At 44.4% G+C, this 57671-nt stretch carries 56 protein-coding genes and 2 pseudogenes (2 of these 58 running past the window's edge); 17 read left to right on the top strand and 41 right to left on the bottom strand.

Features of this window, described 5'->3' with window-relative positions:
- From AC0YNT_RS17620 to AC0YNT_RS17635, 4 genes are all read right to left on the bottom strand, one after another.
- Window positions 1-644 carry the 5' end (the start) of a sensor histidine kinase gene (locus AC0YNT_RS17620; protein WP_475805822.1) on the bottom strand. It extends 1114 nt beyond the left edge of the window, so the window shows 644 of its 1758 coding nt (coding positions 1-644); it begins with the start codon at window positions 642-644; its stop codon lies beyond the left edge, outside the window.
- 125 nt (window positions 645-769) lie between these two features.
- Window positions 770-1654, bottom strand: a complete 885-nt coding sequence (locus AC0YNT_RS17625; protein ID WP_475805823.1) for a carbohydrate ABC transporter permease — start codon at window positions 1652-1654, stop codon at window positions 770-772.
- Window positions 1655-1828: 174 nt separating this feature from the next.
- The gene (locus tag AC0YNT_RS17630; RefSeq protein WP_475805824.1) at window positions 1829-2794 is read right to left on the bottom strand and encodes an ABC transporter permease; all 966 of its coding nucleotides are present in this window, start codon (window positions 2792-2794) and stop codon (window positions 1829-1831) included.
- 185 nt (window positions 2795-2979) lie between these two features.
- A complete protein-coding gene (locus AC0YNT_RS17635) occupies window positions 2980-4263 on the bottom strand; it encodes a glycoside hydrolase family 1 protein (protein ID WP_475805825.1) in 1284 nt (427 codons plus the stop codon).
- Window positions 4264-4548: 285 nt separating this feature from the next.
- Here AC0YNT_RS17635 and AC0YNT_RS17640 point away from each other — a divergent pair, with 285 nt between their 5' ends.
- Window positions 4549-4977 carry a hypothetical protein gene (locus tag AC0YNT_RS17640; protein ID WP_475805826.1) on the top strand — a complete coding sequence of 143 codons (429 nt, stop codon included), beginning with the start codon at window positions 4549-4551 and terminating at the stop codon, window positions 4975-4977.
- 72 nt (window positions 4978-5049) lie between these two features.
- Here the strand turns inward: AC0YNT_RS17640 and AC0YNT_RS17645 are convergent, their stop codons facing one another.
- From AC0YNT_RS17645 to AC0YNT_RS17675, 7 genes are all read right to left on the bottom strand, one after another.
- Complete coding sequence (locus AC0YNT_RS17645; protein WP_475805827.1) at window positions 5050-6027, bottom strand: glycosyl hydrolase; 978 nt, start codon at window positions 6025-6027, stop codon at window positions 5050-5052.
- Window positions 6028-6142: 115 nt separating this feature from the next.
- On the bottom strand, window positions 6143-7846 hold the full coding sequence (locus AC0YNT_RS17650; RefSeq protein WP_475805828.1) for an ABC transporter substrate-binding protein: 1704 nt from the start codon (window positions 7844-7846) through the stop codon (window positions 6143-6145).
- A gap of 79 nt (window positions 7847-7925) precedes the next feature.
- A complete protein-coding gene (locus AC0YNT_RS17655; RefSeq protein WP_475805829.1) occupies window positions 7926-8822 on the bottom strand; it encodes a carbohydrate ABC transporter permease in 897 nt (298 codons plus the stop codon).
- A gap of 14 nt (window positions 8823-8836) precedes the next feature.
- Window positions 8837-9793: an ABC transporter permease gene (locus AC0YNT_RS17660; RefSeq protein WP_475805830.1), complete on the bottom strand. Its 957-nt coding sequence runs from the start codon at window positions 9791-9793 to the stop codon at window positions 8837-8839.
- Window positions 9794-9878: 85 nt separating this feature from the next.
- Entirely contained in the window at window positions 9879-11429 is a 1551-nt protein-coding gene (locus AC0YNT_RS17665) for a response regulator (RefSeq protein WP_475805831.1), read from the bottom strand.
- Window positions 11426-13207 carry a cache domain-containing sensor histidine kinase gene (locus AC0YNT_RS17670; protein ID WP_475805832.1) on the bottom strand — a complete coding sequence of 594 codons (1782 nt, stop codon included), beginning with the start codon at window positions 13205-13207 and terminating at the stop codon, window positions 11426-11428. Before AC0YNT_RS17670 ends, AC0YNT_RS17665 begins: the two co-directional genes overlap by 4 nt.
- Before the next feature lie 105 nt (window positions 13208-13312).
- Entirely contained in the window at window positions 13313-15490 is a 2178-nt protein-coding gene (locus tag AC0YNT_RS17675; protein ID WP_475805833.1) for an alpha-galactosidase, read from the bottom strand.
- 192 nt (window positions 15491-15682) lie between these two features.
- On the opposite strand from AC0YNT_RS17675, the gene AC0YNT_RS17680 reads away from it, so the two are divergent.
- The gene (locus AC0YNT_RS17680) at window positions 15683-16501 is read left to right on the top strand and encodes an AraC family transcriptional regulator (protein ID WP_475805834.1); all 819 of its coding nucleotides are present in this window, start codon (window positions 15683-15685) and stop codon (window positions 16499-16501) included.
- Between the two features lie 133 nt (window positions 16502-16634).
- On the opposite strand, the gene AC0YNT_RS17685 is transcribed toward AC0YNT_RS17680, so the two are convergent.
- Window positions 16635-18620: a beta-galactosidase gene (locus AC0YNT_RS17685; RefSeq protein WP_475805835.1), complete on the bottom strand. Its 1986-nt coding sequence runs from the start codon at window positions 18618-18620 to the stop codon at window positions 16635-16637.
- Between the two features lie 114 nt (window positions 18621-18734).
- Here AC0YNT_RS17685 and AC0YNT_RS17690 point away from each other — a divergent pair, with 114 nt between their 5' ends.
- Entirely contained in the window at window positions 18735-19577 is an 843-nt protein-coding gene (locus tag AC0YNT_RS17690; protein ID WP_475805836.1) for an AraC family transcriptional regulator, read from the top strand.
- 485 nt (window positions 19578-20062) lie between these two features.
- Here AC0YNT_RS17690 and AC0YNT_RS17695 read toward each other — a convergent pair whose 3' ends face one another.
- The 4 genes from AC0YNT_RS17695 to AC0YNT_RS17710 form a co-directional block, all read right to left on the bottom strand.
- A complete protein-coding gene (locus AC0YNT_RS17695) occupies window positions 20063-20230 on the bottom strand; it encodes a hypothetical protein (RefSeq protein ID WP_475805837.1) in 168 nt (55 codons plus the stop codon).
- A gap of 316 nt (window positions 20231-20546) precedes the next feature.
- The gene (locus tag AC0YNT_RS17700) at window positions 20547-21962 is read right to left on the bottom strand and encodes a family 43 glycosylhydrolase (protein WP_475805838.1); all 1416 of its coding nucleotides are present in this window, start codon (window positions 21960-21962) and stop codon (window positions 20547-20549) included.
- Window positions 21959-24166: a hypothetical protein gene (locus tag AC0YNT_RS17705; RefSeq protein ID WP_475805839.1), complete on the bottom strand. Its 2208-nt coding sequence runs from the start codon at window positions 24164-24166 to the stop codon at window positions 21959-21961. The genes AC0YNT_RS17700 and AC0YNT_RS17705 overlap by 4 nt, the downstream gene beginning before the upstream one ends.
- 548 nt (window positions 24167-24714) lie before the next feature.
- Window positions 24715-24975, bottom strand: coding sequence for a hypothetical protein (locus AC0YNT_RS17710; protein WP_475805840.1), 261 nt, complete (start codon window positions 24973-24975; stop codon window positions 24715-24717).
- A gap of 5 nt (window positions 24976-24980) precedes the next feature.
- Here AC0YNT_RS17710 and AC0YNT_RS17715 point away from each other — a divergent pair.
- Window positions 24981-25187, top strand: a pseudogene (locus tag AC0YNT_RS17715) (multicopper oxidase domain-containing protein); the annotation flags it as partial.
- 90 nt (window positions 25188-25277) lie between these two features.
- Window positions 25278-25607, top strand: a pseudogene (locus tag AC0YNT_RS17720) (IS110 family transposase); the annotation flags it as partial.
- 170 nt (window positions 25608-25777) lie between these two features.
- Here AC0YNT_RS17720 and AC0YNT_RS17725 read toward each other — a convergent pair.
- Together AC0YNT_RS17725 and AC0YNT_RS17730 are read right to left on the bottom strand one after the other, a co-directional pair.
- Entirely contained in the window at window positions 25778-27859 is a 2082-nt protein-coding gene (locus AC0YNT_RS17725) for a hypothetical protein (RefSeq protein WP_475805841.1), read from the bottom strand.
- 318 nt (window positions 27860-28177) lie between these two features.
- The gene (locus tag AC0YNT_RS17730) at window positions 28178-28603 is read right to left on the bottom strand and encodes a hypothetical protein (protein WP_475805842.1); all 426 of its coding nucleotides are present in this window, start codon (window positions 28601-28603) and stop codon (window positions 28178-28180) included.
- Between the two features lie 41 nt (window positions 28604-28644).
- Here AC0YNT_RS17730 and AC0YNT_RS17735 point away from each other — a divergent pair, with 41 nt between their 5' ends.
- Both AC0YNT_RS17735 and AC0YNT_RS17740 read left to right on the top strand, forming a co-directional pair.
- Window positions 28645-28776, top strand: a complete 132-nt coding sequence (locus tag AC0YNT_RS17735; protein WP_475805843.1) for a hypothetical protein — start codon at window positions 28645-28647, stop codon at window positions 28774-28776.
- A 225-nt stretch (window positions 28777-29001) separates the two neighbouring features.
- Window positions 29002-29259, top strand: coding sequence for a hypothetical protein (locus AC0YNT_RS17740; RefSeq protein WP_475805844.1), 258 nt, complete (start codon window positions 29002-29004; stop codon window positions 29257-29259).
- Window positions 29260-29538: 279 nt separating this feature from the next.
- On the opposite strand, the gene AC0YNT_RS17745 is transcribed toward AC0YNT_RS17740, so the two are convergent.
- Window positions 29539-29823 carry a YhjD family protein gene (locus tag AC0YNT_RS17745; RefSeq protein ID WP_475805845.1) on the bottom strand — a complete coding sequence of 95 codons (285 nt, stop codon included), beginning with the start codon at window positions 29821-29823 and terminating at the stop codon, window positions 29539-29541.
- Window positions 29824-30110: 287 nt separating this feature from the next.
- Between AC0YNT_RS17745 and AC0YNT_RS17750 the strand changes: the two genes are divergently transcribed.
- The gene (locus AC0YNT_RS17750; protein WP_475805846.1) at window positions 30111-30545 is read left to right on the top strand and encodes a hypothetical protein; all 435 of its coding nucleotides are present in this window, start codon (window positions 30111-30113) and stop codon (window positions 30543-30545) included.
- A 48-nt stretch (window positions 30546-30593) separates the two neighbouring features.
- On the opposite strand, the gene AC0YNT_RS17755 is transcribed toward AC0YNT_RS17750, so the two are convergent.
- From AC0YNT_RS17755 to AC0YNT_RS17785, 7 genes are all read right to left on the bottom strand, one after another.
- A complete protein-coding gene (locus tag AC0YNT_RS17755) occupies window positions 30594-30797 on the bottom strand; it encodes a hypothetical protein (RefSeq protein ID WP_475805847.1) in 204 nt (67 codons plus the stop codon).
- Window positions 30798-31122: 325 nt separating this feature from the next.
- Window positions 31123-31719, bottom strand: a complete 597-nt coding sequence (locus AC0YNT_RS17760) for a hypothetical protein (RefSeq protein WP_475805848.1) — start codon at window positions 31717-31719, stop codon at window positions 31123-31125.
- 323 nt (window positions 31720-32042) lie between these two features.
- Complete coding sequence (locus AC0YNT_RS17765; protein WP_475805849.1) at window positions 32043-32231, bottom strand: hypothetical protein; 189 nt, start codon at window positions 32229-32231, stop codon at window positions 32043-32045.
- A gap of 165 nt (window positions 32232-32396) precedes the next feature.
- Window positions 32397-32717, bottom strand: coding sequence for a hypothetical protein (locus tag AC0YNT_RS17770; protein WP_475805850.1), 321 nt, complete (start codon window positions 32715-32717; stop codon window positions 32397-32399).
- A gap of 250 nt (window positions 32718-32967) precedes the next feature.
- Window positions 32968-33522 (bottom strand): hypothetical protein, encoded by a 555-nt coding sequence (locus tag AC0YNT_RS17775; protein ID WP_475805851.1) that lies wholly within the window; start codon window positions 33520-33522, stop codon window positions 32968-32970.
- A gap of 88 nt (window positions 33523-33610) precedes the next feature.
- Window positions 33611-34177 (bottom strand): SMI1/KNR4 family protein, encoded by a 567-nt coding sequence (locus AC0YNT_RS17780; RefSeq protein ID WP_475805852.1) that lies wholly within the window; start codon window positions 34175-34177, stop codon window positions 33611-33613.
- A gap of 233 nt (window positions 34178-34410) precedes the next feature.
- The gene (locus AC0YNT_RS17785) at window positions 34411-34848 is read right to left on the bottom strand and encodes a hypothetical protein (protein WP_475805853.1); all 438 of its coding nucleotides are present in this window, start codon (window positions 34846-34848) and stop codon (window positions 34411-34413) included.
- A gap of 345 nt (window positions 34849-35193) precedes the next feature.
- Here AC0YNT_RS17785 and AC0YNT_RS17790 point away from each other — a divergent pair, with 345 nt between their 5' ends.
- Window positions 35194-36396, top strand: a complete 1203-nt coding sequence (locus AC0YNT_RS17790; RefSeq protein ID WP_475805854.1) for an IS110 family RNA-guided transposase — start codon at window positions 35194-35196, stop codon at window positions 36394-36396.
- Between the two features lie 240 nt (window positions 36397-36636).
- On the opposite strand, the gene AC0YNT_RS17795 is transcribed toward AC0YNT_RS17790, so the two are convergent.
- The 9 genes from AC0YNT_RS17795 to AC0YNT_RS17835 form a co-directional block, all read right to left on the bottom strand.
- Window positions 36637-37044 (bottom strand): hypothetical protein, encoded by a 408-nt coding sequence (locus tag AC0YNT_RS17795; protein ID WP_475805855.1) that lies wholly within the window; start codon window positions 37042-37044, stop codon window positions 36637-36639.
- A 1082-nt stretch (window positions 37045-38126) separates the two neighbouring features.
- Window positions 38127-38942: a tyrosine-type recombinase/integrase gene (locus AC0YNT_RS17800; RefSeq protein WP_475805856.1), complete on the bottom strand. Its 816-nt coding sequence runs from the start codon at window positions 38940-38942 to the stop codon at window positions 38127-38129.
- A gap of 163 nt (window positions 38943-39105) precedes the next feature.
- Window positions 39106-39621: a hypothetical protein gene (locus AC0YNT_RS17805; protein WP_475805857.1), complete on the bottom strand. Its 516-nt coding sequence runs from the start codon at window positions 39619-39621 to the stop codon at window positions 39106-39108.
- Window positions 39622-39777: 156 nt separating this feature from the next.
- On the bottom strand, window positions 39778-40425 hold the full coding sequence (locus tag AC0YNT_RS17810; protein ID WP_475805858.1) for a hypothetical protein: 648 nt from the start codon (window positions 40423-40425) through the stop codon (window positions 39778-39780).
- Between the two features lie 129 nt (window positions 40426-40554).
- The gene (locus AC0YNT_RS17815) at window positions 40555-40848 is read right to left on the bottom strand and encodes a hypothetical protein (protein ID WP_475805859.1); all 294 of its coding nucleotides are present in this window, start codon (window positions 40846-40848) and stop codon (window positions 40555-40557) included.
- Window positions 40849-40939: 91 nt separating this feature from the next.
- The gene (locus AC0YNT_RS17820) at window positions 40940-41077 is read right to left on the bottom strand and encodes a hypothetical protein (RefSeq protein ID WP_475805860.1); all 138 of its coding nucleotides are present in this window, start codon (window positions 41075-41077) and stop codon (window positions 40940-40942) included.
- A gap of 67 nt (window positions 41078-41144) precedes the next feature.
- Window positions 41145-41783 (bottom strand): DUF4304 domain-containing protein, encoded by a 639-nt coding sequence (locus AC0YNT_RS17825; RefSeq protein ID WP_475805861.1) that lies wholly within the window; start codon window positions 41781-41783, stop codon window positions 41145-41147.
- Between the two features lie 497 nt (window positions 41784-42280).
- The gene (locus AC0YNT_RS17830; RefSeq protein WP_475805862.1) at window positions 42281-42958 is read right to left on the bottom strand and encodes a hypothetical protein; all 678 of its coding nucleotides are present in this window, start codon (window positions 42956-42958) and stop codon (window positions 42281-42283) included.
- 32 nt (window positions 42959-42990) lie between these two features.
- A complete protein-coding gene (locus tag AC0YNT_RS17835; RefSeq protein WP_475805863.1) occupies window positions 42991-43905 on the bottom strand; it encodes an L-lactate dehydrogenase in 915 nt (304 codons plus the stop codon).
- Window positions 43906-44280: 375 nt separating this feature from the next.
- Between AC0YNT_RS17835 and AC0YNT_RS17840 the strand changes: the two genes are divergently transcribed.
- On the top strand, window positions 44281-45873 hold the full coding sequence (locus tag AC0YNT_RS17840; protein ID WP_475805864.1) for a phytoene desaturase family protein: 1593 nt from the start codon (window positions 44281-44283) through the stop codon (window positions 45871-45873).
- A 307-nt stretch (window positions 45874-46180) separates the two neighbouring features.
- Here AC0YNT_RS17840 and AC0YNT_RS17845 read toward each other — a convergent pair whose 3' ends face one another.
- Complete coding sequence (locus AC0YNT_RS17845; protein ID WP_475805865.1) at window positions 46181-46501, bottom strand: HIT domain-containing protein; 321 nt, start codon at window positions 46499-46501, stop codon at window positions 46181-46183.
- A gap of 685 nt (window positions 46502-47186) precedes the next feature.
- Window positions 47187-47540, bottom strand: a complete 354-nt coding sequence (locus tag AC0YNT_RS17850; protein WP_475805866.1) for a DNA polymerase subunit beta — start codon at window positions 47538-47540, stop codon at window positions 47187-47189.
- Window positions 47541-47700: 160 nt separating this feature from the next.
- Here AC0YNT_RS17850 and AC0YNT_RS17855 point away from each other — a divergent pair, with 160 nt between their 5' ends.
- The 3 genes from AC0YNT_RS17855 to AC0YNT_RS17865 are packed head-to-tail and all read left to right on the top strand — an operon-like array spanning window position 47701 to window position 49230.
- A complete protein-coding gene (locus AC0YNT_RS17855; RefSeq protein ID WP_475805867.1) occupies window positions 47701-48291 on the top strand; it encodes a TetR/AcrR family transcriptional regulator in 591 nt (196 codons plus the stop codon).
- Window positions 48292-48320: 29 nt separating this feature from the next.
- Window positions 48321-48782, top strand: a complete 462-nt coding sequence (locus AC0YNT_RS17860) for a DUF2269 family protein (RefSeq protein ID WP_475805868.1) — start codon at window positions 48321-48323, stop codon at window positions 48780-48782.
- Window positions 48783-48795: 13 nt separating this feature from the next.
- Window positions 48796-49230 carry a DoxX family protein gene (locus tag AC0YNT_RS17865; RefSeq protein WP_475805869.1) on the top strand — a complete coding sequence of 145 codons (435 nt, stop codon included), beginning with the start codon at window positions 48796-48798 and terminating at the stop codon, window positions 49228-49230.
- A gap of 447 nt (window positions 49231-49677) precedes the next feature.
- Here the strand turns inward: AC0YNT_RS17865 and ltrA are convergent, their stop codons facing one another.
- A complete protein-coding gene (gene ltrA / locus AC0YNT_RS17870) occupies window positions 49678-50607 on the bottom strand; it encodes a group II intron reverse transcriptase/maturase (protein ID WP_475805870.1) in 930 nt (309 codons plus the stop codon).
- Between the two features lie 1082 nt (window positions 50608-51689).
- A complete protein-coding gene (locus tag AC0YNT_RS17875; RefSeq protein ID WP_475805871.1) occupies window positions 51690-52118 on the bottom strand; it encodes an Lrp/AsnC family transcriptional regulator in 429 nt (142 codons plus the stop codon).
- Between the two features lie 126 nt (window positions 52119-52244).
- Here AC0YNT_RS17875 and AC0YNT_RS17880 point away from each other — a divergent pair, with 126 nt between their 5' ends.
- From AC0YNT_RS17880 to AC0YNT_RS17890, 3 genes are all read left to right on the top strand, one after another.
- Window positions 52245-52997 carry an MBL fold metallo-hydrolase gene (locus tag AC0YNT_RS17880; RefSeq protein WP_475805872.1) on the top strand — a complete coding sequence of 251 codons (753 nt, stop codon included), beginning with the start codon at window positions 52245-52247 and terminating at the stop codon, window positions 52995-52997.
- 388 nt (window positions 52998-53385) lie between these two features.
- Window positions 53386-54639, top strand: coding sequence for a DNA polymerase IV (locus AC0YNT_RS17885; protein ID WP_167278031.1), 1254 nt, complete (start codon window positions 53386-53388; stop codon window positions 54637-54639).
- Window positions 54636-55112, top strand: coding sequence for a YhjD family protein (locus AC0YNT_RS17890; RefSeq protein ID WP_475805873.1), 477 nt, complete (start codon window positions 54636-54638; stop codon window positions 55110-55112). Before AC0YNT_RS17885 ends, AC0YNT_RS17890 begins: the two co-directional genes overlap by 4 nt.
- Before the next feature lie 49 nt (window positions 55113-55161).
- On the opposite strand, the gene AC0YNT_RS17895 is transcribed toward AC0YNT_RS17890, so the two are convergent.
- A complete protein-coding gene (locus AC0YNT_RS17895; protein ID WP_475805874.1) occupies window positions 55162-55635 on the bottom strand; it encodes a divergent PAP2 family protein in 474 nt (157 codons plus the stop codon).
- 137 nt (window positions 55636-55772) lie between these two features.
- Here AC0YNT_RS17895 and AC0YNT_RS17900 point away from each other — a divergent pair, with 137 nt between their 5' ends.
- The gene (locus tag AC0YNT_RS17900; RefSeq protein ID WP_475805875.1) at window positions 55773-57215 is read left to right on the top strand and encodes a hypothetical protein; all 1443 of its coding nucleotides are present in this window, start codon (window positions 55773-55775) and stop codon (window positions 57213-57215) included.
- Between the two features lie 150 nt (window positions 57216-57365).
- Here the strand turns inward: AC0YNT_RS17900 and AC0YNT_RS17905 are convergent, their stop codons facing one another.
- Window positions 57366-57671, bottom strand: partial view of a COG4705 family protein gene (locus AC0YNT_RS17905; protein ID WP_475805876.1) — the end only. The gene runs 894 nt beyond the window's last position; only the last 306 of its 1200 coding nucleotides appear in the window; the start codon falls outside the window, past its right edge; it ends in the stop codon at window positions 57366-57368.

Here is a 57671-nt window from a genome sequence, read left to right on the forward strand (position 1 = left end):
AACGCCTCTCCCCCTTCACCAATCTGAAGAGAATCAAGAGGTGTTAGTATTTCGTCGGTTTTGATCCAAGCACCAAGGAATGCGTCACCTGCACTCACAATATCAATCATGTAATTGTCCTCATCAATCCGGACAGATTTCCATACTTTTGATGAACCACCCTGTGAATATCGGCCATTATGAATGTAGTCTATGATATATTTTTGAATCTTGTCATGTTCCTTAATAGCGTAAGGGTCGCTCTTGGATATGTTCAAATAATCTTGTCTGTGTTCGGTATATACAAAAAAAGAACCAATCGGATCAAACAGATTAATATCCTGACTCAATTTGTTGAACAAATAAATCTTGGCGGTGTAATAATCTCCATCGGTCTCTGCCTGACTAAGCGATAATAGATCATACCCGGAACCAGCTATTGTACTCATATAGGAGTCCATATCATTCAGACTGGAATCAAGCTGGTTCTTGTACAGCTTCAACATATTTTTATAGGAGTCGGCAACCTGGCCGCGGACGACATGAATTGCATAATAGTTGTTGTATAATAGCATCCCTACTAGCGGCATCGTCATAATAAGTACACTGACGATTAACTTAAATCGCAAAGAGGTTCGCTGCCAGTACTTTAATGGAGTATTCATGTCGTCTAATCTCCTTTTGGGATAGGTAATAAGTCTTGCATCTATCATAAACGCATAGCAAGCACTAACGCCACAACCAGATCTTTCAGTTGTGGCGTTCATTATAGCACGTTAGGAGATTTCCCTTATCCTTTAACAGCACCAATCATGATGCCTTTGATAAAGTATTTCTGGAAGAACGGATAAGCCACAAGGATAGGCAGCACTCCTATTACTGCAATGGCCATTTTCACCGAATCGGTAGGCATTTGCTGCATCACATCACTTGCATTACTGGTCAAATTAGTATTAATGAAATCGATATCCTGCATGATCCGGTTAAGCAGGTTCTGAATACTAAAAAGTTTAGGATTGGTAATATAAATCATCCCGAGCTGCCAATCATTCCAATACATAATACATTCAAACAAACCGATTGTCGCCAATATAGGGGTAGACAACGGAAGCACGATGGACCATAAGGTTCTGTATTCTCCGGCCCCATCAATTTGTGCAGATTCAATCAATGCACCCGGAATAGTCGATTGGAAGAAAGTTCGCATCAGCATGACATAAAAACCATTCATCAGGAGCCCGGGGATGATCAAAGCCCAAATCGTATTTTTAATATCAAAAATTTGGGTGTATACCAGATAGGATGGTACCAAACCGCCTTGAAACAACATCGTGAAGAAGACAACAAACATAATCTTATTACGATGAGGGGTGACACTTCTGGACAGCGGATAAGCCAACAATGTGGTGATAGCTAACCCAAGTACCGTTCCAACTACTGTCACGAAGACCGTAACTCCGTAAGCACGGGTGATTTCTGCCCCTCTTTCATACAAATACTCGTATGCTGCGGTACTGAATGTTTGGGGGATAAAAGAGTAACCGTGTGCGATGATATCATTCTGATCCGTCAGCGAAGCAGAAATTAGCAGAATGAACGGAATTATACAAAAGACTGCAAATAAGAACATCATGATATGGCTGAATAAGGTTAAGCCTTTGCTTTCATTTTTCATGGTTGTCTGCCTCCTAAAAGAATTGCGAAGCAATTCTGCTTCGTAAGCATAAGCTAAAAGAATTGCGAAGCAATTCTGCTTCGTAAGCATAAGCTTAAAGAATTGCGAAGCAATTCTGCTTCGTAAGCATAAGCTTAAAGGATTGTGAAGCAATTCTTGCTTCGTATGCATAGGCTAGAACAATGCGCTGTCTTTGCTGTACAGTCGCACAATATAGTTAGCAAGCATGACTAGCAAGAATCCAACGATTGATTGATAGACACCCGCCGCAGCAGACATACCAATATCGCCGCTGCCCATCAGCCCTTTAAATACATAAGTATCAATTGTAGCTGTTGTGTTAAATAAGGCTCCAGAGTTCATAGGCACTTGATAGAATAAGCCAAAATCCGAATAGAAGATACGTCCGATACTAAGCAGCGTCAGCATAATAATGACCGGTGTCAGAATTGGCAAAGTAATGTGGCGGATCTGCTGGAGCCGGCTTGCACCGTCAAGTCTCGCAGCCTCATAATACTCCTCGTCAATACCAAGCAGCGCTGCAAAGAACACGATGCTGGAGTAACCAACACTTTTCCAAAAATGAACCAAGGTTAGTATCCATGGCCAGTACTTTTCTTCGGTATACCACGAAATACCATCCTTAATACCAAACCAAGGAAGAACCGAATGATTCATAAATCCTGTATCTGCACTCAAAAGGGCATAAACCAGGTAACTGACGATAACCATTGAAATCAGGTGCGGCAGCGTGATGATACTTTGGTAAAACTTCAATACGGCTTTGTTTTTGATTTCATTCAGCAATATGGCGCAGGCAAAGGATAAGAAAGTTCCTACAACAATAAACAAAAGATTATAAAGGATCGTATTACGAGTGATGATAAAAGCGTCTGATGTTTTAAAAAGGTACTTAAAATTTTCTAAAGCAACCCAATCACTTTCAAGTAAGCCTTTAGCGAAGTTAATTTTTTTGAAGGCAATTGCAATCCCAAGCATCGGCAGATAGTTATTGAACAGCAGATAAAGAAGTCCCGGCACCATCATCAACATTAGAGGTGCATATTTGCGGTATCGATTCTTTTTTTTCGTGTAAGGAATACCCGCCTGCGGTGCATTCGCCGATAGGACTTTGTCCATCAACATCCATTCCTTTCTGTAGTAGACTGATATAGTTCTTACCTTGATCTTAATGGAAGCGGTGTAATCAAACTAACAATCTGACGACCTCATCCTGACGTTTTATCGACTTTCATTGATAAAATAAGGCTGAGCGGGCATGCGCCCGTTCAGCCCCTTCTGCCTCTATATCCATCCTCATGAACCTATTGGATCGCATTCCTCTTTGCAATGTTCCCCAGGTGAATACCGCTAGGTTTTATCGTCCGTTCCTGAGTGGTTCGGTCAACTTCAATAAGTCCAAATCGTTTGGAAAACCCTAGCTGCCACTCAAAATTATCCATCAGTGACCAATGCATATAACCATTCACCTGAATACCGTCCGCAATACAAGCATGTACGCCATTCAACGCTTGATCCATAAAAGTAACACGGCGCGAATCGTCATCCGTCGCTATCCCATTCTCTGTGATGATGATTGGAATATTTAGATGCTTGCTGACATATCGGACAACAGCTCCCAGTGCCTCCGGATAGTATTCGTTCCCCATCTGCGTGATCTCGGCGCCTTCCGGAACAGGAAGAATTCCTTCCGGTCCATAAACGGCACGCGTATAGTTTTGTAACCCGAAAAAGTCATCATCCTGCAGATAAGGGAGAAATTGAAGAAACTCTTCCTGCCAGGCATGTGCCGCTTGCTCTTCTCCGCCCTGCACACTTTGTATGTCGTAAAGCGACAGGGTTACTCCGACCTTTGTTAGCGGACTATTCTGACGAATCGCGGCTTTTGCTTCCCTATGCGCTTGAAATATTGTTGTTAGGCCATTCTCGGTGCGAGGAGCTAGGAAAGAATGAACCTCCGTTGGAGGCACTCCAAATGCTTTGCTTAGTTCCATAAAGTACTTTTGCATTTGAGACATGCTGTCTCCCGTATTCAGGCCGACCTGCGCTCCAGGGGTTTTCGCTTGGGCTTGCATGCGCTTCATAATTTTTTTGATTCCGATAGAAATGTTCGCTTCATTAATGGTACATACATATGGGAGTAATTCGCCTAGCTCACGCATGACATGCGCGCAATAACGTGCAAATCGGGCAGGCGTTTGATCCGATTCCCAGCCTCCTTCACGGATTAACCATTGAGGCGAGCTGAAATGGTGGAGAGTAACGATTGGAGTGATATTCGATTCTTTGCATGCAAGCAGCACATCCCGGTAATGTTCGACTTCCGCCGGTTCGAATCGTCCCTCTTCCTGCTCGATCCGAGCCCATTCGATGGAGAAGCGATAGGAATTCAACCCCAAACGGGCCATTGTTGCAATATCTTCTCTATAACGGTTATAGTGGTCTACCGCGCTGCCTGATGGCTCCTTGAATAAAGAGCCCTCCAAATTTTCCATCAGCCAAAAATCCGAGTTTGAATTATTACCTTCTACCTGATGCGCTGCTGTTGAAGCCCCCCATAAGAAGCGATCTGGAAATAGTAATGCCATGTTTACTCCCCCTTAATTTCGGTTATAGCCCCATTTTATAGCCGATACCAAAGGACAACTAACACATTAACGACGCAACACTAACGTTTTGACGACATTCTCCAGAGGGCTCAAAAATAATATAAGTAGCTAGTGTATATCATCAATGGATCCTTGAATCTATAATTTACGAATGATTTTCTCCGAAATTCGTTGTATTTGCCTCGCCTCTCCACTGATTTATGATGAACATCAAGAGAAGGGAGGGACATGAGATTTATAATTGCAATTTAAGAAAGCGCATTCATGCAGGCATTAAATGCAACACTGTATTCGATCCCCGGCACGGCAACAGCAACTGTCTCTAACATAGACAAGAACGCTCCATCTTTGACCGTTTCAGCCAGCACTACCGTGCTTGCAATACCCAATCACGCATTGGTCCCTATCGAATTGAAATTAAACGCTGCGGATACCGGATCCGGAGTGGCCGGAATAAAGCTAGTCTCTGTAACAAGCAATGAACCGGATAATGGCTTAGGAGATGGAGATAAGCCAGGCGATATCCAGAACACGAATATAGGGACAGCTGATACTTCTATCCAGCTCAGGGCCGAGCGTTCGGGCAAGGGATCGGGAAGAGTCTACACGATGACCTATGAAGCGTCCGATTATGCCGGTAACCGGACAAAAGCAACCGTAAACGTGACTGTACCACACAGCGCAAAGAAATAATGTAACTTGCATAATATGAAATTCGGCCGTCTCCGGTAAATCGGAGACGGCCTGTTTAGTACTTAAGCTGGATTAATACAATACGGGTAATTTCTCGAGTGTAATCGCATATTCATGATGATACGCCTGGAGTAGTTCCTCCTCGGAAGTCCACTCTGCAGTCGATCCGAAATCATTTGACCAGGTCATGTACCAAACCCACGGGATTCTAGTTAATGAGAGTTGATTTATGCCCGGCAGCACCCCAATCTCTCCTAATGCAACTAACTTCGGTTCTGAGGTTATGCGCACGAGTTCTTCATATTCGGGCTGCAAATCCGTATGCGTATGCTTTGGAGGGTACAGGTCTCTTGATATCACATCAGTCACATCATCACCTACATATCCTTCCGCCAAAGGTGAGTTCCAGACCCAGATCAGATTATTCAGAGCATGAACGCGTGTATATCGGTCATACATAATGCGGTATAACTGCTTAGCAACCTCCGGCCCTTTGTGACCCCACCAGAACCATTCCCCCTCGGCTTCATGGAAGGGTCTCCACAGAATCGGAATCCTCTTCTCGCAAAATGGTTTCAAGATATCGGCCATATGATCCATATCGGAAATCAACGCCTTATACTCCTCCGTTCCTTCTATTACAGCCTTGGAGGCGTCAAATGTTGTATTATTCGAATAGAATCCCTTATCCCAGCTTCCAAAAGGAGAGAACCAATGCCAGGTGAAGGTGATCAAGCCTTTTCGTTCTGCCCATTCCCAAGCCCGGTCAAGCGTGTTTCGGTTCTCATCAATCTCAAGCAGGCACTCTGCACTGCTGTTTTCATAATTAATATTCGGCGAATAACTTAACAGTTCAAAGCCACAAAGCGCAGGAAGCTTCCCCGTAACCTTTTCGATGTACAGGAGTTCCTTTTGCACATTGGTTTGTGTATGTTGACCGGTAACAATAGCTTTGCCAGCAATTCCGCTTAAGTACTGTAGTACTGCTTTTACTTCGTTGATAGCATTCGGATTGCAAGGTGCCATAGCAGCGATATTCGGATTATCCATAGGTCACTTCCTCGTTAGGTATAGGTTCGGTATCAAATCAAACAGTGCATAAAAAAGAGCCGTTCCCCCTCCGCAGGGATGGAGAACGGCCCTTAACCTTTTCAAACAAAATAAATTACTTGGAAGACCACAGCTTGATCCGGTTTTGGATATGCTTCGTATAAGAGTCTTCCATTTCTTTAACGCCTGCCTTCTCGAGCTCCGCCATATAGGCATCCCAAATCTTGTCAAAGTCTTCAGGCTTGGACATGACTGCTTCAGGAATACGCTTCCACGTAATATCCTTCATCTTAGTCCCCAGGATAATAGCTGGGTCGTCATTAGGAAGGGACATCGTGTATGCCGCTCCGTATGCTCTCGGTTGGAATTCTTCTTCTTTAGGGAACAGGTCTTTCCAATGGTCAATATTATAGGCTTTCAGAGCTTCTTTTTCTGGTTCGCTATAATTCGCTGTCAGCATCTCTGGGTAATTGCGAGTGAAATAATTTCCAGTTGAATCCTTGATGTCATCGCCGTAATGTACCATCAAATTCCAGTAAAGTCCAACACCAGATTTCTTTTGGAACGCAGCGCTGTCTTTGTTCATCTGTTCTTGTAATTCCGGCGCAATTGTCCGTTTTCCGTTTTCTAAGGAATAATGCTCTCCTTCAATTCCCCAGTTATTCAGAATTTGTCCCTCTTCTGAAGCTAGATAATCGAGAAACTTTATAGCCCGTACAGGATCCTTAGTCTTGCTGGAGATTGAAATCCCATATCCTCCGTCAAAGCCAGCAGGCCAGAAATTGGTATCCTTGTACTCCTTACTCAATGTAACCGGATAATGACCATAGGTTTGATCGAATTTGCCCGCAGTCTTAAGAGCGTTTTGTCCGTCGCCATAATCCCATTCCGGATCGGCTAGGCCAAGAATTCGGCCCGAAGCTACTTTCGCCTTAAACTGATCCGTCTTCTGCACGAAGCTTTCCGGATCGAGCAAGCCAATGTCGTTCATGTGATTCAGCCAACGGAAGTATTCTTTTTCTTCCGGACGGCGGAAATGATAAGTCGCTTGGTTAGTTTTCTGATCGATGAAGTATTCACCGTCATCTGGTCCCCCGGTCGTTTGGAAACCCGAGTTGGTTACCTGGTACATATGCCAATCATCAGCATTCAGGGAGAAACCGATATTTTTGTTGCCATTTTCATCTGTCGGGTGCTTGGCTATATAATCCTGAATGGCTTTCTCAAAATCTTTTACCGTACGAATTTCAGGGTAACCCGCTTCCTTGACAACGCGATGTTGGAGTTCAAATCCTCCATCGGCTTTAATTTTCTTCTCATCGACCGAAGACCAAGTCGGTATAGCATAGATGGCTTGATCGTCCAGGCTGAACTTTGTCCGAACAAGTTTATCTCCCAACATCTTTTTGATGTTTGGTGCGTACTTGTCGATCAAGTCCGTCAGATCGAGAATAGCTCCAGCCTCGACAAGTTTACCAACATCCGCTTTTGCTGCAATCAAATCAGGATAATCTCCCGTTGCCGCAATCAGGGAAATTTTTTGTACCGGATCACCAACGGCAAACTCAGCATCCAAAGTTACACCGGTTTTTTCTGTAATAATTTTACCTACTTCATCCTGCATGTTATTCCAGTTCGTGCTAGGGTCTTCCGAAAAATAAGTAAGCGTGATGGGTTTCATCTCAGACGTTGAATTTCCTTCTGCTTTTGTTCCTTCAGTCGTGGAAGAACTATCATTTCCACTGCACCCAACAAGCGTTGCCATTAAAGACAGCGCTAGAATGGAAGAAACGACTGTCCTTTTCTTTTTTACCTCCATGAAACGTAACCTCCCCTTAATAATAAAAATAGATTTGTTTGTATGAATACAGGCAATGCCTGGATACACCGTAGTAAAATTAACTCTTCACGGCACCTAATGTCATACCTTTAACGAAATATCTTTGCAGAAAAGGATACACAACAAGAATGGGCACCGTAACAATGATTGTAATGGCCATTTTCACAGATTCCGGCGAAACCTGTGACAGGCGCTGGGCCATATTGGCAGCATCCTGGGAATTGGTTGCACTGGTAGTCGTACTTTGTAAGATTTTCATTAACTCGTATTGAAGGGTTGTTAACGATTCGTTAGAACCATTAAACAGATAAGTATCGAACCAAGAATTCCATTGTCCTACTGCTAGGAAGAGCGCTACGGTTGCTAACGCCGGTTTGCAGAGAGGAAGAATAACCCGCCAATAGATTGTAAAGTCGTTGGCGCCGTCTAACTTAGCTGATTCTTGGAGCGCAAATGGCAATCCGTCAATGAAAGACCTTATTACAAAGACATTAAACGCACTTACAAGGCCCGGCAAAATGTAGACAGCAAACGTATTAATTAAATGCAGATCCTTAATCAGGATGAATCCCGGAATCAATCCCCCGGAAACATACATCGTAATAGCAAGAAAGGCGGAAATGAATCTCCTTGCTTTAAAATCACTTCGCGATAGCGTAAAAGCCAGCATTGAACCGCTGATTAAGCCTGCTATGGTTCCAATAATAGTCCGCAAAACGGAGATCTTGAATCCTGTGATCAAACCTCCAAAGGTGAATATCAATTCATAATTTCGCAGCGTGATTTCCCGCGGCCAAATCGTGATTCCCCCTCTGATGGTATCCACCGAATCGTTAAAAGAAATAGCCAACACATTTAAGAAGGGGTAGATCGTTAGAACGGTTACCCCAGCCATGAAAACATAAACAAACACCTCTAAAAGTAAATCCTGTGCAGATTTTGCCTTAAGTCCCATGCCATCCTTCCTCCTTACATAATGCTCTCGTTTGTAAAGCGCTTAAATATTCCGTTAGCAACAAACAACAGGATCAAGCTGATCACGGAATTGAAGATATTAATCGCTGTTCCGAAGGAATAGCGTCCCATACCCAGGCCATAATTAAGCGCATACAAATCAAGCACTTCAGAGTAATCGATGACCAGATGATTCCCGAGCAGAAATTGTTTCTCGAATCCAGTGCCGAGCAGGTGACCGATGGACATTATTAGTAGGACGATTATTGTCGGCCGGATACCCGGCAGTGTAATATGCCACATTTGCTGAATCCGGCTAGCGCCGTCCACTCGTGCAGCCTCATACAACTCAGGACCAATCCCTGCGATGGCAGCAAGATAAATAATGGCGCTCCATCCCGTTTCCTTCCAAATATCTGCACTAGTTACAATTCCCCAGAATAAATTTCCTTTTGCCATAAACTGAATCGGCTCTTGGATAATGTGCAAGCCCATAAGCAGATCGTTCACGATACCACCGTCTGTTGAAAGCATTTTCGTGACAATGCCTGCAGCCACTACCCATGAAACAAAATGCGGCAGATAAGAGACGGTTTGAACGAATCGCTTCATAAACTGAACACGGACCTCATTGAGCAGCAGGGCAAAAACGACCGGTACAATAAATCCAGCAATCATGCCCATCAAGCTCATAGCCAGCGTGTTCCTTAGCACTTGGTAGAAATGCTCGTCCCCGAACAAGGTACGGAAATGCTCCAGCCCTACCCATTTTTGTTCAAAAAAACCGACTCCGGGCCGATATTTCTGGAAGGCCATTGTCCATCCCCATAGAGGCAGATACTGAAAGACAAAGACCCAGAGAACGAATGGAATAGACATGTAGTATAGATACTGCTGATTTTTAAATACCTTCCAAGCAATTTTCGGCGACTTTTTGTATGCGTTTTCTACATTAAGCGTTTGTGTTTTCATCGCTTCTCCCCTCTCCTATATTCCATATTAAATCAGAGGGAGGAGAAGGCACATACAACGGATTTCGGAGAAAATCATCCACAAATTATAGATTCTTATAATCCGATGGTGATCGGCCTTCATATTTTTTGAATTTGCTGTGAAAGTAGTTAACGTTCGCATAGCCAATGCGTTCTGCTACTTCGTAGACCTTCATGCCCTGGCTTAGAAACTCTTTAGCCTTTTGAATTCGAACCTTGTCCAGATAGGTATTAAAATATTCCCCCGTCTTGTTCTTGAACAACTGCCCCAAATAAGCGGCACTGTAATTGAGCAGTCCGGCTAATGTTTCAAGCCTCAGATTATCTGCGTAATGCCTATTAATAAAGTCGATCATTATCTTAAATTCTTGCTCCTTTCCGCCAGATTCCGAGTCTTCCGCAAACGCAAGCAGGAAACGGTTCATTTCCTCCACAAGATCCTCCAGATTCTCCTGCTGGAAAATCCCGTTTAAAAAACGGGATACTGCCCCCGTCTCTTTCCATTCCATACGGGATCCGGCAGTCAGCTTATGGACTACTGCATTAGACAGAAAAAAGAATGATTCCTTGACCGTTCTCTCCTCTTGCCCCCGGCTCAGAAAATAACCTGCGGCTTCTTTCAACAGTGGAAGGATCATAGCCTTGTTGCCTATATCCAAACTGTAATAAAGTTTGAAAATGAACTCCTCCAATCGTTCTGGGTTATCTTCGATCATCCACAATGATTCCGTCGAAGAGAGAAGAGCAAGAGAATTCGGTCCAAGAAGCTGGTCCTTCTCACTAAAAAAGGCTCGCTTCACCGCTTTCTGAGCATTTAGATAAGAGCTGCATATTTCTTCGGGAACGGACACCACTCCTCCTGTTGCAGCGATGAACCGAAGACCGCCCGAAGCGCTTCTAATCTCGTTATACAATTCCTCGCGCCGTTGTTTTCCGCGGAGCGGCTCATTGAGGAGAAGGACCGTGTAGGGAGAAAAGGCGGTTACAATCCCCTTATTTCGCCCCTCAATGATTGGTTTAAGTCCTGCTGAAAGCTGATTTAACGCATCGAAGCGCTCCGCATCGGAAATACGCAGGGAGATAATGACGACTTCATACGCGCTCCACAACAGATCCACATCCTTAGCCTTGCTTCTCCATTTATCAGGGTCTTCAATTTTTGCCTGAGGGACCAGCAGGCTATGCAGGTGTGCTTCTCTGTTCATCCCTCCTGTCTGACTTAGCTCCTCCTGATGGCGCTCTTTTTCAATCTGTTCGCGTAACCGCTGTAAACTTGTCGACATTTCACGGATGTCCACCGGTTTAACCAGATATCCGGCAACACCGTATTTAATAGCTTGTTTGGCATATTCGAAATCGGCATATCCGCTGAGAATAATAAAATGCAGACGACGGCCGGCGGTTGTCAGGTGCTGAATCATTTGCAGCCCATCCATAATGGGCATGCGGATATCAACAATGACGACATCGGGAGTTACCTCCTCGATAACGCTCAATGCCTCTTTGCCATTGGTTGCGGTAGCCGTAACCGTAAAGCCGAGGCTTTCCCATGGGATCAATGTTTGAAGGCCATTCCTGAGCTTCGGTTCATCGTCTACGATAACGACCTTTATCACTGAAGTTCACCTCCGGGAATAAAAAACGTGATACAAGCGCCGTTCCCGGGTTCGCTCTCAATACTTAAGGCACTGGATGGCCCGTACAGCAGGACGAGCCGATCATTTACATTACGTAGTCCGATTCGTTGTCCCTCCTGTTCATGCACGGATGCAGTCAGCTCCTCCCGTACTTTAACCAGCCGTTCAGCCGTGAAGCCCGCTCCGTTGTCAATTACCTTAACTTGTACTCCCCCTGGAATTCTCTTCGCTTCCAAGTCAATGACAGCTCCTTCTGCATCGTAATCCAAACCGTGTACAATGGCATTTTCTATCAAAGGCTGAATAATCAACGGCGGTACCGGCATTTCCTCCAGTTCCGGATCAATGGTCAAGCGGTAATTCAAACGGTCCTCATACCGGAACTTCTGAATATCAAGATAACAACGCACCCGCTCAAGTTCTTCTCGCAGCGAGATCTTGCGGTTATCAGCCTCGAGACTGCTGCGCAGCAGCTTGCTCAGCATCCATACGGCCTCGGCAATGTCATCCTGCTTGCGAATATGGGCCTCCATCCGGATCGACTCCAGAGAATTGAACAGAAAATGCGGATTAATCTGGCTCGCAAGCATCTTGAACCTGATCTCGTTTTGTCTTTGCTCAATAAGGTTTTTCTGATCGACTGTTTCTTTGACCTCTTGAATCAAATGCTTGACGTTTCTGACAAGCGCATTAAATTGTTTGGATAGCAGCCCAACTTCATCTTTTCCGTCAATATAGATAAATGTCTCCAAAGAACCCGATCCCACTTTCGAAATATGCTTGCTCAAACGTAAAAGCCTTCTGGACAATAGCGAAGCAGAAGCATAAATAAGCATGACTGCAAAGACTAGGCTGGCCGTAATTACGACTACACCTAGGCGAATCACTTGATTGGCATCACGGGTGATTTCAGAGATAGAAAAAATAGAAATGATACGAAGTCCACTCCAACTGTTTTCCGGATTAAGATTTGCGATTACCACTTTGGACGCTTTACCGTTAACCAACGTGTTGTAACTTCCTTCCTGACTGGAAAGTATAGTCTCGTCGGCATGGATTTCTGAAAGATTCTTCCCGAACATACCAGCTTCATTAGACGCGACGATCCGATTCCGGTTGTCAACGATCAGGGTTGGGAAAGACTCTTGATCCAGGATTGAACTTAACTGCTGCTTGTCTACATTAATGACTAGAACCCCTTTTGGCTCCAGAGTGTCCAATGAAAACGCACGAATCAGACTGAGATACTCGACACTTTTGCGTTCATCGGTGATTAAATTCCATCCGGCAAGTCCTTTCTCCGCAATGGCCTCCTGGTACCAAAATTGATTGGCTATCGTCTCATCCGGTTGAATAAATTCCCAGTTGTTAAGCGCTCTTGGATTTGTGACATAGACACGGATACCGGATATTTCTTTGTATAGCTGAAGATAGTCACGAATATCTGTATATTCTCGATATGTCTTAATGACTTCGACGTAGCTATCATACTGTTGACTGGCCACCTTTTTCATCCGGTTATCATTGGTTAGACGATATGATATGTCGAGCGGTACTTTAATCAGCTCTTCCATACGCTTCTGGACGCGATCAACATTGGAAGATACTTGAATAAAGGTATCCTTAATGACGATCTCCCGAAGTTTCCCTGTAAGGAAAATGCCGCATAACAATAGTGGAAGAACGGCTACCGAAATGAACGTAATTGCCAGCTTTTTCTTCATTTTCATGTCATTCATTATTCGGATAAAAAACATGTTGTCCCCTCCTAAGCCGCTTCATTTATCCGTTGCGCGCAAAATGCCCCTTTCATAAAAAAGGGGCATCAGTCAATTTCATAGTTCTCTTAATGGAGCCCAGCTTTACTCTGCCTTCACTGCTTTAAGTCTGAACCATCCGCTTTGATAGTCTTTCTGATGATAAGCAAGATGTAGTCCCAACTGCATGAGCCTGTCTCCCCCATAGCTAGACTTTTCTCCACGGTCACCTGACCAAACATCGTACTCAAGTTCCGGGTTAAGTCCATCAAGCCGCAAGGTTTTTCGCGGTGCGTTTGGCACGGCCATCACTTTGAAATAGTACACAATGGCTTCCTCTTTGTCTTCGGATACAAACATCCAAGCCGATTCGTTCCCTTCAAACGGACTCTTCAAGCGATACAAGTCGCCCTTCTGAACTAATCCGCGAATCTGCTTGTAGGATATGACTTGGTTCTTGACCATCTCTTTTTCTTCATCGCTGAATTTAGTTAGATCAAGCTCATATCCGAAGTTTCCGGACATAGCGACGTTCCCTCGAAAATCAAGTGGTGTTATCCGTCCGACTTGATGGTTCGGAACGGCTGATACATGCGCTCCAATTGCGCTTACAGGGTAAACAAGGCTGATACCGTATTGTATCTTTAACCGTTCCACTGCGTCGGTATTATCACTAGTCCAAGTTTGAGGCATGTAGTAGAGCATACCGGGATCGAAGCGGCCTCCTCCGCTTGAGCAGCTCTCAAACAGAATATCTGGATATGCCGTGGTGATGCGTTCCAACAGCTCGTACAAACCTAGAACATAGCGATGGGCCGTCTCCGATTGACGTTCAGAGGGCAGTGAAGCGGAACCTATTTCAGTTAGAGCGCGGTTCATGTCCCATTTCACATAAGAGACCGGCACGCTGGAAAAGATCGCTGAAAGGGAGTTGTAAATGTAATCTCGAACTTCCTTTCGAGTATAATCCAGCACGAGCTGCCATCTTGCTTCGCTGCGCCTACGTCCAGGAACATGAAGACACCAATCCGGATGTTCCCTATAAAGATCGCTGTCAGGCGAGATCATCTCGGGTTCAAACCAAAGTCCGAATTTAAGCCCAAGCCGATTAATACGTTCCGCCACATCCGCAAGTCCGTCCGGCAGCTTCCGGCGATCCTCGTACCAATCTCCAAGAGACGAATTGTCGGAATCCCGTTTCCCGAACCAGCCGTCATCCAAAACGAACAGCTCTATGCCTAGCTTTGCTCCCTCATCTGCTATTGCTATCAACTTATCTGCATTAAAATTAAAATAAGTAGCCTCCCAGTTGTTGACTAGAACTGGACGTTCTTCATCCCGGTATTTCCCTCGGCATAGCCTTGTCCGGTATAAACGATGATAAGTACGCGACATATCTCCCAATCCATGCTTGGAATAAACCATAACGACTTCCGGTGTTTGGAAACTCTCATATGGATTTAGCAGCCATGTAAAATCAAAGGAATTTATCCCCATACTCATTCGCGTAGAGCCGAATGAATCCACTTCCGCTACCGCTTCAAATCCACCGCTGTATACCAGGCTGAAGCCGTAAGCTTCACCATTGTTCTCTGTCGTTTCCGGAGTGACTAACGCGGAAAAGGGGTTTAATTGATGGCTGCTCATGCCTCTCTTACTATCGATTCGGGTCTCACCTTGATGAAGCGCTCTGCGGGTAATATTGCCTTCCCGAGCCCAAGCTCCGGAAAGATGGATGATCTCCAAGTCTCCTTTTTCACCGAAGTCCACACTTGCGCTTAGAGCACGGAGTAGCCGAAGCTTCTTGCCCCCCTCATTGCTCAAACGTGCAGAACGGACGATGACATTCCGATCAGCGAATATCGTATAGATAAGGACAACTTTTACACCCGAATAGGCATCCTTCAGCTCCAGCTCCAATGTCTCTGCTTCGGTTTCATTCTCTACATAAACGGCCGGAAGTCCAGCTAATAAAGGCTTACCCTTAATGAGCTTGTAGCCTGCGTACTTTAACTCTGTAATTCGAGTTCCATCCTCAAGCTCTACTTGATAAGCCGGGTTGCGAAAATCCCCGCTCCCGTATTGAGGGTATTCTTGAAGCAAGCGATCCAATCCGGCCTTCTCGGGAGTGTGAATGAATAAATCCGCCATGGATTTCCGGTGCTTCAGTTTGTCTCCCCAATGTACATGAACAGGATAGCCGTCCACAATTTGAATAAGATAACTCATGCCAGCCGACTGCAGGTGAAATAGCCCCGTATTTTCTTGAACAATGATGCCCATTAAAACTCCTCCTATTGCCCTATCCATTCAAGTTAATGTCCTCAAAATAAATATGGTTTTAAGCTTGGTATAGATTAATAGATACCCGTCAACTATACAGAAATAATATACCAATACTTAATAATTCGTATATAGCATGGTACTCACTAAGTATGGTATAATGCTTGATAATTTATATTAAGGGGTTATTCCATGATTGAGTATTTGCCACGAAGCAAGCAGCACACTGAATTGCATTTAACTCAATTTGGCATCGAGGAATGTATACCGAGTCATTTTTTTGGGCCGGCAATCAGAAGTCACTTTCTGCTCCATTATATTTTGGACGGAGAAGGGATCTTCGAAGTCGACGGAAACAGATACCGGCTTCAGAAGAGTCAGGGCTTCCTAATCTATCCTGATGTCGTTACTTATTATCAAGCCGACTCCATGAACCCTTGGTCATATTGCTGGTTTGGTTTTGAAGGGACAATAGCGGAATTGGTCCTTAAGCAAGCAGGATTAACAAGGGAATGCCCAATCCTCAACTATAATGAAGACGATAAAATCTATACATATTTGAAGTTAATGGCCGAGTCCAAAGGCAATCATAAAGCGAGAGAAATTAGACTGACAGGATTGCTTTATTTGTTGTTATCGCTACTTGCTGAATATGGTCCGGTAATGCCAACAGAGCAAAAGGAAAGTCGCGCGGAAATTTACGTTGATAAGGTCAAGGAACTCGTCGAAACCAACTTTGCTCAGAAAATGACCATTGAGGACATTTCTCGCATAGTCGGACTAAATCGAAGCTATCTTTGTTCGTTATTCAAACAGCAAATGAATACTAGCATTCAGGAATACTTAATTCGTATGAGGATTCATAAAGCATGCGAGATGATGGGAAATGTTGAGCTATCGATAGGGGATATTTCACGTTCCGTCGGCTACAATGACCCTTTGCTCTTCTCCAAAATGTTTAAAAAGATAAAAGGAACTTCCCCTAAACATTACCGGTCAGAAAACCAATGATAATCCATCCGACTGCCTTACTCAGATTCGATGTGCGACTTGGTTAATTCTTCTGTTGAACAGCGATAAAGGGCTGCCCTCAAGGTTTTCAACCTTGTGAGACAGCCCTTCGCAAAGATGCAAGCCGCAGATCTTATAAAGTTAGAATATCTACTCCCAGAGCTGGCAGCGTCATCTTCTGCTCCAATCTCTCGCTCGTCAACAGACTGCGATAGGGAACATCAAGCGTTACCTCTCGTTGCTCATTCGTCAAATTGATCAGGAACAGGAAGCTTTCCTCACCCTTCGTTCGAATCGACAGCTCGACACCTTCCGTCAGCTGGAGCTTGGATGCCAAATTCTTTTCCTTCAATATGCCTTCGAACAGCTGATAGAAATAAGATGGCTCCGGCCAAGTGCCGACATAATACACTTCACCTTCACCAAGCTTATTGACAGTAACCGCCGGCACACCTTCATAAAAGTCGTTGTCATACCAGGCAATCGGTTCTGCTCCTCGCAGTTCCAGCAGATCGCACCATTGCTTGGCAGCGAATGTCTGTCCCTCCGCGTTCCGAATCCGATGCTCGCTGTTGCCGATTGCATCATATTCACTAACGACAACACCAGCCGCTTCCGCCAACAGCCCCGGCAGAGGCAGCATCTCGCATACATTCCTCATGTTTTTCACGCCTGTCCGATTGGTGAGGACGACCGTGCCGCCCCTGGCTGCGAATCGCTCCAGCCGCTTCGCTACTTCTTCACTTAACAGAAAGAGGGAAGGGACAATGACCAGCTTGTAGCCATCGAGCTCCTCGGTCCAGTTGATAACGTCCGTACCGACGCCCATTTTCAGAAATGCATTGTGCATAGAGGACAAGTTGTCCATATAATGCATTCCCCCCTCTGCTTGCGCCTGAAGGGAAAGCGCCGTGTGCTGATCATGCGAATGCAGAATCGCAACCTGGGTAACGATTGTCGAGCCGGCTAGCAGTTCTCCTAGCTGGTTCACCTCGCGAGTAAGCTCCGCGAACTCCCTAAACCTGCGTCCTGGAACATTACTATGGTCGATAAGCCCATGCCAGAACTGTTCGGCTCCGACGACAGCACTCCGCCAGCGGAAATGGACGACCATATCGGCGCCGCGGGCGATTGTCTGCCAGGAACGAGCTCGGATCAGTCCCGGATAAGGGGTTCGCTGAATCGGCATCCAGGCGCCCTGTGCTCCACTAAGCTGCTCCATTACCCAGAAATTGCGGCGCTTGATGCCGCGAACCAAGTCCAGCGACAGCGCTCCGTTCCTTGGAAACCGATCGCCATAATCGCGATACAGCTCATTCGGATAATAATCGACAGATACAAAGTCCAGCTCTTTGTGTAGATCATAATAGTCCAAGCTATTCGGGTATTGCCACATGTTATGCGTCACGAATTGGCCTGGACAGTTGCTGCGTAGAATTTCAAGCTGCCATCCCAGTAGATAGCCTACGCTGTCCGAGCAGAACCGCTTGTACTCCAAAAGATAGGAAGGATTCATCGGTTTGCTGGTACCAAGCGGCGTCGTTAACTCGGCCCAGCTGCTGTACTCCCCGCTCCAGACGACCGTGCCCCACTCGCGGTTCAGCTCTTCCAGACTGGAATAACGCTTCTGCAGCCAAGCGACAAATGCACGATTGCACGTATCGCAATGGCATTCCTGGTAGTGCATCTCGTTATCGATTTGCCAGCCAATGACGGCGGGATGCTTCGCATAGCGTTGAGACATTGCTTCCACAAATTTGGAGCCCAGCATTCTCAAGGAATAGCTGTTGTTGCAACGATGTCCACGTACACCGGGCCGGATTATTTGACGTTGCTCATTCATTGGCAGCACATCCGGATAACGGGTTGTCATCCAGTTAGGCGGGGTATTGGTAGGTGTACATAACACAATCTCCATGCCGCGCGCGGCGAATACTTCTATAGCTGCATCCAACCATTCAAACCGGTAATCACCCTCGGTCGGTTCCATTCGGCTCCAGGCAAACTCTGCCATTCGTACAACAGCAACACCCGTCTCTTGCATAAGCGCTGCATCCTTCTCCCATAGCTCGGGAGTCCATTGCTCTGGATAATAATCAATTCCGATCTTAATTGTCATCCTGCATTCTCCTTTACTCATCAATATATTGCGATTATATGATATATTAATTGGAGTGAATATCTTAAATAATTAATACGATATAATAATATTAAGATAACAGGAGAGTTCCCCATGCCTCATCCCAATCGCGCTTTCCCTGTACTATCCGTTCGCGACAAGCTGCTCCCTTTTTATTTGCTTGGCATTGGTCTGCATCATGAACAGGAGCATATACGCCGAGACCCAGGCATTCAGGATTATCAGTGGATTCAATGCCGCAGTGGCGAGGGCAAGCTCAAGCTAAGTGAAACGGAGCATATCGTCAAACAAGGCATGGGCATGCTGCTATTCCCCGGCCAGAAGCACGAATACTATGCTTTATCGAGAAGCTGGGAAGTCGACTGGATCATCTTCGATGGCAGCGGGTCAGCGAGCTTGTTTGAAACAGTCGGCATTGTAGACACATCTGTATTCGCGATCGCATCGCCCGAATACCTTCTATCCCGAATGCGGGAGCTGCTGCAAGCTGCCCTTACGCCGCAGGAGCAAACATTAAACAATTACGCCTGCTCCGCCATCCTCTATACCTTATTGACGGAGATTATTCAGCGCGTCTCTGTCGAGGGCAGCGATACCGTCGGACAGCAATATCAGCGGTTAAAGCCGGTCCTGGACTATATTGACCAGCACTATGCCGAAGAGATTACTTTACAGACGCTCGCCGATCTAATGTGCGTCACTCCGGAATACTTCTGCCATTTGTTCAAGAAGACGACAGGCATTCGTCCCATCAGCTATGTCAATCAAGTAAGGATCAATAAGAGCAAGGAACTACTGCTGGACAATGTTCAGCACGGGATGCAGGATATTGCTCATCAAGTCGGCTTCGAATCTGCCAGCTATTATGGAGCAATCTTCAAGAAGCTAGAACGGCTCACACCCGGCGCCTTCCGCCGCAGATATCAGAAGTCGTAACATGTGTATTGTTCAAATGCGTTCGGGGAGTAAATGTGTACCTCGTCAACTTGGAAGCAAAATCATTGGACATAAAAATCACGTTATCCAAATGGGATAACGTGATTTTTATAGTCGGTATGACTAACTCCAATATCCTCGATATATTACGGTGAATTGCAGCAATCACAACAAGGGATAGGCCCTACGAAAAGTGTGTTGGATTAGTTGATAGTCAGCCTCATCGGCATTCTTACGTTTCTGCCTTACTAGTTCCGCTTTAAACCAAGCATAATATCCACTGCGGCTAAGACGCGCATAAATAGGCGATTAAACCCTTTAGCTGATACTTACGAATAGTAGTCTCAATGAGCTCAAAAGCTTCTGAAGGAGCTAACGTTTGCGCTTCGCCTGCCTTTCTAGAGCTTCGAGCTTTTTTAGAAATTCATTCTCTGCTTCTAAGAGCTTACTTTTTGCCTCAGCACGTTTTAGTTTTTCTTCTGTGCTTAGCTCCTTAGACGAAGTTCTTCCGTACTGCCTTTGCCTCTTCGATCCATAAGTAATCCCTCCTCCCCAAACTTGTCGTACTTTGCTCTCCAACGTTTCAAGCCTTTCTTAGGCGTTACTGCTCCGATAATGGCGACGTTAAATCCAGCTTCGAGAAATATCTGCATGGGTTGATAACCCTCGTTGTATGACTTAACAGCTTGTACTTTGAACTCAGGTTTGTAAGTTATTGCTTTTTCAGTTACATGAACAACATTGAGATTTGACTCGAGCAACCTCATTAGCGTTGACGTGAAAGGACGTTTTGACATGATGTAGTTACCTCATTCACTGTAGTATTTTTCATTAAAACACAAAACCCGAAAGACAGGCACTTTTTTAAGTGTCTACCTTTCGGGTTACAGTTCAGTGAATACAGGGATTATCTTTTGACAGTCATTGTAAGAGACCGAAAGTGTCCTTTTGGTTGTTGCCGTCCGGGTATTATTCCAACGTGAATGAAGCCAAGCTAGCGCCACCCATGCCCTTATACGTGAAGTACAACGCTTGAATGCCATCCGGAATGACGATATCCGTTGAATACTCCTTCCAAACATTCGTAAAATCGACCGGAATTCTTGCTAGAACGGGGCCATCCCAAGATGTTTTGATTTCGAAGTCGCCGCGGCAATAGCCACGCACTTTGATTTTGACTTTGCGGATTCCCTCACAGCGGAAATACTTGAAGCCCGCCGTAGAGGAGTCCCTCATGTTGGCGATATATCCTAACTCCTCATCCTCGTCTTTACCGTCTTGGGTTATCTTCGGGAACCGGCTGTCCAGCCATTCTCCGGGAGCTCCCGTATACAACGCCTCGTCTCGACAGAATAGATTACAGGCTATGTATGCGGGATATTCACCTTTTCCTTCAAGCGGTTCTCCATTTGGTCCAGAAGAAGTCATCTCCGCCTGAATAATCGTGCCGTCCTCTCTGAATTCGATCGGCTCGATGCATCCCTGTCGGCTGAAATTCGTACCGTTCGTATGCCGGTGATAGAAGATGTACCACTTTTCATCCATTTCTATAATACTGCCGTGGTTATTGCCGCCATAGAACATCGGTTTATCCGCCGGCTTGTAAGAATCGATATGAAGATCGTTATTGCTTATAATGACGCCTTGATAGACAAAATCACGGGTCGGAGATTGACTGGTCGCATAGCACAACTCGTGCATGACGACGGATGAATAGATTAAATAATACGTGTTGCCTCTCTTCCTAATGGAGGGCGCCTCAAAGAAGGCATGTCCTTCGAATCCGCTCCCCTTGCAATAAGGTTCGCTTGGCGCGACAATTACCGGTTCTTCTATTACCGTGAGCATATCCGAATCGAGCACTGTCACCATGGCGCCATGCCTTGATTTATCGCCGACCGCGCAGAATCCGGTGTACAAATACGTCCGTTCGCCTTCCGTGAGCACGCCCGGGTCAAATTGAGGTTCGTCACCTTCTCTCTCCCCCAGACGAGTGCCGTCGGCGTACCTGACGTAGCCATAGAACTCAAACTTACCGGCCGGCTCGTCGCAGACCGCTACCGAAACTATGGAGACCTTATCGAGGACATAATAAAGGTAATATCGTCCATCGGGTCCAACCGTGACGTCCGGCGCATAGAGACACATGCTGGCGTCCGGATTGAGCGGATCGTCTGTTTTCTTGTAAATCACGCCTTCATAGCGCCAATCGCCCATATCCTTCACCGGTGCCGACCAGCACACATAATCGTTGAGGCAATATGCATGTCCGTTAAATCGGTCGTGCGATCCATACACGTAAACTCTGCCGTTAAATAAATAAGGTTCCCCGTCTGGTATGTATTCCCACGACGGAAGATATGGGTTAAATCCTTGTTTTCTCATATCCCTTGCACTTCCCTTCCAAATGAATCATAGATACGGTTTCTCTTGGCCCTCTCCTCCGGATGGAGCTTCTGCGCATCTGCGATCTCGTAGACGCCGAAGGTGTCGTACAGCCTCGAAGAAGGATCGACTTCCACATAGGTGCACCAGGGTAGCCAGTGGTAATGACTTTGCAGCGTTTGGCTCGTAAAGTTGCCACTCTCGTGCCCGAGGCCGGGCATGACGTAGCCTATGCTGCCGTCCGCATCGGTAGACTGCCGAGTATTCTTATGAATGAATTCGGCGAAGTCGAGGTAATGCTCATCGCCCGTAATGACATACAGCCGGTAATAGGTGTACGAGCAAGCCGCCATGTAGACATCTGCGCCGCCGCCGATCGTGATGATGCTCTGACCGCTGATCCGGAACTTGTTGAACGGATGTTTCGGCCAGAGGGTGCGCACGGGGAACGTCCAGGCGTAGGTCCATGTCTCGGTGTAGTTGGCCGCTCCGATCGCGCCTTCGAGCCATTTCTGCTTGCCGGTCAAATCGTACAAGGCCAGGAATCCGAATAGGGCATAGATGCCCGCCTCTTTGTCCTGGATGTCCAGATTGTCGCAGGTGCCGCCCCGGTACTCCAGGTTCCGGTAATTGTTATCGTAAGACCACTCGCCTGCTTTGGTGGCAGTGGTCTTATATCTTTCATCGCCGGTCACGAGATAGAATTGGACCAGGAACCGAATCACGCTGGGTGTATTGGACTTCGAATCCATGCGGATGGAGCTGTCGGCGTTGTACGCACGATAGAAGCTGCCGTCTTCGTTCTGAACACTTACCAGCCAATCGGCCGTCCTTCTGCAAAATCCCAGCCAGTCTGACCGCTCGTCGCCCTTCCTTCGCATATATACATAGGCGTCCAAGATCGCCTCGATCCCGTCGGCCAGCATCCGAATATAGTGGGGATACGGCTCGAATCCGTTGATATTGGGATTGTAACACATCTGCGGCAGTCCGGATTCAGTCATGGCCGTCCTCACCCAGAAATCGATCACTTTCACGCCTTTCTCAAACGCTTCAGGCACGTTCATCTTGTCGCCGTAACGAAGAAGCTGATAGCCGATGCCTGGCTGCTGCCCGACGAAGCCGAACTGGAAGGAGACGCTGGAGATATCCATGCCGGGCAGTTGGCAGGCAAACGGCAATCCGTACGAATCGCCGTACTTCCTCGTGAATCGGTTAAGAATGTTCATACCGTTGTGGAAATGGCGTTCGTTGTCCACCACAAATAGCTTGTCGCGCAGCCTGGCATACGTCGTCCGCCATACGTCTCTCATCATCTGCTGAAAGTCCTCGTATTTCCCAAGATGGATGGCGACGGCGTAATGCTGTTCGAAGCCGACTTCCACGGGATGATTCACGCGTTGGAACGTCTTCGATCTCCGGTTGTAGTCGAGTCCCCCGTACGAACGTTGACCGGGCATCTGTCCGTCGGAGCCCGGATACACGTAATCGATGGACAGGCCTTCGATCTTAGTATCGTGCTCCTTGCGAACAGCAAAGCCGTAATACATGTAATTCAGCGTCTTGCTTTCCGGCTTGCTCATGCCGATGGCTCCGACGGTGCATTTCGGGTCCGCGATATTTTCCGATCTCACCATGTCCATAGACGGCAGAGTTGCGTCGGCTTCCCAGCGCGATAGCGCCGCCGTCTCCCCCGACGAGATGTTTTGCATCGCGAACAACGGCAGGGCGTAACTGGTCTCCATCCGCCAGAAATATTCGTTATCCAAATCTTTGCCCATGGCGGAGACAGGGGCGAATTCGTTCTGCTTGTACCAGACGCCGGGCGCAAAACAATTGTAGTCATGAACGTCATCGGATTCCGCCATCGTCAAAGAGAATTTGGTGGAGAACCCTAGGTCGTCTCCCGCCTTCAACACCTTGACATTCCGGCTAATCTTGAATCCTGCGCCTGAGACTTCAAATACGTCCGTAAAGGAAAAGGCCGAACCCGAAGGCACGGTTAATGTTCCTTCGGCAATGATTTTGTTTTCGGAAGCTCTTATGTCGGAGTATGCCTGGTCGTAAAATTCGCTGACCGCGAAGGCAGTCTTCACGGTCACGAACATCGGCCGCTTATTGGAATAGAGAAGTCGGTTGTTATTGCGTACCTCCATGCCGCCTTCCTTAAAGCTCAGAGTATAGTCGTCGCAATTCAACTTCATTGAATGTCTCCCCTTTCAAGTCTTCCGGGTTCAGCTATTCTCTTTGAAAGAATGCTTCAGAATGCTCATGAAAAATGTCGAGTATGATGCGGCACATAGCAGTAATTTTATTTATAATATTCCTGAAGGTCATAACTGCTGGCTGCTGGTCATTACGCAAACCACCGCTCAATTTTGGGTGGAGGGAAAACAAAGAAAATTTTGACAACTGCTTAGTGTTGGCACCTTTTTTAGTGATAGCGGTTTCAGTTGTTATCTCAAATGTAAGGCTTCTGGCTATTTGATACAATGACATATTCTAACTGTTTATTGATCAATAATCATTTTCATATTTAGAACTCGATAATTTGCAAGAAAAACAGCATCGTTTTTCGCTGTTTATGCCAAATTAGAGTCGTCTATTTCCCTCAAGGTTCTCTCACCTACAACATAAAACCAAATGACCCTCACCAGCCTAAGTATTCGCAGGCAAAAAGCACGGAGTTGCGGAAGACTTTAAACAAAAGGCTTCGGATCCGTTCCGTCAGAAAGAGACGTCCATGCGCATACTACCCTAGATCCCCTGTACCAGCTAAAATGGCCGTGGTGAAGATCTTGCCCAGTCTTTTTATGGTGCGAAGCTGCTGCGCCATAGGAATCTCAGAAAGAAGAGCCTCGATGTCTTTTTCAATCTGTTTAAGCATGCTGACCACACGTTCATATTCTTCAATGAACCGTTTTAAGTCTGCTTTAGCTTCTTCTACTGCAGCCCGTTCTCCGACACTACATTTCGCTTGTGCGATGAGCTGTGCAGCCTTTTCGGTCCCCATAGAACGAGGGGTCCCCTATTATAAAGGACTCATTAAATTTGAAGCCGGGCGAGGAATATGAGGTTGCTTTTGTTGCCTATAATCCCGGTAACTGGATGTTCCATTACCATGACTTGCATCATGCTTCTGCCGGCATGGTTACGGAGCTGAAATATACGGATTATAAGAGTGATTTTGTCGCAGATCCGAACGCAGGGAATAAACCGAAATAATGAATAAGGGGATGGCTGCAGCCATCCCCTTATTCATTATGAACGAACCCCTGCAGCTTTTTGTGTTCCGGAGAACAGCCCATTTAGAAGCTTTCTTTCTCAAACAATGAAGATGGCTTTCAAAATCTTCTTCGTTGGATCCACTCATTGCAAGTAACTCATAGCCTTAGCGCGCAATCGTGGGTATGGAACCTACCAGTCATTACTGGCTTAACGTCTCGAGATCTCTCTCTGAGCGTCAATTTGAAGTTGTTCTCGTTAATCTTCATCTCGTAAAAAAGAATAAGGAAAACCAGATAATCCCCTTCTATGAGTGACAAAAAAGATGCGCTCGTCATTGCAGACATGGTCAAAAACGGCTATTACTCTTTCGTCCGTAACACAACTGAGGCCTTTGAAGAGCTGCGTGTCTACCTATCAAAATGTTGCATGTCTACGTGCATCTCTGGCATTTATACCTACCTCAGCAAGGAATCCTGCGATGATGTCTCTTCCAATCCCTTCCCATCCCATGAAAATAAAGTAGACGTTCAGGCGTGTTCTTTATGTTACGCTGACATACATCGTTGCTTTGTTACTTCTGCTTATCGCTAGCTGCTCGCAGCCTTGCTTTTCTTCCCGGTATTCTTAAGAACCACATCATAATCGTAAGGCACGCTGTTGCTGGTGCCTTCCGGTGCGGTGTATGTCGTCATCATGATGATGCGATCATACTTCGAGCTGTGGAGCAAGTCGGCAAGCTCGATGCGATCCGATTCCGACAAATGGATAAGATCCGGCAGACGGATCACCTTGACCTGGTTACCCTGCTCTTTTTCCTTTTGCTTGTCGTAGTTCTTCATGAAGCCAATGAATTCAACCTGATAATTCACGTACTGGCCGATAGTCTGCTCCAAGCTCTTAAAGCCGGAGGTGCCGGTCATCGGATCGATCACAATTCCGTTCAGCCGCAGATTGGACAAGTACCAGCCGGCTTCGTTGTAGCCCCAATCCGTCAAGTAGCGGAATCCGAGCAGAACCTTCTTCCCGGCATAAGCGGTTAGATCAAACGTCTCCGTCTTCCAACCGTCAGAGTTGCCCGTGAAGCCCGGCAGATTCGCTGCGATCTTCGGATAGCCTTCTTCGACCGGATCGCTGCGGGTATCCCCATTGGATAGCGACTTCCAGGTCTTCCCTCCGTCCTCAGATACCTGTACGGCGCCGAAGTCCCACTGCTCTTCGATGTTGTAGCTGGTATCGAAGCTGAGTTCAGGCGCAGATTGACCGGTCAGATCCAGTTCCTTGATCAGGAAATTGTCAACCAAGTCGCCTTGATTGCCCCAAAGAACCGTTCCGCGTTCGGGATCTTCCACTGGCGTCCAGTTAGTGCGCAGGAAGTCGAGCCCCTGGAAGTACAGATGATCGATCTTCGAATCCGGCGTGATCACTTTGAAGTCTGTTCCCCATGCAGGAGAAGTATTGTCTGGCAAGACCGAGGAGGCAAAGTCGGGAGTCAGGTCGATCGAGTTGAACTTGTACGTGGAGGAGTCGCCTTGATACCCGCTGTCGAGGACAACTGCCGTCATGTAGTCGGCGTAAACTTTAGCAAACGTTTTGCTGATACCGGCTTCGGCGAGTGCATCTTCCACGCCCCTCATGCCGGTGTACGGATCGTGGAACAAAGTCTGGATAAACGATTCTCCATAATGGTCGTAGAGATACAGCTGGAACAGGTAGGCGTTGCCGTAATCGGCAAGAATTTGGAGATCAGACTGATCACCCCATAAGGTAAGAGAGTTGCGGAGATTCGACAAAAATTCGTTCACATGGTCGGTGGAGTGGCCGTATCCAACCATGTATTGGGCAAAGTCGGACAAGCCTTCATTAATGAAGCTTTCTTCAGCCGGATCGGTATCCCGGTGCAGCAAATGCTGAAACTCATGGGCGAATACGCCCTCATAGAGATATGGCTTAGCGGCATTTGGTCCGGTCCGGTTCAACCAATCCAAACTGTCAATCGTCATGACATTGCGGTCAGTAAAATCGCTGATCGTCGGGGAGAAGTAACCCGCGATGTAGCTCGGATAGTTCGGGTCGTAGTAGCTTTGGTCCTTGATGTTGTCAATCAAGATAACGACGCGTCCGCTGTCGTCCTTATACAAGCCGTTATAGCCGTCATTGCCTTTGCGCTCGGCAGGCGGTGCGAAATACTCGATTTCTTTGGGATAGATGCGGGTTTCGAATTCGTTCAGCAAATACTGAACCTGCGCGTCGGTAATTTGAACAGAGACGTTCCGAGGATCCCCGTCTGGGAACTTAAGATTGTTCGCCACCCATACTTCTCCGTTCTCACCGACGGCGCGGAGAGTAAAGTTCGTCAAATAATACTGGCCAGTAACGTCGTTGTTCGTCAGCCATGGCTTAATGGTACCGACATTTGCTTCCGTCAATCCGGCTTCGCCCGAAGAAGAGCCGGCATCCGCCGCCGCTTTACTGCCGGACAAGTCAATCCTGCCTTCGGCTTTAACACTCTCAAGCGCATCGGCCCTCAGCTTCGTACCAACATCCCGTACACTGGGATTCGCATTATAGCTTGTCTGCTTGACCGGCGCTGCCGTTGCCGCAGCTGGCATTAGAAGTCCGCCAACCAGAATGAACGACGAAATCAGACTGAAAAGATTGCGTTTTACCACATACACTCCTCCTCTGATCTATATGGCTTGCCCGGTGAAGGGCTATGTTAACTATCATAACAAGGAGGGAAATATTAGAAAGTGCTCCAACTACCGGATATTCACATATCAGGAGGACTTAAGCCATGCAACCTTCGCCCCATCCACTGTCAAATCTGGTCGGTCACTCCGCCCAACTATCAAGGAACTCTAGTAATAAAAATGACAAGCTATTAGCTGGAATACTTCAATAAAAATGTTAACTGATCGTTGATCAGTTGCCATTTTGTTTTTCTCAACTAACGTTCCCAGTTAGTTTAATCCACTTGCGGCGCTATTTTATTCAAATAGCCAATTTATCTCTGTTGAGCCGATGTCTTTTTCAGCTATCACTGGTGTTTTTTTAGCATCGCCTAACTTTTCAATGCGCAATTGATATGGTTTAAGTATCTCTTCCCAATTGTTAGAAGTCGATGAGTTTGAAGCAGCATAGCTGAGATAATCAGTAACAATTTGTTTCAATTGTTCACTGCTTATTTGACTCTGGTCATATTCAATTCCAACTTTATATAATTTCTCTTTGGGTTCGGCAGCGAACACAGTTAAAACTATACCAGGTTGTTTATCAATTTGTTTTATACTTTCAGACAATCTTTGTCCGACTTCAGGAAAAGTATCCTTATTGCTTTCTCCTTGGCAGCCCGCAATAATTGTAACGGACGTAATCATAATAACTAATACAAATAGATATAAAGTGCGCTGCAAATTTTATCCACTCCTTTTCTTAGCAATACGGATTCTTCCTCATGGTATACGAACACAACGAGGATAGCGGACGCTCGAATTATGTATCCAACTCGCAGCGGGAAGACGTCGTAAAAGTCATGAAGGAATTTATCGAAAAGTCGGAAGGTGCATTTGGCGCGCATCGTATATAAAAATGGGTGACAAGGCGAAAGCCACCACATAAAAATCTGTCGAACATCTATTAGCGTGGAGGATTCGACAACGTTCATCTGAAAGAAAAGCCCCTCCGAGATCCGGAAGGGCTTTTCTGTTTCTTACGCTGGGGAGCCCAATTACTAGATTTGGTACATGTGTACAAGCCAAACTCTATCACTATCCATATACTGTTAACAAATATAGAAAGGAAGTGATGAAAAATGCCAAAAAACAAAAGTGGCGGCAACAAAACTAGTGGTAACAAAACTAGTGGTAACAAAACTAGTGGCAACGACGGTGTTCAATCCGTTTTATCTCAAATCGGAGTGGGTACGCCTAACGTCCGAATCCATTTTGACGGTACATTCCATGAAGGTACTTTTTTAGGATTTCAAAATGGCTCTGTCATTCTTCGTTTAGCTAGCGGTACCGTCGTTTTTATCAAGCGTACTTCAATAACTGCTGTCGATTTCTTCTAATAACACTAACAAAAGGCAAGGGGGATTCCCTTGCCCATACATATATCCGTTTAATTTGGGACGCTTTCTTTGTTTATACGGATCGGACGTTCCGTATCAGCTCGCTGAACCAGTCTGGTGTCGATGTTGGCGTGTAAACACTGAAGAAGAGCCCTTCCGGATTACGGAGGGGCTCTTCTTTTGCGATCAATAGATATTCAGTTCTTGAATATACCGCGCGAGCCGGACGGAGATCTCCGATTTAACGACTTCCTTCATGAGAGAGAAACGATCCTCGTATCATTTGTACCAGTACGAATAATGAAGCGCAGCTGCTCCCCTGTCGATCTGCTCGACACGAATGTCGCGTTTCTTTAATTCCGTCTTAACTCGGTAGATGTCCATTGTGCTGGCATTCATGAGGACATTGTTCGCCGAGAGAAAAACGTCTTTCATGAAGCCGGTAATCTCGAGGTCATACTTTACTTTCGCTCTATCGTTTTGTACAACGTCGAGCATGATGGGAAGCAGCGCAATATCACGTATGAGCTCGAGCTCTTCCTTTGATGGTAATGCTGCGGTCATGGGATCCCTTCTTACTCCTTTATCCTAAAAAAATTACATATTCACCGCATTAAATTAACATTTTCTTATAACTTATGTAAATTCCATTTACAAAGCCGCAATAGGTTGCGGTATTTACTAAATATATTTGCGGTTACAAATTATTAATATCGTGTTAATATCTTACAAGTGGTCCAGATATTTGTAGATTGTGCCTGATGATTCCTCTTATATCTTAAATCAATCAGTCATACAGAAAATTGCTACAATACCTCATCCCAACAATTATACATACTCGGAGGTAAATCATGAAAAAGTTTATTATCACAGCAGCATTTGCAGCAATGTTATTCGCCGTTCCTTTGGCCGCTAGTGCGGATCCAGGTACTGAAACAAACACGGTTACTGTTCAACCAACTTATGAAGAGATTACTCCTCTTGCTCTTTTGCAAGATCAAGCTGGCGTTGGCTTTAATGGACAAGGTTACGGATATTTCAAGTATAACACGAGTACTCCGCAAGATGTTCGTACGTATATTCAAAACACTGGGACAACTACAATTACTTATAAACTAAAAGATCCTTCCGGTAACCTTTGGCAAAGTGGCACTCTTACGCCAGGTCAACAGTATGAGAGCACCTATACTTGGAGTAGCGCTCAAAATGGTGGCTGGACTTGGGAGCTCAATCAAGCCAATGGTTTAGCGGGGCAAGTCAAATTAACTGTTCGTTCTGATGTATAAATAATCCTATAAAAAAAGTCCCTCCGAATCCGGAAGGGCTTTTTTTCTTTACTCCATGTTGTCCATGATGGCTCTCGCTTCTGCTAAACGCTTGCTGGCTCTTTCGACTTTATCAGCCGCGCCGGAATCATACGCATCATCTATCGCTGCACAAACGGCATCACGCTGCTCACTTGTGAGCTCGTTGAGATCCAGCGCGCGCATGGCTAGCTGGGCATAGGCTTCTGCCTGGGGCGTACATGTTTTCATCATCTCTTCCTCCTAAAAGAAAACACGACCGAAGTCGTCTATTTTCCAGCGTTAAATTCCTCGATCGTGATTCCGCCGAGTTCTTCCTTCAAAATACGACGGAAGACCGGAGGAGGAATTTCACCACTGCCATGAGAAACCTTTACGCGCAGGCTACCTTTTCTAAAGAAGATATGTTTTGTGGATCGTTCTTCACAGTAAGACGCTTAATGAATAACAGAAGTTGCGTTAACCTGCCCTCAGTTGAGAAAACAACAGCTCATCATGTGTGAGCTGCCGTAGTGTCTTTATTGAGCTAATGTTCCCCGTTAACGTAACAAAGTTCGGTCTAAGTAATTTTTTTAAGCTCAAAAATAGTTGCCTCTGATATCAAGATAAGCCTGTCGTTATTAACAACAAAAAAACTTACACTTACAGGTATGCTCATTTTTGTAGAGGGGTCACTTATTTCAATTGCTTTTACTACATCATTTATATTTAGGTCTGGGATATCTATTTTATATAATCTATAAAAAGAGTCAGAGTTATAGCATGTCGCTGTAATCTCATGTAATGGGTTTTTTAGTTCATACCGATATTTCTTATAGTTTTTAAGTCCTTTTGATGAAAAAACGTCTTTTTTGATTATAATTTCATCTCCAATAAATTTTTGCCCTGTTGGATATTCAGAAGCATCATTATATGAATTTGCAAATCCTAAAAGCTTCTCAACTTTCCAAGTTCCATAGAAATATTTTTCAGTTTCACTATCCAAATTCATACGTCCTTGAGTACAATATTCGGTTGTGTTTTTTGGAATAATAGACTGATCTGTTTCAGATTTAGTCTCACTAGAAGTATTTGGATTTGATGTCATTTCAACATTTCCACAAGCCGATGCTAGCATCAACATTATCATAATACAAACCCATAATATTTTTTTCATATTTCAAACTCCCATTATAAAGTTATGTTTGCGCCTGTTTACTCGCTTGCTAACTGGAAGATTTGCTCAAAGAACCGGAAGAAACAGCAATGCAAATAATAGGAAAACACCCAGGCTCATTCTATCAATAAATTTCCTTTCAATTGATAGTCTTTACCTACCAACAAGTTGAATCCTCCTCGTATGCCCCTTCTTAGTTATAGACGCAACCTTGGTCTAAAAAGTTCATTTGAACCATGCTGCCCTTTACTTCAACAAAAATAGCAACTGATCATCTAGATCAGCTGCCATTTTGTTGTTCTCAACTAAAGTTCCCAGCTAGCTTAATCATCAACTTTATGTTTCTTTCTCAATAAGTAATATTCAACTAAAGCCACGCCAGTTGCGGCACCGAATGCGACTAAAAATGCTGTACTACCTTCCAAATCAGGTTTAAATATCGCGTTTAGAATAAGGTTTCCGATAAAGAAGACCGAAAACAAGGCTAAAAATCTAAGTCCAATTCGCTTCAAGAGGTACCTCCATTAGGTATCGTCACGTTGTTCATTAACATATTACCACATAAGATTGTAACTATTCTGCGATTTAACGTGATAAAGCTGCCGATAATGCCGGCAGCTTCGTCGTAGGTGTATATGCAGCTATCGTTTCCTTAATGGTTTCAAAAGAAAATTATTCTAGCTGTCGGATTTACCGAAAACATCGTGAAGCAATTTAAACTGTAATTTATTGAATTCATGTATTAGCTCTTCAGCATTATTAGAATACGTACTCTGTATATAGAACCTGCTACAAGTATAAAAAAGGGCAAAGACCAATTCTCTAGAAACCATCTTCTCATCACTAATCGATTCTTTATAAACGTCCAAAATTGTATGAAGATTCTCAATCAATTCATAGTCAATTAAAGCATTCCCATCCCCGGCTTTATTCCCTCTTAACTTTACTGATAGGTCAATGCAAATATCATTTATCTTCCTGTCCAAACTTATTTCCAAACTCCCCCTCCGTTCTTAACTAATATTCATAACGTTATATCACCACATATTGGAACTATCTTGCCCTTTACATCAATAAAAATGGCAACTGATCCTGAACCAGCTGCCATTTTGTTTTTTGCAACCAACGTCTCTTCGTTTGTTGAATGCTCAATTCATGGTACATGTACTTGTGGGAAACTATCGATTTCAATCCAGAAGATCCAAAGCTTTAACGTTCTCGAAATTGCAATGAGCACGCAAAAATACATTATGTCCGGACATATTCATATGAGACAATTCCATTGAATTGGATATTTAGTCCCTTTGACGCGCCTTCAGCATCAGCAATCTCTTTCTTGTTTAGAGTAAACGAGAATTGCCTGTCTCCCTGACCAATCGCTATCACATCCATGTCGAGCTGATGCCCGTCTAGGCTATAAATTTCCCATAACGGTGCTTGAGAGTAATAATGATAGCCGCCACCTTCTTCATACACCTTGTTGGACAAGAATGTTCCCATTGACCGTTCAATCTCTGGCTGGATGGCAACGGTGAATGTCATACCACCGTTCGATGTTTCCGTTTTCTTGAGTATGAAAGATGTATTTGCCTTCTCCACCAGCATGACATTCCACGTTCCCTCCTTATTTAACCACTCGGGTTTCAATGGTATTTGAATTGGCACGGGCACTTGAGTCATTTCCAAAGAATAGCCCTGCCGGTTCACGACTTCCAAGTAAGTGTCTTTCTTCTGGTCAATAAGAAATACCATCGAAGCACAGCCTATAATAAGAACTACAAACAAATATGCAAATCTTCTCAATGTCGTTACTCCGTTTCATATCATTTATCAGTTCTCAATCTCCCATTATTTCGGTGCAAGATGTTTAGAACTATCGTCTCCCGTTAGCTTAATCTTTGTTAGCATTAAACTCAAAATCGCCGCTTTCAAAAACATATTCAGCATCATTTGCTTCAAAAGTCTGAACCAGATGGTCGAACCATTCTTCATAATTCTTGGCTAATAACTCTCGTTCCTCCGAATCATGCCACATACTAATAATTTGACCTTTCTTACCTTCGTTGGTTGGTGCTAAATCAAGACAGTGATGGTCGCCGCAGCCGTTATATGTTAATGGTATCCATGTGGGTTGCCACCACACGTTCGCTATCCCTTCTTGCGGCTCTACACTCCATTCTTTAAATGACTCTTTATCATATAGTTCTTTCCAAACAGTCCATTCGCCCAAAATTCTCTGAGTAGAAAGTAGTTCCCATCCTGCAACAAGCCATTGAGAATCACCTGATTGCCCGTTATGAATACGCAGGGATTCTTTGAAATTCTCCGGTAATTTGACGCCCAATGCAGCTTCTAATTCGATTATTTCTGACTCAGTTGCCCCAGGGTTTAAATCTTCTAATACCTCTGGTGCATGTTTTTTAAGCCAGCTCTCCAATCTTTCCCACAATACTTCCACTGCTTTCATCCCCCTGTATTTATGTTTTTTATCATTGTATCTTCAATACTATTGTTCCACTATCCTGCCCATAGCTTAATAACAAAGGAGCTGCTGCCGTAGGGTAAACTGCTCCTTTGTTTGATGAACTAACGTTCCCCGTTAGCGTAATGAACTCTACCCGATTGGTCCCGCAGCGGGAATGTGGTGTTAGCTGATGTTAACGCCCACTGGAAATACCTTCATGTCACTTTTTATTTCTTTGGAAATGCTATATATCCCTTTATATCGTCTTCTAAATAACCCTCGCAATTTGACACTGAAAAAACTGTACTTGCGTACTCCTCTTCTTTATTTAATTTCTTACATTTATATACTGCTATCGATCCATTACTGTATGCATCTCTAGACATATCATTTATCCATACTATTTCCTTGCCATTTGAATTAATGTTAGTTATAGCTGGTCCACTGTCTATAGTAGGTCCTATTACAACTAGGTAATCGCCTTCATGATCCAGGAATCTCTCATAGAGTGTATTAATTCTATTCAAATCAGTTTGATCAAATTTATAAAGAATACTTCTTTGAAGGTAATCATTTTTGTTCGTTACATTTAATCGAATTGAATAGAAGAGATCGATGCCAAGGATAACAATAAAAAATGAAAGTAACCAAATTATCTTCTTCATATTGTCTCTCCTTAGAATCGCGTTAATTAACGTCTTTTTTGCAAACTTCGTAAATCCATCATACCTAAAGTATTCGCGAAGTGATTACGCTAATCTGCCCGTTCGTATTATGAGGTCACCAGATCTTTCTGGTCGACCTCTTTTTTGTATGGTCGTAAGATAGCGGTAGCCGGGGATCGAACGTATCTGCCCGTGGGACTTGGATCCCGAGAGCTATTCTGTTTATCCCCCCTACTTGTTCAACCATGGTTAGGCTGGTTGGGACGTTGATCCCGTATCACATGCGATAGTGTGGAAGACAAGAAGGTTAGGGGTTGCCGGTGAAATTACAACAGGAGTGATGTCATGAATCCAGTCATTGGTTTGGATGTGTCCAAGGGAGAGAGCCATGCACAGGCTTTTTTAGACCGTGGAGTACCTCATGGGAAGATCTTTAGATTTAATCATGATCTAGAGGGATTGTCGTCTTTTCTTAGTTATGTTAGAGCAGTGGAAATAGCTGCGGGAATGAGCCCCTGCATAGTAATGGAGGCAACAGGCCATTATCATAGCCCTGTTGTTCAGTTTCTGGATGAGCACCATTATCTGTACATTGTCATTAATCCTCTAATCTCATATGAAGCTAAAAAAACGAATTTGAGACGGGTCAAGACGGATGCTGCTGATGCCTATCAGCTTGGGGTGCTGTTCTATAAAGAAGAGTTTGAACCCATCAAAAAACGGGGTCAGCATCTCATGAATTTACGCTATCTCACTCGTCAGTATGAATCTTTAACGGGTATGTATGTTCAAGTGAAGCTGCAGTTCCAGGCTATTCTAGATCAGGTTTTCCCTGAATACCATGGCGTGTTCGGTGATCTCTACTCAAAAGTTTCGCTTCGAGTTTTAGCCTTACACCCGACATCTAAGGAAGTCCTGGATATGACTGTGGAAGAGATTTCAGTAACAATCCAAAGCCAAACAGGACGCGGTAGATCTACTTTATGGTGTTCCGAGCACGCTCATATCTTGGTAGCGGCAGCAAGGCGAAATCCTTTTAAAGAGACGGCTTTTCCAAGTCATCTGATCTCCATGCAGTTGCTCATCAAATTGCTTCTTCAATACCAGGACCATCTAGCAGACCTTAATAAATCGATAGAGACCCTGGCTGAAGAGTTACTTGAATATGATTTAATCCAATCAATACCCGGTATCGGCACTAAAATTGCTGCAACAATTTTGGCTGAGATTGGGGAAATCGATCGGTTCGATCATGCTAAGAAGCTGGTGGCCTTTGCTGGTGTTGACCCCAGTGTCTTTGCTTCAGGTAAGTTTGTGGCAACCCAAAATAGGATCACCAAACATGGCTCCAGAAGGCTTCGTACAGCACTGTATCAAGCTGTGCGATGTGGTATTCGTAGTAATAGAAACAAGAAGTTAAGGGCTTACTACGATAAAAAGCGTGCTGAAGGAAAACTGTTCAAAGTAGCGGTTATTGCTTGTGTAAACAAACTCATCCACTGGATTTTTGCCATTTTGACTTCGAAAGAAGCATTTCGGCTAGAGTAACTAGCATGGAATAGTAAACGATGAAATATATTCCTGTGCCGAAAGGGACGGTTATTTGTCATACCCTTTTTTCAGTATATCATCTCTAGAAACGACCATTCTACAACTTTATTTCACGATCTAGCACTATATTTTCAGTCTAATATTTTATTTTTCAAGGTAGCAAAAAGAGCCCGCAATTTGCGAGACTCTATAAATGGTCTTATATTTATAATCCTTTATTAGACATGCATGTCACATTTACACCCTTTCCGAAGCGTTTGTTATGATATCTCCACATATGTTTAGATCGGTAATCGTAACATTCTTTACATCTTTTGTGTTACTTGAGCCGTAGATATGCATGGGGTTAAATGCTTCTTTCTCGAATATAGCACCATCTATATATACATTCGTAATTGGTGCTGTTTGAGCCTCAATCTCTACAGGAATGCTTTTGCCCATCGAGGTAAATACAAAGCTTATTCCTCGCCGTGCCTGAATGACGTCATTATCTTCAAACCATACATCATACATCGGACTTAATGACTGTAAACCTGCTTTGAGGCCATTACAGGATGAAAATACAATAGTGTTTTTGAAATGCACATTATACATGGCAAAGTCATTTATCGTTGATTTCGCACAGAGGGCATCATCAACGGTCATGACAAAGTTTTTTCCGCGACGGCATTTCTTGTTCCGCATATATCTATACCGTCATTCATGATTTTATATTGGTCTGCATATTACAATCTGTGTGACGTCATAATTGTTGAGAAAACAGCAGCTAAAAAGCTTGAATTATCAACGGGCGCTTTCAAAGTTATTGAGAAAGCTAATTATGAAAAACCCTAAAGAAACCTCGGTTTTCTTATTTACTGAAAATATCCGCAAATCCCTCCTTGCATATTTATACAGCAAATGTATAAAAGCTCAATACAGAATAAACACAACAAAAAATCCCGATCAGGACTACTGATCGGGATTTTGACAAGTGAATTTAATACAACGTTACGTTAGATTACTTTTAAAAACTCGCTGCGTCTTGTAATTTCTGCGGATAAGCCTTCTGACACTCTATTACCCACACAAACAAACTGAACACCAGTATTTATATTTACATATCTAAATAGCTCAAAAATCTCAAGAACATTTCTGCTAGTTTCTAATTCCTGAATATTATCAAAAACAAAATGAGAGATTCTCTTTTTTTCAAGTTCTGAACACAACAAGTGGACCAAGTATTCATTTTGATATTGTAAATGGAACTTCTATAGAATGCAGTAAATGTAGTATTACCGACTTAGTAGATTTAATAGACATTAGATTCATATAAATAGCATTAGCATTATCTTTACAGTACCTATTCAGTACAAAAGAATTGCTAGATAAGTCTTCCGCTGTAATAAAACAAAAAATCTTATCATTACTTTCATTCAGAAAGTTTGATATTACAAGATGAGTCTTCTCGTAACTTAGTTGTTGAATCATAACGATAACCTCCAAATATACTCGATATCTAAAAGTATCGTCACAAAAGTTGACTTTTATACACATAAGAAATTCTACTATTCTACCGTTAATCTTATAAATTCTTCATTCAACAACTCAACAGACTTACAATCATTGAGTTTAATTTTGTCGATCGTTTTATAATCTCTTACAAATACTTATTTTAACCTAAGTTTTTATAACTTAGCAGCCAGTTGATCATCAAAATGCCTTTACTCAACTAAAAGAACCATTACTCAACCAGTTATTAAAAAGCGACGATATAACTCTCTTCTTCGCTCCCCGCGCAACTGGGCATAAATTTGTGTAGTTGATGCTTTTTCATGTCCTAACATTCCTTGGATGAAATCAAGCGGTGCACCGTTATCAAGGAGTTGACACGCATAGGTATGACGAAAGCGATGAGGGTATACGTTTGCTTCAAGCTCTCCCCGAACTGCAAGCCGTTTTACCGGCGATTTATCCGTAACAAATAACGCCTTACAGGAGTCATCACGATTGTTCAAATATTTTCTGAGCCAAACTTTACACTCGGTAGTGAAATATACTTCCCTTTGCTTGGCGCCTTTCCCATTTACAATAGCTGAGCAGTTCTCCCAGTTGAGATCCTCAATATTTATTTTCTCTACCTCTCCTATTCGGCAGCCAGTACTGTAGAGAAACTCCAAAAGTGCCCTTTCCCGAAGTGTCTCACAAGATATCTTAAGATGAATAACATCTTCCTCTACAAGAAATTTCGGAATACGCTTATCCATTTTGGGCTCACGTAATTTTAATGATGGATTAATTGATAGATAAGTTTCCTCATAGGCGAACCGGAATAGAGAACGAATAAATCTGATACGGTGACCCAAACTATTTGGTTTTAAACAATCGGACACCTTAGCCAAATACTCCTTCAACAAACTTAAGATAACTTCTGAAATTTCCAGATCACCGATCTCTTTGACTAATATCTTTTGCTGTAAAGCATAAGCTCTCAAAGTATTCGTGCTAAATCCCTGGATACGTTTGTCTGCCTCATACAATGTCCATAGATCGCTTATAAGCATAAGAAAACCTCCCATTAGAGCATTAATACTAGTTTGCTTCTAATAGAAGGTTTTAAACATTTTATTAAGCTAAAGTTCCCCGTTAGCCATCCATGCATCTCTTTCTGCACCACAGAGCATTAAAGTTAATACATTCTTTCATGGTAGTTGAAGAAGAACTTATTTAATTATTCCATCTAGTAATTGCATAGTGAATTTCTTCTGGATTGGGGTCGTGTTCTACATATCCCGCATAACAAGAAACAATTACTCCATAATTAAAATTTTGACCAATTATCCATACGTCTTCATTGTTAATAGAGTTCCATAACGTGTCAAAGTATTTGATTACCCAATTTCCGTCAACAAGAAACATTGGACTATCATCAATTCCTAAAAATAGATAAGCAAGTTTCTCTTCTATAACTATCCCTTGTATAAAATGAACTACTTCTTCTTCCCAACTGAATTCATTTCTGAATTCTTTATATTTAACAATAAAATCTTTACTATGTAATTCGTGGTTCCATTTTTCGTGAATCTTATCCAAGATTTTTTCTAATTCTGGTGACGTGATTAAATCACTTTTTTCTATAACAGTGGACATATCCAGGGGAAGTGAGTTTATTAAATTAATCCTTTGATTTTTCTGCTTGTTTATCTTTAACTTTTGGCTTAAAAGCACTCTTCGTTCATCCATAATCTCCCTCCTAATCGCAGCAAAAAATCGTTATGTCCTTAATAATTGAGGCTGCTGTCGTGTTGTATTAAAATATTGTTCCCAGTTAGCTTAATCAGCTTTTCACACTAAATTGGTGTTCTTATTCCGTACCAAATAACCACATTTAAGGTATCTTTAAATGTGGTTATCCTGTTTACTAAGATATTCTTTGGCTTGTTCGTAGAAGGATTCACCGAATAATCCCCCGGAATCATTATTAGCTATCCGTTCTTTGCAAATAGATAATGAGGTCTCATATTCTCTCATCAAAATGAAAGTAAGAACTTTTTCTTTGTGAATATCTATAACTGAGTTCGGATACTTCAATTTTAAACTGCTGTACAATGATTCGAGGTATTCAAGATTTTTCTTGATATCGTTGCCTACCTGATCTACAAGTGTAGTTGATACACTTTCCAATGTAATTATCACCTGATTTGTTATATTTAATATTTCATCATAATCAAAAGTTCCAAGAGATATTATTCCCTCATTAATTCGTTGGGTAGGAAAAGCCCACGCACCTGTTACTCGTAGACTTACAGGTTGGTTAATGTTCTCTTCCATATTTAATATAGTCCAGTAAATGTCATCAAATTCAAATAGTTTGTAATTTAAGGAGTAATGTATCTCTTTTGTTTTGACGTTAGCTGTAATTATTAATATAAAAAAGAACATCTCTTTTTTGATAAAAACATATCCGTAACTACTTTTCCATTTGTTCTTTTTAGCGGATTCCCTTATTGCTTTATCAAGCAATTTATTTAGTTCTGATTGTTTCAATAGCTTCCCTCGCTTTTTTTCCTGTCGATACACTTATTGAGGATTATATCATGGTTTTAAATTAAGTATTATTACTAAACTCCCTAGCGGATCACTGATCTGCTTATTGTTCTATTGTTCCTCGATAGCTTAATTCAAACTGGTAAAATAAGTTCTGAGATTATTCCAAACATCTTCAATAACGAAATAGTTTTCTCTTGCCTTTAACTCTTGACCTTTATTATCAACGTAGTGAATAAAGATCTCTAGGTTATCTCCAATTGTATCGAGGCTCCAGTCTAAATAAACAACTGTATCGCCAATAGCAAGTTCATCTGACCTGGTTAAATCAAGTTCACCGTCATCATCAGTAACTACATTTGAAATAAATCCTTCAATCACATAAATTCTATCCCCTTTTCGACTTTCACTTGATACACTCATATTCCACCAGCTTTCCTGCGTGTAATGATTAAGCTATTGTTCACCGTTAGCTGAAGATACTTTACGCTTCATTTTCAAAACAGCTTGTGCTTTACAATAAGTCCACTGCATTTAAAGGGGAATCAACGTCAACAACTTCAAGTATGTAACTTCCACAATCCGGACATTTGATTAATGTGTTGGGAATATTAGCTAATAGCTTTGCTGCATCTATCCATTCCTTCTTCATCGGACCTCCTGCATTGTGATTTCTGAAATCCCTCGTTCTTAGTTAGTGTAATAACTATGTGCCTTAACTAAAGAGGTTTTACATTTAATCCTAGTTTTTGAGTGAACTCTTTTAACATCTCATTATAATGAGGGTTGTCTATTTTTCTATTCCAAGCAAAGATTAATGCCTCTTCAGCTTTATATTTGTTGCCGATGGTACAGTAAAGTGGAATTAGATCATATTGTGCAACTCGAGGTCCACCTTCTACAACAATTTGTTTCTCAATTTCATTAATTACATCGTCTGTATTATTTGTATTATCTAGATACGGGAATACAAGTGTCTCTAAATTAACTTTTATGTTTTGAGCCATAGTGTTAATTTCAGTACTTTCTATAATGTGATAATCGGGATGTCGGAAACCTTCTTTCATCAGATGCCTCAGGTCGCCTCCGATGATAGGTCTGTAACTTTGGTAAGAAAACCAGCTATTTGGTTGATTACGATTTAAAATTAAAAAGTATGGTTTAGAAAATATAGCTATATCTACTGTAAAGGTGTAGTAATCCGGCATATTCCAACTTGATGGTGCTAAATGAACAATCTGAACAATCTCTTCAGCTTCTTTAACAAAGGTAGCATTTTTTTTCTTGAAACCTCTCTCTTTAAAAAGAGGGGCAATAGTTTCGGTTACCATTTTTTTGAACATCTCTTTCGGTATCATTTTTCTCACCTCTGTTAATGTTTAATATTGAACTCCCTCGGTAGCCGCTGTAAGTCACGAACGTCCTTCCATGAAACAAGTTTAATATTTTCCTGTTTGAACAACTGCATAATATCTAAGTCGCAAAGTAAGCGGAACTCAATTTCACGCTCCAAATAACAGCTGGTTATTCCTCTTAATTCTTCGGTAATTATTGAGGGGTGCACTGTTAATTGAGTGATACCTGGCTTTAGGTTTTCAATCATAGTTATAAACTGAGCCTTCAGTGACCCATCTATTAATTATTCCCATGGTAGATTCAGAATCTCTTACAAGTTCATCAATGCTCTTCAAATTATAAGCCACCTTTTACAATCAGTTAATTTTGAGCTAAGCTGCCTTTCCAAATATATTTTCTAGTGAGTTATTGTGTTAACCTCCCTTTACTTCAACAAAAGCTGCAAGAGATCCTCCGACCTGCTGCAGCTTTATTGATTGAACTAAAGTTCCCTGTTAGCTCAATCACTCGATCTTACCCATACACGAAGCGGTCCTACAGTTGTCCATCCCGATTTAAGTGCTGCGGTAAGATCAGTACCACTCTCATACCCTACCATAGGTAAACCGGGAAAATCTAAAGAGACTATATTATGAATATGACACCACGTATCCTCGATGTCAGCACTCGAAAATACGTTGGATATCCCAATGGCATTTGCACCTAGATTAGCGATAAATCCTGATACTTCATCCTTGTTCTTATTTAAATAAAGTGTTACATCACGGTGCTCTAAAAGTTCAGGTTTAATCACATTTAATCCATGAGCGGAAGTCCACTCCGCAAACTCATCTTTTGTTGTGACGCGGCACCATCCAGGTGGAATAGACTCCGGGTCAACCAACGGTGCATGGTAAATCCAGTCGGCTTTAAATAACAATTCAAAATTAAAAGGCGACAAATTAAGATTAGCAAAACTATCTTTGATGCCGGTTATTTCTTTATTTTGAATGATGTCCATTATCTCAGCAATCGTTACATGCCTGCTTGAAGTAATCATGTCCGGGTAATACGGCGGAGATTTCGATGTTGTCCTCCAAATATGTTTACTTGAAGTTGCCGTAATACCGTGTGTCTCACATATGATTTCACACCAAACGATATTATTTAATACAGCTGCCTCAACCTTTTCACTCATGGTTGCTTCCTCCTGCCATCAGGCTCATTCCCTTATACATTAATGGATTGAATAAGTTCCTTCAGTTTCTGCGCCGACCGATGAAGTAGCTCGCGTTCTGACTTCGAGATCTTTAGCTTAAGCACCTCGCGAACGCCGCTGCGATCCACGACGCAAGGAACCCCTAGATAAACATTCGATACCCCGTGATAATTTTGAAGTTGCGTCGAGACGTTAAGAACAGCGCCCTCGTCACGAAGAATTGCGGTACATATTCGGTCGAGCGCAAGGGCTATCGCGTAGTAGGTAGCCCCCTTCGCTGAAATGATCTCGTAGGCGGCGTCCCTAGTATTCGTGAAAATTCTTTCCTTTGTCACTTCATCAAGCGGAATGCGATCTCCGGCAATATTGGCCAGACTCCACAACGGAAGCTCAGAATCGCCATGCTCACCGATGATATGGGCATTCACACAACGCGGGTCGATGCCAAGCTCTTCTCCGATCAAGTAACGAAAGCGTGAGCTATCAAGCAGCGTGCCGGAACCGATGACCCGCTGAAAGGGCCACTGAGACCTCCGCCACGAGAAGTAGCTCATAATGTCCACTGGGTTGGAGGCGATCAGCAGAATGCCGTCTTGATTGTACTTTAGCACTTCTGTCATGATGCTCTCGAATATGGCGATGTTCCTCTTCAACAGATCAATTCTCGTCTCGCCTGGCTTCTGTGCAGCGCCTGCCGTGATGATAATAATGTCAGCATCACGACAATCCTCGTATTCGCCAGCCCACACCTTCGTTCTCCCTAAGAATGGAAGGCCATGGTTCATATCGATGGCGTCGCCTTTCGCCTTGCCTTGGTTGGCGTCAATGAGTACCAGCTCATTCGCACGCTCCCTTAGTAACAATGTGTACGCCGTCGTCGCTCCGACTGCACCAACTCCAATGATTACAATCTTCGTTTTACTCAACCGAACCGCCCTCCGTGAGCTTAGTAGTTAAATCGAATTCGTCAAAACAACATGTTTGTAATGCTCTATGTTCGTAGCCGGAGATAAAGAAGCAGAACACGATGAGAACGTCCTATATGTTATAGGCAATTTTTTTGTTTCTTTACACAAAACTGCCCTTTAGTTCAATAAAAGCAGCCGAACCTATGATCCCTAAAAGTGAACCAATAATTCCACTAGATAGTCCGTATCCATTTCTATCACACCATTGTAATGTGAAACAGCTAGTTAGGAAATCTTTTAAGAATAATTTTGGATCATCGACAGCAAGCGCCACCCCTCGTTGCTCACTTGCATTAAACTGAATCTGGTTATAAGACATGGAGGGAGGAATTGATGTTGAGCAAGTACGATGTAGTCATTATTGGAAGTGGCCACAACTCGTTAATAGCGGCCGCTTATTTGACGCGTGCGGGAAGAAGCGTCCTAATACTCGAGAAGAACGACCGCCCAGGAGGATTTTTGCGTACTGAAGAGTTGACATTGCCTGGCTTCAAGCATGACGTCTATGCCGCTGCCCACCCCTTGTTCCTGACCAGCCCTGCTTATGCGGACTTCAGGGAAGCACTCGAAGCGAGAGGACTGCGTTACGTGAACACAGATCTGCCAACCGGCGTTTCGATGGAGAACGGTGAGACAGCCGTCTTTGCACGCTCAGTCGAGGGACTTACCGTCGAAGCAGAACGTCTGGCCCGCGGTGATGGCGCTGTGCTAGGACGGATGTTCGAAGCATTTACACCGTATGCGGGAAACGTATTCGAGTTGTTCAACCTAGACTTATCTGGTCAAAAAGCTACTGGGATCCTCCAGAAGTTACTATATGACCACCGTGCTGGGGGCAAAGGCTACTCGGCTTTCGCCGCTTCTCTCTTCTCCACTGCCCGCAACACGGTGAGTGAATTCCAGTCGCCGGTCATGCGCGCCATGTTAGCATCATGGGTAACGCATCTGGGCCGTACGCCGGACGAAGTCGGTAGCGGCATCTGGGTGCCGCTCACTACGATGGCTCTGATGGGTGGCGGAATGCCTATCCCCGAAGGAGGCAGCGAGAAGCTTGCGCAGGCTTTGACTCGCTTGGTACTGGACCAAGGTGGTACGATCGTGACGAGTACGCGAGCCGAGCGGATTGTAGTCAAAGACGGCAAGGCAGTCGCCGTTCAAACAGCGGAAGGCGAAGAATACCACGCGAAGCATGCTGTCGTCGCCTCCACCGGCCCGGACCAGTTGTACCTGTCGCTCTTGGCCGATACGCAAGTCAGTCCTGATATTCGCAGTCAAGCAAAGCGATTCCGCTATGGAAGAGGCTGCGTTCAGATTCATCTCGCCCTGAGTGATGCCCCAAAATGGCCTGATTCTCGGTTTGCCAGAGTCGGCCAGCCCCACCTGACCGATGGGCTAGATGGCTTTACCCAAGCCATTGCGCAAGGGATGGCCGATCTTCTGCCGGCCAAGCCAACTTTTACAGTCGATTGCTCTACGAATCTCGATCCGACCCGAGCGCCAGTAGGCAAAGCGATCATGCGACTCCAAGTCCTTGAGGTTCCTTGTCGTCCCCGTGGCGATGCTGCTGGTCAAATTGACGTCGGCGACGGTACATGGACGAAAGAGCTGACTGAACGATTTGCAGAACGCGTGATCTCCATTGTAGGCAAGCATATTCCGAATATCCCAAGCGCTATCATCGACAAGTCCGTCGTCACACCTGACACTCTGGCCCGTTTCAATCCAAATTCTGGCCCCGGCGATCCCTATGGCGGTTCGCACGATCTCGCGCAGAGCTACTTGTTCAGTCCGCTACCTTCCCAGCCTGGACACCGAACGGAGATCCCCAATCTATTCATTCTAGGTGCTGCCACATGGCCAGGACACGGCATTAACGGCGGATCGGGCTATATCGTGGCGCAGCAACTTCTATCTCTCGAAAAATAGCCATACGTAATATTCGGCCAGTACTTCGTCATATTCCTTAAAAGAGTAATTACGCTGTACCCCTGTAATGAGAACAAGCCCTGGTAATTACCAGGGCTTGTTCTCATTAATCAATAGTAGCTTAACAGTCTATGGTTCAACTAACGTGAATTGTTTTTGCTTTGCCAACTTCTCATATCCAATAGCATCATAGGATTGACTTGTCCTTCGAGTAGTAAGTGCAATCTGGCCAGCAACTTCGTCCTGGTAGCTTATTTAAACTAACGTTCCCAGTTAGTTCAACAGCATCTGAATTCATAAATTTAAATTATTCCCATCCCTTGATATGGTAATGAAGGTGAAATACGTCCTGCCCGCCTTTTTCTCTGCAGTTCGTATTCAAACTCATTCCATCGAGGTTAAATTGGAGGTACATTTGCTGTGCAATCTTGTGAATGTGAACAATAATAGGCAAATCAGTTTCTTCTACGTCCATTACGGTTGGAATATGTTTTTTTGGGACGGCTAACAAGTGGATAGGGGCTGTACGGTCTTTACAATGAAATACGATGACGTGTTCATCCTCATACTCTACTCTTGATGGAAGTTTTCTGTTGATAATGTTACAAAAGACGCATGTCGACTCCATTCTTTATCGCCTCCATTTCATTTCTTTTTATGAATTTATCATCCAATTTACTTATTCCATATGAGGAACCATTTGTATCTATAACTATCCAGCCCTTTAATTCAACAAAAAAGCAACCAAACGTTGTTCGCCGGCTGCTGTCGTGTACTTACGCTATAGTTCCCAGTTAGCTTAAGCCATCAATTTGGAGGACCGAGAACCGAATCCCTCAAATATAAATTAAATTTTATCCCTCTTCATTCTATCTTCAAGTAATTGAATCTCATTATTTGCTTCTTTTATCAAATACTTAAGTGATACTCCAGCAATCAACGAAGAAATTGAAATCATAATACAAACTAACATCCAGATTGTTCCTCTTAGATCATTAGTGAAGTTATCCGAAAGAACCTCTGTAAATTGGCTACTTGCAAAGAAGACTACAGACAGAATGAGAAATAGTACAAATATTCCAAATAAGAAATTGGACACTTTATTTGTTTTCTCGAAAAATATCATTACATCGCCTCTTTTTAAAATTTATATTCAATTGCAATAATTCCACTAAGTTGGCACATTCATATAAATTCCCAACACACTTTTATATTACCACATATTGGAACTATCCTGCCCTTTAGTTAAAAATAGGGAGCAGCTGCGCCGGCAGTCTACTCCCTGGATAGTTCACCTAATGTTTCCCTTTAGCTTAATACTCCTGCTCCAATAATGGTATAACGAAGTCGATCATTTCAAGTGCAGTGATTATTCGTACTTCATTAGTACCTAAAAATAAATTATCCTTCCACTTTTCTAAATAAGAAAAGCCTACTATTAATTCTTTGAGATGCGGTAGAACTCCGCCATTTGGTGGCATTGGTTTATTATTTATTAGCCAAAATGCTTCATATATTTTGTATGAAGACGTACTTACTACAAAAGATGCTTTAAGCAACTCCCCAGCATTGAATGCTGCTTGAACTTTAATTTTTGAACTTTTTAACCAATGAGCAGTTTCCCTTCTGTCCTTTGGATTACTTTTATAAGTATTAAAACATTCCATAGCGTAGTTTCACCTCTAGCCATGTAGAATCTCTCCAATAACCTGCTACAAATAAATAATGAGTTAATATTTGATAACCCCCCTTTACAAACCGATGGTCGGTTTTTACAATGAAAATAATAACACTAATCAATCGTTAAAAGAACACGGAGGGATTACTTTGAAGCATGAGGAACGTAGGCAACAAACAACCAGGCTGCTGCTTGATTCGATCAAAGAGCTGATACGGGAAAAAGGGTGTCACTCTATCACTATGAAGGACATCATGGAAAAATCGGGATTGTCAAAGGGCGCTATCTTCCATTACGTGAAGAGCAAGGATGAGATCTTTGCCTGGGTGCTGCAGGAGCGGCTTGAAGAGACAAACGATCATTTTATGAACGCAGTGGAACAAGGTGAAAAGACGCTCGAGGGACCCATGCAGAAGATCATTGACAATCTTACCATGCTGGAAGATGCTCAGGATGTAACGAACAAGGTGCTGATCTATTTACTTGGAAAGGAAGATCAACCTATCGTCGCGGAAACTCTCAATCAGTATTATGAGCGGTCTCTGCATTTATCCAAGCAATGGATATTGACCGGCCAACTGCACGGGGTTATTTCGGAATCGATTGATACGGATAAAACAGCCGAAATGTTCGTCCTCCTTACACTCGGATTGCGCATCCGATCCTCTATTCCTTTAGCTTCGGTTTCTTTCAATACTCAAGATTATTCGTCGTTTATGGTCAATATTTTAAAATCCTGATAAATAGAGATAGAAAGGAGGAATGTATCATGAACTTGTGGTTAACGTTGCATCTAGTTGGAGTCGTGGTATTCGTAGGAAATATCATTACTGCAGCATTTTGGAAAGTTCGTGCGGATTTGTCGAAAAACCCGGCCGTCATTCACAGCACGGTAAAAAATGTCATGCTTGCCGATTATGTATTTACGCTTCCGGGTCTCGCGCTCATCATTGTCTCGGGTATTGTGATGGCCGTACAGGCGAAAATGTCGTTGTCGGGGCTGAATTGGCTTTCGCTATCGCTGATTTTATTTGCCGTTACCGGCGTGATCTGGTTAGCCATTCTCATTCCACTGCAGCGCGGAATGATCCGTCATAGCGCTCAATGCATTGAAAGTGGGAACATCTCCAATGAGTATCATCGAGCTTCCCGCTATTGGGCCATCTTCGGAATTCCCGCGACATTGCTGCCGATCATCATATTATTTCTCATGATAACGAAAAGCTTCTAAACGGAGGGATAAAATGGCACCTTTATTTGCGCTTGTTGTTTCGTTTCTGCTGTTCTGGGTTATTGGGCTTTTCGGCTGGTCTTATTTCGACAATTGGCATACTCCGCTTCAGGGAGCAGTGGCCGTCATGCTGCTGCTTACAGCTTCCGCCCACTGGGGAAAAAGACGGCCTGATCTCATTCGGATGATCCCGGTTGCTTTTCCAAAACCGAATTGGATTGTGACGGCCACAGGGTGGCTGGAAATTGCGGGTGCCTTGGGCATTCTGTTCCCCGCTACCTCCCACGCGGCTTCCATCTGTTTGGCGATTCTACTCGTGACCATGTTTCCCGCCAATGTAAGGGCAGCCCTGGAAGGATTAACTATCGGTGGAAGACCTACACCTAAGCTGCTTGTCCGTACATTGCTGCAGCTCGTTTTTCTCACAGCGGTCCTCTTAGCAGGTTAAGTCTGCGGCTTGTTCATGTAGATTCGATAATTAACGATACAATTGATTTACAAAGGCAACTTGAGCTCACGAAGCCTTTCCTTTATAACCGAACACGTCAAAGTGAGTTAAACTATCCCTTCCTTTACCTCAACAAAAATGGCAACTGATCACATTCTGGATCAGCTGCCTTTTTTGTTGTTCTCAACTCCCTCGGTAGCGTAATGCCGATAGATCTGCCTCATTCAAATGAGACCAAGTTATTGTATAAGACAAAACTCCCCCACCCCATTCAATCAGCTTTTCCCTCAAAATCTTTACTTCGCGCCCTCTTACAATACCACATATTGGAACTAAACTCCGTTACTAGAGTAAAGGGCTGGACTTGCCAGCCCCTCCTCATCAAACCGTACGTGAAGTTTTCCCTCATACGGCTTTTCCGATGTTCGTCTTTCATGTGCATACAGATTACAAAAGCGTCTTTAATCCATCCATTATCGACAGATGTTTAACCTCTGGATAGGATGCTTGCCATCTTGCTCGTTGCCGTTTCTTGGCATACCATCTTGTGATTCGCTGTAAGATGTACCAGTCCAACTTGGCCAGTTTCTTATGGCTGTAAGCCGTGTAGTAATAATTCCGCCAGCCATGGATCTTGGGATTTAACCATGTAACATGCTCTTTAAAGGAATACTTTCTCATGCTAGGCGGTGCAAGTCGTTCTTTCACCACTTCACGAATCCGCGCCTCCGCTTTTGTTGTTAGCCATTGCTTCGTGGTGTAGTAAACCTGTGCTTTAGACGTTTCCGCTTTGGTTTTACGGTGATGCATCCCTAGAAAGTCAAAACCTTCTTCACCCGTCCACAGACCCACAATTCGGGTTTTTGTTGGATGTAGCGTTAGTTCTAACCTTTCCATGATCTTTCGTATGAGTTCATAGGATCGAATCGCATCTTTTCTCGTCTTGCACACTACCACAAAATCATCTGCGTAGCGCGTCAGTTCTCCTGCTTGTGTTCCATGTCGTTCCCATAATACATCAAAGTAATTTAGATAGATGTTTGCTAATAACGGCGAGATCACTCCGCCCTGCGGTGTCCCTAAATCTGACCTACGAACGTTTCCTTCTTCCAATACTCCCGCACCAAGCCACTTCCTCACCAACTTCAAGATACGACGATCACTGATTCGCATAGCGATCAGCTTCATTAACTTCTCTTGATTGATGTTGTCAAAGTAGCCTTGGATGTCGACATCGATTACCCAATTGCCTTTACGGTTGCAACCCTTCCGAATTCGTTCCAGTGCTTGTTTTGCACTGCGTTTTGGACGAGAGCCAAATGAGCTTTCTTGGAAATCCGCTTCAAAGATAGGCTCCATGACAAGTTTAGCTGCCATTTGCACGACTCGATCACGTATAGTTGGAATCCGAGCGGTCTTTGTTTGCCATCCTTCTTGGGGATGTACTTCCGGCGAACCGGCGAGGGATGGTAGCTCCCTTCCTTAAACACTCGATGGCACTCTTCTATGAACTGAGCTTCACCTTGTCTCTTAATGTCTGCAAAGGTTTGTCCATCCACGCCAGCTGCCCCTTTATTTGCACATACTCGGCGCCATGCTTCCCATAAAATATCCCTTCGGTACACCTTGTCGTACAAAGTATGAAATCTTCGCTTCTTGTTTTCCTTGGCCGCATGACCTAGCTTCTCTTGGAGTTGTTGAACGTTTTCCTTTGGTGTTATTAGCCTTTTGGCATTCACTAACTTGTACCTCCTTAAGAAACATGAACAAAGCAGGGCCCCTTCCCTCCTGCAGGTTGTGTTGTCCTGCAGTTCATCGGTACTATGAGCCCCTCGGACTCCCTTCCTGCAAGTCAATCATTTCATCTTTTGGACTTATAGATCACTTCGCTACGGGTTAGAAAAAAAAACGCCGTGCAGGGGAGGGTCTCCCCAGTTCACTGCATCCTCTTTCATACCATGCCGATCCCCTTACGCCGGAGGGTTCTTCACTGCCGCTCCAAGTACTTAGCAGTTTCCATGGCCTTCACCTATTGAAGCAAGGTTCGGCTCCCCCTTGTCCCTCTTGCGAGGCCTTTTTGACGACGCGGCAGGATTCACTTTATGTTACGGCCTGGTATGTCGCTCGCTCTGTCTCCGACAGAGCTTTTGTCGATGCGCTTCTACACCCAACTTTCGCCGAATGCAGGCATCCTAGCTACATGGGGGCTTGGCCCCTCCCATGACCGGACTCTCACCGGCTAGAAGATGCGTGCCTCTGGGCGCGCCTTCAACAAAAAAAGCAACCGATGACGTGCCGGCTGCTGTCGTGTTGATCTGAACTATCAATCTTACGTTAGTTGAGTAAATAGTTCTCTATTGACGCTTACGTAAAAAACTAAAATACAATAAGAAAGAAATAATAATGAGCATCTGTAATCATTTCGTATCGCATCCTTTTAACCATTTTCTCACGGCCGTCTACTTGACCTGATCGATCGAAAGGCTCAACTTATAATTGCCGAACTTCAGCACTTCCTCCAATAGTTTGTTCAGTTCAGAACCGTCTCTAATCCGGATGCGCATCCAATAGCAGCCTTCACCACCTACACGATGCACCTCCGCTACAGATTCAGACGACTGGACGAAGTCTCGGAAGGTTTGATGTGCTTGATTTGAGTTCATGAAGACGATAAGAAAGGCATGAACATTGAAACCAATCTTTTCGGGATTCCAACGCAGTGTATAACCTTCGATAACGCCGCTGTCTTCCAGCTTTCGCACCCGTGCGCCAACTGCCTGCCCTGTGAGATGGACGATCTCTCCGATCTCCTTGTAGGTAAGGAGCGCGTTATTTAACAAAGCTTGCAGAATACTCAGATCAATATCGTCAATGGCTTGGTTGGCCATTTAGCATTCATTCCTTTCACGACGTAAGCAAACCCGCCTTAATTCGTTCATCAAGTTATGTATCGAGCTAGTGACTATTGCTAAAATCAATATTATTACAGATCAATTTTTTGGGAGGAAAATCAGATGAACATTCAACTCATTCGACATGCAACTTTATGGATTGAATATGCGGGAGTGACCTTCTTGTTAGACCCTATGTTTAGTGATCAAGCTGTCAATCCACCGATCCCCAATTCCTGCGACGAACGGCGCAATCCGCTCGTCCCGTTACCTAGTGCACTAGATACATGGCTCTCTCCGGACGCCGTACTAGTCACACACTTGCATCGCGATCACTGGGACGAAGCAGCAATGCAGACACTACCGAAGTCATCGACTATATTCTGCCAACAGGGAGATAGCGACGCTATCCGTTCGTCTGGCTTTACCAACATAACGGAGATTCATACCTCAGCGACCTTCCGAGACGTAACCATCCAGCGTACGAGCGGTCAACATGGGACAGGCGAAATCGGTCAGAAAATGGGGCATGTGTCCGGCTTCATTTTCCAAGCATTAGGGGAGCCCACTCTGTACATCGCAGGAGATACCATTTGGTGTGAAGATGTGAAGAAAGCGCTTGATACCTATAAGCCCGATATGACAATCGTCAACGCAGGCGGAGCCAGGTTTGCCGTTGGCGACGTGATTACGATGGATGAAGATAACGTAATCGAGCTAATCCGATACGCGCCATACACCCAGGTCGTTGCCATTCATATGGATTCCATTAACCATTGCCATGTCACTAGGGACGCGCTGCGGACGAGGCTACTAAATTATCTACATAGTTCCACTCAACTTCGTCCAATTCCTTCCAAACATATGTTTCATTAATTCCAATGAACTATTATGAAAATTATATAATTCTAGGAAAAGCCTCCCCTTCATTTGACAATCACAAAAAATAAAGCCCGTACCGTATCGGCACGAGCTAATTCAATACACAAGGTTATCCTCCTCAAAATATTCCAAAAATTCCCTAAATCACCTACGGTTTAATTTATGCATATATACGCATAATTATACAATTAGACCTATTTTATCACTATTTTTGAAATTTTTCTCCCAATAATTTTGGTACTCTTCTCAATAATTCTGGCGTCACATATGTGTTCTCCCCAACTGTTTTAAATTACCTCCAAATATCCCTTGCATAGCGAACATACATTCGGTATATAATAAGATACGAACATACTTTCGTATTTGTATTGGAGTGGGGATTATGGAACGTGTCATTATGCTGATTGACTGCCAGTCGTTCTACGCGTCCGTCGAGAAGGCCGCACATCCCGAATATAAGAACGATCCGGTCGTCGTTGCCGGCGATCCTTCGCGGCGTTCCGGCATTATTTTGGCCGCTTGTCCGCTTGCGAAGCAGTACGGCGTCACGACCGCCGAGACACTTGGCGAGGCGCTTGGCAAATGTCCGCATCTTGTCATTATTAGACCACGCATGCAGGCTTACATCGAAGTCTCGCTTATGATTACCGACATCTTCCGCTCGTTTACCGATCTGGTGGAGCCCTTCTCCATCGACGAGCAGTTCCTGGACGTCACCGGTTCTTTATCTTACTTCGGGACGCCCGATGAGATCGCAACGCAAATCCAGACGAAGATTATGCTCTACACTGGCGTATGGGCCCGAGTTGGCATTAGCTCCAACAAGATTCTGGCCAAGATGGCCACCGACATTTGGGCGAAAAAGAACGAAGCCGGCGTATTCACGCTCCCGAAAACAGCTGTTGAATCACTCTTATGGCCGCTTCCTGTGAACAAAATGTTTGGCGTTGGCTCGCGGATGACCGCACATTTCGAGAGGATGGGGATTTCTACAATTGGAGATCTCGGCAGGCTCCCGCTCCCGGATTTCAAGCGCAAGCTGCGGGCGCGGATGGGCCGTAACAGCGATATTCAAGCCGAATTGTTCTGGCAGACCGCGAACGGCATTGACCCAAGCCCGGTAAAACCAAGCACGCATGACGCGCAGCAAGCAGTTGGTCATCAGATGACGCTGCCCCGTGATTACAGCAAGCCGCAGGAAATCGACGTTGTCCTGCTGGAATTAAGCGAAGAAGTGTGCCGGCGCAGCCGCGCGAAGGGCTATATGGGCAGCGTTGTTGCAGCAGGCGCGCAAGGGGCGGATTTCGACCGGCCAACCGGCTTTTTCCGTCAGATGACGGTGCCGGATCCGACTAATATTACGAAGGAAGTATTTGCTGCGGCGAGGACGTTATTTTATGCGCATTGGGATCGTCTCCCCGTCCGCAAGCTAGGCGTTACGTTATCTAAGCTGGTACCTGACGATCAATACCAACTTTCTCTGTTCGGCAACAGGGAAAAAGAAAGAAAGCTGGATCGCGTCACGGATGCGATCCGTCATAAATTCGGAACGACCTCGATTCTGCGGGCTTCCTCGCTGCTAGAGGCAGCCCAGGCCCGTGAGCGCAGCGTCAAAATTGGAGGACACTACAAATGAGCAAGAAACTGGAAGGCAATGGCCGCTGGGAATCCAGCCGGATGATGCTGCCCGAACATCGAGAGCAATATTTGCAGCGGCGCGAGACGCCAAAAGCTTCCGGACCTGTCCCCGTTCCGAGCAAAGAGGAGCTTGAGCTTATTCGTGACTATGTGCTGCTCCCCATGATGCTGACCATCGTGGATAAGAACTGCAAGGACATTGAATTGTCTCCCTACTCCATGAAGCAGCTGTATATGAAAGCCTCCCGCGTCTTAATGGGTCATATTCACAATGACTTAACCGCCGTCCGCAAGGCGCTCAAAGAGCGAAATATCCGTGTATTTCTCGAAGAAAGCGACAGCGAGCATGGAGCGATCCATTATAAATTTGTCTGCCGCGGCTACGATGATCGCTTCTCCATGATCCGTGATGCCGCCCGCGCCGAGATCAGCGTCCGCATCGCCAAATATATCTCACACATGTTTAAGTGACCTTCCGCAAGCACCGCCAGCTGACCGTTTCAGCGCGGTGTTTTTTTGTTCAGAAATTGGATGTGGTACTTAAATAATACATAACAAGACCTACCATCACGCCCCATACAGCGCCTCCGAACACTTCAATTGGACGGTGGCCGAGCAGCTCCTTCAACTCATCATCATGCTTCAATTCCGTGGATGAATGAGGATGCAAAAATTTGATTGACTTGGCAATCCTGTTAATGGATGTAGCATGCATGCCTGCATGACGGCGAACGCCCGCAGCATCATACATCGTGATCGCACTGACGACGGCGGAGATCGCAAACATAGAGGAGGACCATCCTTCATTCATTCCGATAACCGTTGCCAGTGATACCACGGCTGCAGAATGAGAGCTCGGCATCCCTCCCGTCCCAATAGCCCGCGATAGATTCCATGTACCGTCCGATATAAATCCAAGGGGAATCTTCAAGCCTTGAGCGGTAATGATAGCTGCAAGTGAAGCAATTAGTGGAATGCTGTGAAAAATGTTCAATGGTTCCTAGCTCCCTCATGTTGAAGAGTTAATAAAATTTTAAGAAAATCTTGGTACAGTGGGATGAAAATGACGCAAAGGAGTTATGATCCGATGTCAATCTTATTCCACTTTTTCATCGCATCCGTGAGTGCGGGATGAGCCGTTTACGAATAGCTGTCCCTGCAGCGATCACACTGATCTTATTGTTCCTATTTCCGGCCAATTCCTATAATGATCCAGATACATTCTGGCATATCGAGAACGGCCGGTATATGATCGACCACAAAACGGTGCTCCATCACGCCATCCATACGTTTTACGGGAACAACCTGCCTTATATCCCTCATGAGTACGGCTTTGAGTTCATTGAAGCGGCCCTTTACCAGGCATTTGGCTGGCCCGGTACATACCTGCTTACAGCAGTCAGCTTCGCGCTCCTGATGATTGGCCTCTTCCAGTTAATGAAGATCTCCAGACAAGAGCTAGGTCTAGGAGAAATGCCGTTTGTCTGTACTTTTTTATTAGTACTAGTCGGCTTATGGATCTACTACTGCTATTTTACAAGCCGGCCCCAGATCATTTCCGCCTTCTTAATCGTCTGGTACTTCGTGTGGATGAGAAAATTCAAGATGACGAATCATTACCGTTACGGCATTGCGATGATGTTCGGATCCTGTGCCATTGCCAATATCCATGCCGGTGTATGGCCGGTGATTGCGGTTTTTTCCGGCATGCAGATCATAGAGACCTTGTGGGAGAGATCTATGCGCTGGCGTCACGTGATGATGTACGGAGCGGTTGCCTTAGCCGGCATGTTGAATCCGGGCGGCTTCCGAAGCATCACCTACGTGCTTGTTGTGACACAGCATCATTACAACCATCTCATCAATGAATGGAAGCCGATTGACTTCATGAATTGGGAGAACATTCCGATTGTGCTGATGCTGATCTTTTTTGCCTACATCATCCCATTTGCCCTGCACAAAAAAATGTTCCGGATACTATTAATGATTGGCATCGCCTACCTGGGCGTAACCAATATCAAGCAAAATTTATTTCTATGGCTGTTTGTGCCCTATTTTGCCGCAACCGTGATCCCCTATACTTATGGACTTCATTCACTTGCCAAGCTGCGCCTTCCGTTTAAGCCGACAACTGCCGCTATGGGACTCGCTGCCGGTCTTGCCATTAACGCAGTGCTTGTATTCGCCAATCCACCGCAAGTTAACGGAGAGAAATATCCGGTGGACGAAATGAATTATATTCTTGCGCATACCGATTCAGGAGCGCCTCCGAGAGTCATCTCGACATACGGAACGTCCGGCTATGCCATGTACCGCGGCGCTGACGTATTATGTGACGGCCGGCAGGATCCTTTTATTACAGAGGCTTCCAAAGGCATCTTTGGCTGGAATGCGTTCGAGCGTTCCATGTACGGATTCTCGGACAAGCTTCCTCAGATCGTAAAGGCTGATCGACCGGATTATCTCATTACCCCGAATACCTCATCCATCCGGCTTCAGCAGCAATGGGAAACAGCCTTCGGCAAGCCCGTCTATTCCGGCAGATATGGCAAAGTATTCGATACCCGCAAATGAAAGTGATCGGCGTCAGCAGATCATGTGAAATATTCGCGACAAGCGATTCCTGTACTTCAATTGAATCCTCCGTCCTAATCTTTAATCTTGAGGTCAGTCTAGCCTACAAAAAAACGACCGTCTGCAACAGACGGCCGTTCATTCAAATTATTAGTTAGCAGCTTGAATTACACTCAGGGATTCATCCAGCATGGATTTACTTTTGCTTGCGCTAGGGTTCTTCGAACGAACCGTTGCCAAAACATCGTCGATTGTCCCGTCAATTTTGGTCCATGTTTTTCGGTCGATCTTTCTGAGCTTTGGTTCTGCCTTATCCCAATCATGCTCCAATTGGTCCGCTTTCGAACTCGCATTACTGAAATCATCGGCAGCAATATCGCTCACCATATCACTTTCAATCTGTACGAAGTCCGATAATTGTCCGCTCAGCGTAGTTTGTGAGGCTTCAATTTGCGG

Source organism: Paenibacillus sp. J22R56 (assembly GCF_056269375.1).

Excerpts from the sequence above, each read along its gene's own strand:
- AC0YNT_RS17640 (WP_475805826.1), top strand. The coding sequence starts at position 4,549 with ATGCAGGCATTAAATGCAACACTGTATTCGATCCCCGGCACGGCAACA.
- AC0YNT_RS17840 (WP_475805864.1), top strand. The coding sequence starts at position 44,281 with ATGTTGAGCAAGTACGATGTAGTCATTATTGGAAGTGGCCACAACTCG.
- AC0YNT_RS17745 (WP_475805845.1), bottom strand. The coding sequence starts at position 29,823 with ATGACCGCAGCATTACCATCAAAGGAAGAGCTCGAGCTCATACGTGAT.
- AC0YNT_RS17865 (WP_475805869.1), top strand. The coding sequence starts at position 48,796 with ATGGCACCTTTATTTGCGCTTGTTGTTTCGTTTCTGCTGTTCTGGGTT.
- AC0YNT_RS17690 (WP_475805836.1), top strand. The coding sequence starts at position 18,735 with ATGCCTCATCCCAATCGCGCTTTCCCTGTACTATCCGTTCGCGACAAG.
- AC0YNT_RS17650 (WP_475805828.1), bottom strand. The coding sequence starts at position 7,846 with ATGGAGGTAAAAAAGAAAAGGACAGTCGTTTCTTCCATTCTAGCGCTG.
- AC0YNT_RS17875 (WP_475805871.1), bottom strand. The coding sequence starts at position 52,118 with ATGGCCAACCAAGCCATTGACGATATTGATCTGAGTATTCTGCAAGCT.
- AC0YNT_RS17680 (WP_475805834.1), top strand. The coding sequence starts at position 15,683 with ATGATTGAGTATTTGCCACGAAGCAAGCAGCACACTGAATTGCATTTA.
- AC0YNT_RS17820 (WP_475805860.1), bottom strand. The coding sequence starts at position 41,077 with ATGAAGAAGGAATGGATAGATGCAGCAAAGCTATTAGCTAATATTCCC.
- AC0YNT_RS17845 (WP_475805865.1), bottom strand. The coding sequence starts at position 46,501 with ATGGAGTCGACATGCGTCTTTTGTAACATTATCAACAGAAAACTTCCA.
- AC0YNT_RS17860 (WP_475805868.1), top strand. The coding sequence starts at position 48,321 with ATGAACTTGTGGTTAACGTTGCATCTAGTTGGAGTCGTGGTATTCGTA.
- AC0YNT_RS17700 (WP_475805838.1), bottom strand. The coding sequence starts at position 21,962 with ATGAGAAAACAAGGATTTAACCCATATCTTCCGTCGTGGGAATACATA.
- AC0YNT_RS17750 (WP_475805846.1), top strand. The coding sequence starts at position 30,111 with ATGAAAAAGTTTATTATCACAGCAGCATTTGCAGCAATGTTATTCGCC.
- AC0YNT_RS17705 (WP_475805839.1), bottom strand. The coding sequence starts at position 24,166 with ATGAAGTTGAATTGCGACGACTATACTCTGAGCTTTAAGGAAGGCGGC.
- AC0YNT_RS17655 (WP_475805829.1), bottom strand. The coding sequence starts at position 8,822 with ATGGGACTTAAGGCAAAATCTGCACAGGATTTACTTTTAGAGGTGTTT.
- AC0YNT_RS17675 (WP_475805833.1), bottom strand. The coding sequence starts at position 15,490 with ATGGGCATCATTGTTCAAGAAAATACGGGGCTATTTCACCTGCAGTCG.
- AC0YNT_RS17630 (WP_475805824.1), bottom strand. The coding sequence starts at position 2,794 with ATGGACAAAGTCCTATCGGCGAATGCACCGCAGGCGGGTATTCCTTAC.
- AC0YNT_RS17850 (WP_475805866.1), bottom strand. The coding sequence starts at position 47,540 with ATGGAATGTTTTAATACTTATAAAAGTAATCCAAAGGACAGAAGGGAA.
- AC0YNT_RS17900 (WP_475805875.1), top strand. The coding sequence starts at position 55,773 with ATGAGCCGTTTACGAATAGCTGTCCCTGCAGCGATCACACTGATCTTA.
- AC0YNT_RS17635 (WP_475805825.1), bottom strand. The coding sequence starts at position 4,263 with ATGGCATTACTATTTCCAGATCGCTTCTTATGGGGGGCTTCAACAGCA.
- AC0YNT_RS17785 (WP_475805853.1), bottom strand. The coding sequence starts at position 34,848 with ATGAAGAAGATAATTTGGTTACTTTCATTTTTTATTGTTATCCTTGGC.
- AC0YNT_RS17880 (WP_475805872.1), top strand. The coding sequence starts at position 52,245 with ATGAACATTCAACTCATTCGACATGCAACTTTATGGATTGAATATGCG.
- AC0YNT_RS17755 (WP_475805847.1), bottom strand. The coding sequence starts at position 30,797 with ATGATGAAAACATGTACGCCCCAGGCAGAAGCCTATGCCCAGCTAGCC.
- AC0YNT_RS17760 (WP_475805848.1), bottom strand. The coding sequence starts at position 31,719 with ATGAAAAAAATATTATGGGTTTGTATTATGATAATGTTGATGCTAGCA.
- AC0YNT_RS17800 (WP_475805856.1), bottom strand. The coding sequence starts at position 38,942 with ATGCTTATAAGCGATCTATGGACATTGTATGAGGCAGACAAACGTATC.
- AC0YNT_RS17830 (WP_475805862.1), bottom strand. The coding sequence starts at position 42,958 with ATGAGTGAAAAGGTTGAGGCAGCTGTATTAAATAATATCGTTTGGTGT.
- AC0YNT_RS17885 (WP_167278031.1), top strand. The coding sequence starts at position 53,386 with ATGGAACGTGTCATTATGCTGATTGACTGCCAGTCGTTCTACGCGTCC.
- AC0YNT_RS17670 (WP_475805832.1), bottom strand. The coding sequence starts at position 13,207 with ATGTTTTTTATCCGAATAATGAATGACATGAAAATGAAGAAAAAGCTG.
- AC0YNT_RS17710 (WP_475805840.1), bottom strand. The coding sequence starts at position 24,975 with ATGGGGACCGAAAAGGCTGCACAGCTCATCGCACAAGCGAAATGTAGT.
- AC0YNT_RS17825 (WP_475805861.1), bottom strand. The coding sequence starts at position 41,783 with ATGATACCGAAAGAGATGTTCAAAAAAATGGTAACCGAAACTATTGCC.
- AC0YNT_RS17805 (WP_475805857.1), bottom strand. The coding sequence starts at position 39,621 with ATGGATGAACGAAGAGTGCTTTTAAGCCAAAAGTTAAAGATAAACAAG.
- AC0YNT_RS17740 (WP_475805844.1), top strand. The coding sequence starts at position 29,002 with ATGCCAAAAAACAAAAGTGGCGGCAACAAAACTAGTGGTAACAAAACT.
- AC0YNT_RS17695 (WP_475805837.1), bottom strand. The coding sequence starts at position 20,230 with ATGCAGATATTTCTCGAAGCTGGATTTAACGTCGCCATTATCGGAGCA.
- AC0YNT_RS17815 (WP_475805859.1), bottom strand. The coding sequence starts at position 40,848 with ATGAGTGTATCAAGTGAAAGTCGAAAAGGGGATAGAATTTATGTGATT.
- AC0YNT_RS17790 (WP_475805854.1), top strand. The coding sequence starts at position 35,194 with ATGAATCCAGTCATTGGTTTGGATGTGTCCAAGGGAGAGAGCCATGCA.
- AC0YNT_RS17625 (WP_475805823.1), bottom strand. The coding sequence starts at position 1,654 with ATGAAAAATGAAAGCAAAGGCTTAACCTTATTCAGCCATATCATGATG.
- AC0YNT_RS17685 (WP_475805835.1), bottom strand. The coding sequence starts at position 18,620 with ATGACAATTAAGATCGGAATTGATTATTATCCAGAGCAATGGACTCCC.
- AC0YNT_RS17735 (WP_475805843.1), top strand. The coding sequence starts at position 28,645 with ATGGTATACGAACACAACGAGGATAGCGGACGCTCGAATTATGTATCC.
- AC0YNT_RS17795 (WP_475805855.1), bottom strand. The coding sequence starts at position 37,044 with ATGACCGTTGATGATGCCCTCTGTGCGAAATCAACGATAAATGACTTT.
- AC0YNT_RS17660 (WP_475805830.1), bottom strand. The coding sequence starts at position 9,793 with ATGAAAACACAAACGCTTAATGTAGAAAACGCATACAAAAAGTCGCCG.
- ltrA (WP_475805870.1), bottom strand. The coding sequence starts at position 50,607 with ATGGCAGCTAAACTTGTCATGGAGCCTATCTTTGAAGCGGATTTCCAA.
- AC0YNT_RS17890 (WP_475805873.1), top strand. The coding sequence starts at position 54,636 with ATGAGCAAGAAACTGGAAGGCAATGGCCGCTGGGAATCCAGCCGGATG.
- AC0YNT_RS17645 (WP_475805827.1), bottom strand. The coding sequence starts at position 6,027 with ATGGATAATCCGAATATCGCTGCTATGGCACCTTGCAATCCGAATGCT.